Raw genomic sequence first — 55,863 nt, 5'->3', positions numbered from 1 at the left:
AATCTGAAGATGAAGGGCAGAGCAGAACTCTAACTATCGGTATTCTTACGGATTACAGAGTGCTCTCGCGCGTGGCTCGTGACGACTGCTCCATCTAGCCGAGTGCCTTCGTCTACTTCAGCCATAATCTCGTTAATCGTCTCAATAGGTCTTGCAGAAAGGAAGGATGACGCGAAGCTCATGTGCGTGAAACTGGCTTAACGCCAACAATGTGCAACGCCCGTCCCAAGTATATTATCCTGGAATCGATCTATCCTACGAGTGTCACTTGTAATCGGCATCGTGTCGCACATCGACGAGCTGCTCGACCGCAACATCGGTGCCGGGTATCCAATTGGTCGATTTGAAGCCGCTCACGCATGCGGCAATCCCTTGCGACATTAGGATAGCTCGCGTCCGCTTCTGGTGCCAAACCGACAATCGGTAACGGACGATGTCGGCCGCTTGCCATGAGCGAGACAAGACCTTTGTGGCGGTCAAATTACTCTGAACTACACTTTCGAGAGATTTTTGCAGCGGCTCCTTTTCGAATCTGCAGCGCTCCTGTCGACAGGTGACATCAATCCAGAGCGACGCCGCCCCTAGAAGCCGCATGTCCCGCGGCATCCGGGTCGCTCCACACCGTTGGTCCGAGAGATCAAGCGCGTACTTCGAAGATCATATTGAAAGGCGTCTCAGTCGCGCGGCGGAAGCGCTTGAAACCTGCCTCAGTCGCGACCTGACGCAATTTGCTTTCACCTGCCTGGGCGCCGAGCCCCAAGCCCACCTCCTGAGAGAGCGACGCAGGTGTACAAATGAATGTCGAGGCGTGATAGAAAATGGACCCGATCGGGTTGAGATTATCCTTGAGATTGTCATGAGCAAATGGCTCGACGATCATCCATGACCCGTCTTTGGCCAGTGTTTCCTTGACATGCTTGCCCGCACCAACGGGGTCGCCCATGTCATGCAGGCAATCGAAGAAAGCGACCAGATCGTAGTCTTTTGCCGGAAAATCCTTGGCACTGGCCTGCGCGAATTCAATTCGGTCTCCGACCCCAGCTTCCTGCGCCAGGACCTTCGCGCGATCGATCGAAGGTTTGTGGTAATCAAACCCGAAGAACCTGGATTTGGGGTACGCCTGCGCCATCACGATGGTAGAGGCCCCGTGGCCACATCCGACATCGGCCACCCTGGCGCCAGCCTTCAGTTTGGCTTCGACGCCTTCGAGCGTCGGGATCCAGTTCGAAACCAGATTGGCGTTATAGCCCGGCCTGAAGAAGCGTTCGGTGCCCGAGAAAAGGCACTTCGAATGCTCATGCCAGCCAACGCCCTTTCCTGTTCGAAATGCTTCGGCGACCTTGGGTTCGTCGAGATAGGTGGACTGCACGACATCGAATGCACCGGCGAAGAAAGCTGGCGACCCCTCCTCGGCGAACGCCATCGCTTGTTCGGCCGAGAGCGAGAACGCGTTTTTTTCAGGGTGGTAATCGATGTAACCAGAGGCGGCCTGGCCGGACAGCCACTCGCGGACATAACGCTCATGCAGGCCGGTCTTCTTGGCAAGCTCCGAAGGCGTGAAGATATCTCCATCCGCCATTGCCTTGTAGAGGCCGAGGCGATCGCCGAGCAGTATACTGGCACCGCCGAGTGAAATGCCGAGGTCGTTGACCAGCTTTCCTACGAGTGCGTTCAGCTTTTCAGGATTTGGTTCACGCATTGCAGCATCCTCCACTTTGTGAAGAACAGCCCTCGTTCTAGTTAAGCACGACTGGCGAATTACAAGTGGGCGCCGAGCGCCACGCGATGTCAGATTCAGAATTATGCGGAATTGTCCGCTGCTGGCGCAATACCCGCGTTCCCTCTAGACTTGCTTCTGCGAGTTTTGAAATTGCCGCTCAATTTTCACGAATTTTCGGGGGAAATTATCCTTGGCCGAAGGTGGGATTGCGAATATTCGCGCAGTATTATTGTCGAAGCCCCGCCCGGTCGGGTGGGATCAGCGCCGGCAGCGACTTGATGAAGTCGGGTCGATCTGGCCGGTGGCCGACGATGTCGAGTTGCGGACTGTCGATTGCGGCAATGTCGCGGGGGAATGGTCCTTCTCACCGGGGGCAGATACGACGCGCGTGCTTCTGTATTTTCATGGCGGCGGTTTTTGTTCGGGATCAATCCTCAGTCATCGACGCCTCGTGACAGAGGCAGGGCGGGCTGCTGGCATAAGCACCCTGGCGATTGACTATCGGCTCGCGCCGGAAAACCCGTTTCCTGCCGCTCACGACGACGCGATGAGCGCTTGGCGATATCTGCGCCAGCAGGGCATAGACGCCAGCAATATCGTAGTTGCCGGTGACAGCGCTGGCGGCAATCTCACAATTACCCTCATCAACGCCTTGCGCGGAGCCAATGAAGCGTTGCCGGCATGCGCTTGGCTTATTTCGCCCTGGACCGATCTTTCAATTTCCGGGACGACGCTACAAAGCAAGGATCAGATCGATCCGATCATCCACCGTGGCTACCTCGAGGAACTGGCTGACGCCTTTGCTCCGGCATCGCTCGACCGCAGGAGCCCGTTTCTGTCTCCGCTATTCTCGAACCTCATCGGATTTCCACCAACACTCATTCAGGTCGGGTCAGCCGAAACTTTGCTCGCAGACTCGACGCGTTTCGCGGAGGCTGCCGCGATAGCCGACGTCGCGACGACGTTGGAGGTATGGCCCGACATGATCCATGCATGGCCTCTGTGGAATGGCGGTCTTACAGACGCAAGGTTGGCGCTCAGGTCAGCTGGACAATTCATCAAGCATCGATTGTCTGATCTAGTTCAAATCAGTTCCAAGTCTTCGTGACATCGGAGGGAGGACATCAAGGCGCCATTGCCGCCACGACAGTACGGACGGTACTAACCTCAGCTCTGATGCGGGCCTTGCATGATTTTCATGGCATCCTTCACGTGGCGCCACTCGTTGGCTTCTTCCAGCTGACCTTTTTGCTCGCATGTCAGTGCATTCTGAGCGGCATGAGCAATCGCCACGGCGCCGTGCCGATCAAGCATCTGCCGGGCGATGGTGTGGACTTGAGTTTCGGACATCATTTGCTCTCTCCTGATTTACCCGAGCCAAGGAGAACCGGTACTGCTGGAACAGAACCGGCCCGGTGTCTCTGAAAACGGTGGAACAGCCAATCTCGTTCCCGGAAAAAACAACCGGCCGCGCGCTGGCATGGGCCGGCCATCTATCGCCACCGCTTTGCCACGAATTTCAAACTCGAATTGCGATCGGACAAAGCATTGTGCGCCGCAAATCAATCATCCGATGTTAAACATCGGATGATTGCATTCGCTCTGAAAACGTGAGATAGGCCACTGAGGAAACAAGCGGGGAAGAACACTCGTGGCACGAAGTCCTACGAAATCGCTGGAGCGGGGAAGCAAGCCAGGCCGTATCAACTCGGTCTTGACCACGCTCGGCTGCGAAATTGCGCAGGATATTATCCCGATTGGCGCAACCCTCCCCCCGGAGCCGGAACTGGAGGCGCGCTTCGGTGTCGGGCGCGGCGTCATCCGGGAAGCGATCAAAACCCTCGCCGCGAAAGGAATGGTCAGCGTGCGTCCGCGTTACGGTACGCACGTCTTGCCGCGCCGCGACTGGAGCCTGCTCGATCGCGATGTGCTGGGATGGCTGGTCGGCGGCGGCGAACCGGACCGCGATCTTCTGATGGCGATTCAGGAAGTACGCCTGATCATCGAGCCGGCGGCAGCCGCCCTCGCCGCAACGCGGAGCACCAAGCAGGACAGATTGCGCATCGAGGCCGCACTGGTCGGCATGGAAACCTCGCACGATCAGGAAAGCGCCATCAAGGCGGACAAGGCATTCCACCTCGCCATTCTCGATGCGACACATAACCCCGTGTTGCAGGGTTTTCGCGGCGCCATCGATACCATTCTGAGCGCGGTGTTTCTTGTCGCGGTCGGCAGCCCCGGCTGGTTCGAAGACAATCTGCCAAACCACGCGGCCGCCGCGCGCGCGATTTCCGCGGGCGATGCAAAGAAGGCCAAGACCGCCATGGAACAGGTGCTCGGCTACACGCAATTCAAGCTCTCGAAGCGTCGCGCGACTGCGACGCCTGAAGGCATAACGCCGGTCTCAACCGCGGCGACGAAAAAAAGAAAGAGGAAGCCCCATGTATCGTGACATGATCGGATCGACGCACGTTCTTGCATCGCCGGAAATCGCCATCGTCGCTATTCCCGAGGACGAGCGCGTCTGGGTGCCGCAGGCGCCGGATGTCTGGTTTCGTCCGCTGATGCTGAACACACGACAGGGGCAGTGGTGCAATCTGCTGCGCGTGCGACGCGCCGGCGTATTATCGCGGCATCTGCATCCCAATCCGGTGCATGGCTTCGTGTTGCGCGGCAAATGGTTCTACCGTGAACACCAGTGGGTGGCGACGGAGGGCTCCTACGTGTTCGAGCCTCCGGGTGAGATCCACACGCTGGTCGTCCCAGAGGACGTTTCCGAGATGATCACCTTCTTCAACATCCAGGGATCGATGCTGTATCTCGATGAGAACAACAAGCACGTCGGCTATGAGGACGTCTTCACCAAGATCGATATGTGCCGCGCCCACTACGAGTCCGTCGGCCTTGGCCGTGACTACGTCGACCAGTTCGTGCGCTGATGGCAGACGGTGCCAACATGATCGAGGAGATGCCGTCGGCCGCATGGGCGTCGATCTGGTACGCGGGAAAGCGCGTGCTGGTGACGGGCGGAACGTCAGGGATCGGCGCGGGCCTCGCGCGCGGCTTCGTTGAGGCCGGCGCGGAGGTCATCGCGACCGGCGTGAATGCTGCGGAGATCGAGCGGGCGCGTTCGGATTCGGTGCTGCGCGAGGCTCAGGCCCATCAGCTCGACGTCCGCGACGACTGCGCGATCAAGTCCCTTGTCGGCTCGCTCGGCGAACTCGATGTGATCGTCAATTGCGCCGGCGTCATCCGTCGCGGCGAAGAGCTCGACCCCGCGGTCTTCCAGTCGGTGGTCGATATCAATCTCAACGGCACCATGCGGATGTGCGCCGCCGCGCGGCCACTGCTGGCACGCTCCAAAGGTGCGATCGTCAATCTGGCATCCATGCTGTCGTTCTTCGGCGGCGGTCTCGTTCCCGGTTATGCCGCCAGCAAAGGCGGTATTGCACAACTGACGAAATCGCTGGCGATCGCCTATGCGAATGACGGCATTCGCGTCAACGCGATCGCGCCGGGCTGGATCGCCACGCCGTTGACGACCGATCTGCAGGCCAGCCCGGAACGTAGCCAGGTCATTCTGGAGCGCACGCCGTTGGGCCGTTGGGGCAAGCCGTCGGACCTTCTGGGCGGCGTGCTCTATCTGTGCTCGCCGACGGCTTCTTTTGTGACGGGGACGATCCTCGTCATCGACGGCGGATATGCCGTGACGTGATCAGGCGGCGGCGAAGTGCCGCCGTTCGCAGACGAGATTTGAGTACTAAACTGCGTAGCCGAGAGCCTCGCAGATAAAAATAAAGCGGCCAGAACGCTGGTCAAAGGGAGGTCGCGTGCTCGTTGCGCCCGGTCAAAAAGTGCGGTCCCGCGTCGCCTGGCGCGGCATGAACTCGCTGGTGGGCGCGGCCTTGTTCGTGGCGCCCTTGCTCGTGCTCGTCGCCATCTGGGCGATCGTGGTCCCGCTGTTCAACGTCAATCCGCGGATTTTTCCGTCGGTCGGCTCGGTGGCCGAAGCAGCGGTTGCGGCGATCGGCGATGGCACACTCATCCGCCATATCGGCGCGAGCATGCTGCGTGTCGGACTGGGCACGTTTCTCGGCGTGCTCGTCGCCGTTCCGCTTGGCATCGCCATGGGCGTGAGCCCTGCGGTCTCAGCATTTCTGACGCCGCTGTTTCGCTTCTTCTCGGTGCTTGCCGGCATCGCCTGGATACCCATCGCGACGTTGTGGTTCGGCTACGGCTTCGGCGCCATCATCTTCGTGATCTTCAACGCCGTCTTCTTTGTCGTCGCCTACAACACGCTGCTCGGTGTCTCCACCATTCCGATGACGATCCGCAATGCGGCCGCCTCGCTCGGTGCCGGACGATGGGCCTTGCTCACCGAAGTACTGCTCCCGGGTGCGCTCCCCAATATCGTGACAGGCGTGCGCACCGGGCTCGGCTTCGCGTGGCGCGGCCTGATCGCGGCGGAGATGATCGCGACCAATGTTGGGCTTGGCTACATGCTGTTCGTCGCCCGTGACTTCTATCGCACCGAAGTGATCGTGCTCGGCATGATCGTCATTGGCGTGCTGTGGCTATTCATCGACCGGTTGCTGCTCGTTCCGCTGGAACGCGCGACGATCGAGCGATGGGGACTGGTGAGGCGCACATGAACATTGCACTGAAATTCTGGAGCGGTTACGTGCGCGCGACGCATCGGTGGCCAATTATCGCGACCATCGTGCCGTTTATTCCCGTGGTGGCGATCTGGAGCATCGTCGCCAATTCAGGCATGTTTCCGCGCGCCTTCTTCCCGGCGCCGGTGGATGTGATGCGGTCGTTCATCTCCCTCGCCTACAAGGGAATTCTGCCGGACTATCTGCAGGATAGTCTGATCCGGCTGCTGTTCGGTGCATCCATCGGCGTCGCGCTGGGTATCCCGCTCGGCATCCTGATCGGCTCCAGCCGCCTCGCACATCGCATCTGCTGGCCGGTGCTGCTGTTCTTTCAAGCCATCGGCGATATTGCGTGGCTGCCGATCCTGCTGATCTGGTTCGGCTTCGGCCTCACCACCATGACCTTTGTCATCGTTTACACCGTGCTGTTCCCGATCGTGCTGAGCACCGTGCTCGGCGTGCAGTCGGTACATCGCGATCTTGCCCGTGCGGCGCAGAGCCTCGGCGCGTCGCCGATGCGGGTGCTGTGGGAAGTCACGCTGCCCGGTGCCTTGCCGAATATCATTACCGGCCTGCGCAACGGCCTCGGCTATGGCTGGCGCGCGCTGATCGCGGTGGAGATCATCGTCGGCACCAGCGGCATCGGATTCATGATGTTCGATGCACGTCGTGCCGGCTCAACGGTCGAGATCCTGCTCGGCATGATCGTTCTCGGCACTCTTTGGTACATCGTCGATGCCTGGATCCTTGCGCCAATCGAGCGCGCAACGGGCCAGCGGTGGGGATTGGTTACGTCATGAAAACACTGTCGCTCAAAAATCTTCGCAAGACCTATTTCGATCCCTATGCGGGATCGCAGGTCACCGCCGTTCAGGATGTCTCGCTTGATGTCGAGCAGGGTGAATTCGTCTCCGTCGTTGGTCCCTCCGGCTGCGGCAAAACAACGATCCTGAACATGATCGCGGGCTTCATCCCCTATACGGGCGGTGAAATCCTGATTGACGGCAATCTCGTCAGGGGACCGGGTCCGGATCGCGGCGTGGTTTTCCAGTCGTTCGCCCTCTTCCCGTGGAAGACGGTGCTGGAGAATGTCGGCTTCGGCCCGAAGATGCGGGGCGTGCCAAAGGACGAGCGCGACCGTACTGCGCGGGAATATCTCGCGCTCGCCGGCCTCTCGCATGCCGCGGATCGCTACCCGAACGAACTGTCCGGCGGCATGCAGCAGCGCGTCGGCGTCGTTCGCGCATTGGCCAACAATCCGGCCGTGCTGCTGATGGACGAGCCGTTCGCCAGCGTCGATGCGCAGACCCGCATGACACTGCAGGAGGAGCTGACGCGGATCTGGCAGGAGCGCAAGCCGACCGTCATCTTCATTACACACGATGTTGCCGAAGCCGTGTTTCTTGCAAACCGCGTCGTCGTGTTGTCCAAGGGCCGCGTGCTCGATCAGATCAAGGTCGATCTTCCGCGTCCGCGCGTCTGGGATCAACTGATCGAAGATGAGACGTTCAAGCGTCTATCGGCGCAGGTGCTGCAAATGGTGCGGGCCGCATGAGTATCGCGCGAGATGTCATTCGTTCGACGCGCGGGCGTGTGGTGCTCGCCGTCATTGCCGTGTGGGCCGCGTTTCAGGGCTGGCTGAGCATCGAGGCGCCAGGGAAGATCTCCAAAGAGCTCGCCGGCGCGTCCGACAAGGTCAATATCCAGATCGATATGCCGTTTACGCCGGAGCGTTTTCACGTTCTGGCGTTTCAGAAGTATGGGCGGATCGCCGGAGCCGACGATCATTCCATCGGACTAAGGGGTGTGAAACGAACGGACCTCAACGCGGTTGCCCGGCCTTACTGGGTCACGAGCGTGGGGCCAATCAAGGAGGAGGACTGATTTTGAAACGCATATTATGGGCTTTAACTGCCGTGATGCTGGCATGCGTGCCCGCACAATCGCAGACATTGACGAAACTGAATGTCGGCATGGTCAGCGCCATCGACATGCTGGCGATCCCGGTGGCGCTGGAGCGCGGTTACTTCGAGAAGCAGGGTCTCGATGTCACCATTGCGCGCCCCTACGCGACCGGCGTTGATGCGCTGAATGCGCTGCAGGCTGGCGAGACCGAGATCCTGCAGGTCGGCGTTCCGATGATCGGCGCCGTGCTGCGCGGCATGGATCTCGTGGCGCTCGGCAATTACAGCGGCAGCGCCACCAAGTCGGGCTCGGATGCGACCATGGCGATCATCGCCCGTGAGGGATCTGGCATCGTCAAGGGTGACCTCAAGAGCCTCAAGGGCAAGAAGATTGCGACCTCCTTCGGCACCATCAACCATCTCTATATCCTGGCGCTGCTGGAGAAGGCCGGCCTTAAGCCCGACGACGTCCAGCTGGTCAATACGCCGCCGCCGGATATGACGGTCGCGCTGCTCGCCAAGGGCATCGATGCGTTTTCCGGCTGGGATCCGTGGCCGATCATCGCGCAGAAGGACGTCCCCGGTGCCTTCGAAGTGATCCGCGGCGGCGATGTCATCGCCTATCTCGGCTATGTCGTCTCGCTTCGGTCCTGGGTCGAGAAAAATTCGGAATCGACGGAGAAATTCCTGGCCGCGACCTCACAGGCCGACCAGTGGATGCGCAAAAATCCCAAGGCCGCCGCGCAGATCGGCACCCGCTGGATTCCCGGCCTGAAGCCGGAGATCGCCGAAGCCGCTATGGAATTCAATGTCCAGCAACTTGACCGACGGCTTTCGGCAAATAGCTACAAGGCACTCTGGAGCGCGCAGGACCGGCTTCAGCGGCTGGGCGTTCTGAAGGCGACATTCGATGTCAATAAAAACATCGACGCCAAGCCCATGCTGAACGTCATGAAGAAGCATCCCGAACTATTCGCCGATCTGCCACCCATTCCGGCTGACGTGGCGCTCGGACCGGATTTCACGTTCAAGCCCTGAATAAAGGAGGCGGTCTGCCCAATTGCGGACCGCCTTTTTTCTGATCGATGCATGATTCGAAAACACTAGCTAGCAGCGTCGTGCTTTGCGACTGGCTCACCTTTACCCGCAACGTCAACAGCAACTAAGCCAGTCCCAGGCCGCCATCAACAGCAACAACCTGGCCCGTCATCCATTCCGAAGCGGGACTCGAAAGCCTCACGATCCATTCCGCCAGATCGTCAGGAACGCCGCGCCGCCCGAGCGGTATGCGCGCACGCTCCTGTTCCTTGATTGCCGCAGCCTGTTCCAGGGAGAGCCCCATCATGCCCGTCAGCGCGCCCGATTCCGTAGGTCCTGCCGCCACGGCGTTCACGCGTATGCCGAGTGGTGCAAGCTCCAGCGCCCAGCAGCGGGTCAACTGCTCCAAGGCCGCCTTGCTGGCGGCGTAATGAGACAGTCCAGCCACCGGCTTGTGACCGAAAGTGCTCGAGACATTCACGATCGTGCCCCGTGTTGCCCTGAGGTGAGGAAGAGCAGCAGAGGCGAGGAGACTTGGGCCGAGCACATTGACGGAGAAAATGTCCCTGATCCGATCGGCTGTCGCGTCTGCCAGCGGAAGGATGGCACCTGCGCCCGCGTTGTTGACCAGGGCATCAACCCTGCCCCAAAGATCGACCGTCCTGGCGATTGTGCGCTTGGCATCTTCGGCGGAGGCCGCATCCGCCACCATGCCGGCTATGTTCGTTTGCTCGGCAATCGTTTCTTCGATAGGGCCGGGACGGCGGCCGGTCACGAACACCTTGTTGCCTTCCCTTGCGAAGCGCAGCGCCGCCGCCTTCCCTATGCCGGAGCTGCCGCCCGTTACAATCACGACCTTTTCACTCTGCATTTTCAATCTCCTTCTTGCCAAGATGACGCGGCTTGGCTCCACGACTCTGCAGTCCTTCTGAATCGACGCTGCTAAAACCAGGGCGCGCACTCACAAGCGAAGAGAACGCGCCCCGGTCCTAACCCGGCAAACGATCAGTAGTCCCAGGAGATCGGAACCCAGCGAAACGCGTCGCCATCGATCGCCACGTGACCGGCGGACGGGAATGGCAGATGGGTCGCGACCAACAATTCGCCTGTTGCCGCCAGCTCTCGCAACAGGCGGGTCCGCACGCGCGCGGCTTCTTCGGGGTCGTGCTCGAAACCGTTGTGCCAATCGGGTTGGTCAAACCCGACCGTGAACACGGCGTCGCCGGCGAAGGTCAGCGCGTCACCGCCGGATGCCAGGCGGACGACACTGTGTCCGGGCGTGTGGCCGCCGGTCCGACGCACGATGACTCCCGGCGCCAGTTCGTGCTCGTCCGCGAATGTCCGAAAATGCTTTCCATATTCGGCCATGAACCGCTTGGCGGTCGCCCGCAGCGCGTCCGGGAATCCCGGCGGCATTTGGGTGTGAGAGAAATCGGGCGCTTTCCAGAATTCGACCTCGGCGGCAGCCACGTGGATTCGCAGATCCGAACGCAACTGATCCTTCACCCCTTCAACGAGAAGTCCGCCGATATGGTCCATATGCAAGTGCGTCAGCACGATATCGGTGACGCATGCAAGATCGATCTCGGCAGCGGCCAATCGCTGGATCAGTTGTCCGGCCCGCGGCAAATGCAGGTCCGGGTCCAATCCCAGCCCCGCGTCGACAAGAATGGTCTGCTCGCCGCTCTGCACGACGACCACGTTCAACGGCCAGTCGAAAGCGTCCGGCGGCAGGAACATGTCGCGCATCCAGGCGGCCCGGACGGCGGGGTCTGCGTTATGTCCCAACATGGAGGTTGGGAGTGGCAGCACGCCATCGCTAACCACCAGCACGTCGATGTCGCCGATCTTCACTGCATAGCGCGAGGGGACCAGTTCGTTACGCCCCGACTTGACGGGGGCTGATGTCGTATCAAGGTTCATGTGTTTCTCCTTCTGAGTATTTTGCTGGGTATTTTGCTGAGTGTCTTTCCGAGTGGCTTGAATCGTCTGTGTCATCTGTGGGTCCTCCTGGTTGATCGGTTGCGAGAGCTGGCCGCGCTCCTGCATGGAGCACGGTCCTTTCTTGTGTGAGGGGCTAGACTTCGGTCACATGCTCCGGATCGGCCGAGGCGAGAGCGGCAGCACGCTCGGGCTTCGGCGGATAAATCCAGACGGTGTTGATTTCCTTCTTGGTTTTCTTGGCGACGTCGCCAACCATCTCGACCTTGCGATCCCAGCCGCGCGTGAACAGTGCGCCGGCTTCGCCGAGGTCGAGACAGGTGACGTAGGCCTTCTGGTGATATGGCCTGGTCGCCATGCGCAATAATTCGGCGGCGGCATTGTTGCCGGCAAAGGCGCCCATCCGCGTCGCATGCTGGCACGACATCAGCGCGTAGTTACCGACATCGTCGCTGGCCGCTCTGGCCGCGTCACCGGTGGCAAAGACGCCAGGCACCGAGGGTACGCGCAAATCGCGGTCGACCAGCAGCCGGCCGAAATTGTCGCGCTCGGCGGGGATCTGCGTGGTCAGCGGAGCGGCGCGAATGCCTGCCGCCCAGATCACGGTCTCGGTTTCGATACGTTCGCCGTCGGACAGTGTGATCCCGGATGCATCCAGCGAGGCAACGCCGGCACCGAGCCGGGTCTCCACACCGAGCTTGCGCAGCGCCTCCTCGATGATGGGACGCGGACCCTCGCCCATGTCGGGGGCGATCGCACTGTTTCGTTCGACAATAATGACGCGCGGCTTGGCATCCTTGCCGAGGATCCTGCGAAGCCGCGCCGGGATTTCGGTCGCTGCTTCAATTCCCGTGAAGCCGCCGCCGGCTACAACGATGGTGTCGCGTCCGCTCGACGCCGGCCGGTTAGCCAGGCCGTGCAGATGCTTGTCGAGCGCGATCGCATCGTCGAGATTGTCGACGCTGAAGCCATGCTCGGCAAGACCGGGAATATTCGGACGGAACAACCGGCTTCCGGTCGCGACGACCAGCCGATCGTAGGAGAGCGACTGTCGCTTATTGTTGGCGGTCGCGACCTGCACCGTGCGGGATGCGGTGTCGATCGTCTCGGCGCTGCCTTTGATATAGACGACGTCGACGGCCTTGAGGACATCCAGCAAAGGCGCCGTCAAGGTTTCGGGCTTCGGCTCATAGAGCCGCGGGCGAATGACCAGAGTCGGCTCGGGTGCGACCAGCGCGATCTCGAGCTCTTCGGGCGAAACGCCCTTGATGTCGCGCAGGCGTGCTGCGGAAAGTGCGGCGTACATGCCGGCGAAGCCGGCGCCTATGATGACTATTCGCATGTGATTTTCTCCTTGGGTTTAAGTTGCTCGGCAGTACGCGCGTCACCGCCGCCGCTTCTCACCTGCGGCAAATTTGTTGCGATCAACGATGACGCGAAGACGGGAAACGACGAGGTGAGCCCCTATGGAGGGGAGCAGTCCAGCATCGACGCCAGTTGCATGGGACGCTCACATTCGGCGCGGCAGATTCGCGGAACCGGCGGCCGGTCACGGTGAAAGATGATCGGCTGAGCGAACGTCAGCGGCCGGTCGTTCAAAGCCTGGATGTCATCGCTCACGATGATGGACAACGAAGGGGTGCTGTCTTGGGCGGGCTGCGCTGGCTTCTCGGCCTCTTCGCCCGTCGATGTCGTCAGTCGAATGGTCAGTGAAAGTCCATATATTAGAGAGCTCGTGACGACTCTCCGTCGCGGTATCATTGCAAGTGGGTCGACGAAGGTCTTCCAGGCCATTGTCTGTCTCCGTCCGTTATCGGCGTGGGCACGGTGATGATCTAGCTGATCGGATCTGCAACTGCCCCAGAGCGATTGACGTACCTGTCGAGAGATTGCGGCTAACGCGTCCGTCGGCGCCAATCGCTTGGACTTTCGCCGGTCAGCTTCCTGAACGCCGCTGCGAAGGCTGTCTGCGAGGCATAGCCAAGCGCCGCTGCCACCGACACGACCGATGCGTCGGTGTCGCGCAGCATGTTCATGGCCTGTTCGAGCCGGTGTTGGCGCAACCAGGCATGTGGCGAAAGCCCGGTGCTTTCCTTGAAAGCGCGGCAGAAGTGAAAGCGCGACAGGCCGGCATCCGAGGCCAGGGCGGAAAGAGAGACGTCCGTATCGCTGTCCGAGCGCAAACGTTCGATGGCACGTAGCAGTGTCTTCGGCGCCAGCCCGCCCATGGTCTGCTGGAACGTGGTTGGCGCGCCGGTATGCGCAGCCAGCAGGCGCGTGGCCAGTAGATCCGTCACTTGCTGCCTGAACAGGGCATCCAGGGCCGCATTGCCCTCCAGAACGTCCGCCGCACTTATGAGCAACCGCGATGTGATGGGATCGGGATGCGCCGTTCGCTCCAGAAGGTCGCCAGGAGCGGCGATGTCGGCTTCGTGGGCAACGCGCTCGAGTATTCTGTGCGGAAGATAGAGCTGAACGACATCAACAGGTTTCGGAATATCCCATCGGGAGCTTGATCCTTCTGGAATGATGATCACAACACCGGGGCGAAACGTTCCAATCGCAACCGATCTTCCCGACCGCCGCTCCATGCGCTGCATCGAACCGTTGTAAGCCATGATGACGTGATGGGTCATGGGCTCGACGACGTCGTGCAATGGCTCATGTTTCCAGTGGGTGATTCCGGCACCGGAGGAATCCAAAGCCATATGAAATGGTGTGGTCCCGAGCACGCGGGACATCTCCGCACCGGCAGAACGCCGCTCGGCATGGGACGGAGTTTCCTGGGACGCCTCTGATGCGGCTGCCGGGTCATTCGGACGATCGTGACGCTTGGTCATGGACGTGCACCCGCAGCAAGGGTTCGTGTGTGTCCGATGAGACCCGTACCGCCCATGACGATAATCCTCATGACTTTCCTCCGATTGTTCGGGCCATCCGTGGCCTTGCTCCTGAAAGCACTGCCAGAATGCGCGCGGACGGGCCGGAAAGCCTTGTAGGCACCTTGAATTGCCGTTGAGTTTTCCTTGGCTTCTTGTGCAATCGACGCGCGGACGTGCAGTTTTCATTCAAAAATGATTGCCTGGACGCCGATCAGCGCGAGCTCAAGCGAGGCGCCCGAACTCGTCGCTGCTGGACCGAAGCCGTTCGATCTGCTGCTCTTTCCGGTCCCGAACAATGACCCGAAGCGGAAACCGAGGATCCAATCATCGCTGATGAACTATTTGATCTGCGACCCCGACCAAGGGACAAATGAGCGTCCGGGGAATGGCGGTCGGGTATCCCGGCTGCTCCGGACAACGTGCGGAGACCACATGCGATGCAGATGCGCTTCTCAACATACCGGTTGTTCGCATGCATGGGCGTGGTGCTTCTCGCCGGGTTGCCGGGAGTGGCCGCCGCAGACGAGTCGGATTCCTGCATAAAGCTGTCGGATGACCTCGCGGTCGCGGGGTGCACGCGCACCATCGACTCGCACCAATACACGGGTCGAAGCCTCGCGCGGGTCTATGCGCGTCGCGGCGGGGCGTACCGGGCACAGGGCGACCTCACCCACGCCATGGCGGATTACAACGAGTCGATGCGGATCGATCCGACCTATCCGTCTGCCTACAACAATCGCGGCAACGCTTGGTACCACAGCGGAAAATTCGATCGGGCCATCGCGGACTATAACCAGGCGATCCAGCTCGATCCGAAATCAGGGCTCGCCTACGCCAACCGTGGCAGCGCCTGGGGCGCCAAGGGCGACTTCAACCGGGCCATCGAGGACTTCGACCGGGCGATCCAGCTCGATCCGAAAGATGCTGACGCCTACTACAACCGCGGCAGCGCCTGGAGGGGCAGGGGTGACCTCGATCGGGCCATCGCGGACTACGATCAGGCGATCCAGCTCGATCCGAAACATGGGGCTGCCTACGTCAACCGCGGCAACGCCTGGGGCACCAAAGGCAATTTCGACCGGGCCATCGCGGACTTCAACCAGGCGATCCGGCTCGATCCGAAAGATACCAAAGCCTATTACAACCGCGGCATGGCGTGGGAGAAGAAACGCAGTCTGAAAGAGGCATTGGCTGACTTCAGGATGCACGCGCGACTGGCTCCGTCCGATCCAGAAGGCCTGAAGGCGTTGAAGCGCGTATCGAAAGAATTGAGCGCAATATGACGGGGCGGCGCTGACATGGCTTGATGTCTGGAAGCGGCACATTCCAAGCGTCATGCCTCCAACGTCTCCCATTCCCGCACCACCGATGTCCCGCGTCTCGCGATGCCTGATCGACATCGGGCGCATGATCGTCGGCCTGATCGCGGCGATTATCATCGCGCCTTTGGCCATGGGAATTCTGCTGCAGCTCAGCCTTCGGCCCACCGGCGGACTCGCCGCGCATCTCGGCGCGGTCGTCCCGACGGCTCTGCTGACTCTCGTTTTCGGCGTGGCGGGTTCATTCAAGGCCACCGTTTTCATCGCCCTGCCCGGAATCCTCTTTGCGCGATGGGGCGGGATCATGTCGCCCGCGATGTGCATGATCGGCGGCGCCATCACCGGTGGCGGCTTCTTCGGCATCAGCGCCTCCGTTGGCTCCTCACTGCCGACCGAATGGGGGCTGATCGGCGCAGCGGCGTGCGGCGGAAGCGTTGCCGCGCTCGCTTACTGGTGGCTGGCGGAGCGTCACATCCGGTGACCGTCGCGACACCGCCAATGAGAACAATAGGCCTGTTTTGGGATCAACCGACATAGCGAAGCCTGTCGCGCCGCCCATTGCTCACATCACGCCTGCTTCCGCAGCGATGCATGCCGATCAACGCCCGTCGACATAAGGATGACGCGAGAGGATATCATCGAGTCCGGCGCGGCAGCGATCCGCCCATGCAGGATCAAGCCGGCCCAGCAATGCGAGCTGATGCGCAAAACGCAGGCGCCTGATATCGCAGGCGTTGGAATTGCGGTGCATGAGTTCATAGGTTCCGGCCATCGCCGAGGTGATGGTCTCGAAAGTCCAGTACATCAGCTCATCTAGATCGTCGGTGGTCCGCATGTCGTATCGCTCGCCGCGTTCGACGAACTGTAGTGGAAGTGCCCGTCATGCTCGATCAGCGCACGGCCGGAATCGACATGCCGATACCCCGGCAGCAGCTCCTCGGGCGCATGGATGCGTGCGGCAAGCACGCGCATGCGGTGATCGACTTGTTCAAGGGGTGTCAAGGCAGCGGCCTCGTGATTGGCCAATGCGGCCGTCGGGCGGTGGCGATAAGTCGGGATAACTGCGCACCAGGTTCACTCAGACAGAGGGCACCAGACGGCAGCAGCACGCCTGAACCCGATCTTCGCGCGCGCCGACATATTGGACGAGGAGCCATGTCGATGTCCGAGCCGAGTCCCCTTCTGGAATTCATCACGCAGGCGCTGGCATCGAAGCCGGAGGAGCGTGGCGGCCCGTTCTACGCCGTGCTGACACTCACCGTCGGCATCGCCATTGCCGCGGTATGGCCATTTGGCGGCACGCCGGCCGACGTCCTGACCGGCTACGGGATCGTGGTTGTGGCGATCGGCAGCGGCGTGTTGCTGGTGAAGTGGTTCTTTCACAGCATCAATTGATGCGGTCTTCGCGGTTCGCGGCATTGGCCTTACGCCACGCCCGCGCGATGCACGCACGGCGCAAACGGATCGACCGCCCACGCTTCGCCAGATTTGAGCCACGCTCGGCTGATCTCAAGCCAATCCGCCAGCGGCAGCAATCGGAGACCAGAGGGCGTTGCCCACCCCTGCGACTCCGTCACGAACGGCGCATCGTCATGGGGGCGGCGCACGATCTGAACGACATGGGTGATCCCGCGTGGACGCGGATGGTTCGCGGCCCATGCTCCACCCCCCTGTCGCAAGCCGATCGTTGCAAAGCGCGGCAGGCTGTCGAGATCGATCCGATCGCCTTCGAGAATAAACCCGGTGCGGGCCTCGATGACCTCGATCATGCGATCGGACCAGGTCGAAATCCCGGCAATCTCACCGGCGCTGAAGACGCCGCTTCTGGATGCATCATTCATCGCCTGCATCGCACTGGACAGCAGCAGCGCAGCCCAGCCGGAGCAATCGATGACCGGCGGATCCCACGCAAGTCCTTCGGACTTGACGCCGCCTTTATAGCCGACGTGCCCCACATGGCGCTCGACGAATTGCCACATGGCGGGAGCGATCAGGCTCGTATGGGGAGGTTCAGCCAGCTTACGCACCAGACGCGCGACATGCGCTTTCAACTCAGTCAGCGCGACGTCGGGAGGCGCCACGTCGATGTCATGCACGTGCCAATAGGTCACGCGATCTTCCCAGCCCGGAAAGCGCGTCACCAGCAACGTGCGGTGCTCGGCCTCCTTCACGGCCACGATCATATCGGACGCTGCAAGCGCATCATGCGTACAGACCGCCGGCATCCGCGACGCGCCAAGGGGCGAGATGCCATCGACGGTCAGCGCGGCGATGGTCTGCCGCGCCATCGGGCCGACATTGTCCTTGCCCCGCTCGATGGCCAGGGCGTGAGACGTCGCCTCCCAGTCCAGACCCGCACGGCGCGCCAGGTGATTGAAGAGTTCTTCCGCATAGCGGCTGCGATAGTAGTTGCCGGTGCAGAGGAAGAGGACGGTCCTGGCCATGGCCGAGTGTGTTTTGTGGGGCCTGCATTTGTCAATTGCGGCTCCCGCGCCGCTCGCGAGCCCATGGACCCCGCAACCGTTTTGCTGGATTGTGCCGGCCTCGCCTTGCGCCAACGAATCATTCCTCGGAGGACACCCCCATGTCGCGCTCGCTTTTCCGCACTACCCTCGTCGCCGCCCTCGCCTTGATCGGCGCAAGCCTGTCCTCCGCGGCTTTCGCCGATAGCGGCACGATCCGCATCAATGTGCTGAAGGGCGGCTGGTTCATCGGCGCGTCGGGCGGTTCGGGCACGCTGACCTTTCGCGGGCGGACCTATCCGCTCTCGATCGGCGGCTTGAGCGCGGGCCTCGTCTTCGGCGCGTCGCAGACCTATCTGTCCGGCCGCGTCAGCCGCATCAACAGCCCGGGCGATGTGGCCGGCGTCTATGGCGCAGGCGGCGCGGGTGCTGCCGTCGGCCGCGGCGTCAGCGCCATCGTGCTCACCAACGAGAAAGGCGCGCTGCTGGAACTCAGCGGCCGCCAGACCGGATTGATGGTTAATGCCGATCTCTCGGGCCTCGCCATCTCGCTGAGGTAAGCGGCGAGCCCATAAGCGGAGCGCTACGGCGCGTTTCAAACATGGCGGGCCGTTCTTTTGCGGGATACCGGACCGTGGCCGGCGACCGCGTGCGCTGGCTGCGCGCCGACGGCAACTGCCGCGCAACGCGGATGCTTGATTCGATGGTGGATATCTCGCGGCGGAAGCCCGATCAGCGGGCGACCGTCCGCCAGTCCGTAATCAGCCCGGTCGCCTGTGGCCCGTTCCGAACGCACATGGGCAGGTCAGCTGGCGATACCTTCGCAATATACGGCGCTCCGCCAACCTGTTACTACGGGGAATGACCATTCCTTTGCCGCGCTCGATCGAGAACGAGCCTGACTATCTCAAGGAACTGCTCGCGAAGGCTGGCGTCGATGCGCAGGCGCTCGCCATCGCGGCGAAGCTGCAGGAAGTGGTGATCGGGGAACTGCATCACCGCGTCAAAAATACGCTCGCCATCGTGTCGGCCATTACATCGCAGAGCCTGCGCACAGCCGGCAGCCTCGAAGAAGCTGCCAAGACCATCGGCGATCGCCTGCAGGCGCTGGCGGTGGCGCAGGATCTGCTGATCCGCGAGACCTGGACCGGTGCGAGCTGCCGTTCGCTGATCGAGAGCGCGGTGCGCGCATTCCAATCCAAGAGCCTCGATCAGTTCACGATCACCGGCGACACCCTCGCCATCTCGTCCGGGCCTGCCATGTCGCTGTCAATGGTGATCCACGAGCTCTGCACCAATGCCACCAAATACGGCGCGCTGTCCACGCCGGCCGGCCGCGTCACGATCTCGTGGTCAACGACGCAGGATACGCCGAAGCGCTTCATCCTGCGCTGGATCGAAAGCGGCGGACCGCCGGTGATCGAACCGTCACGGAAGAGTTTCGGGAGCCGTCTGATCGAACAGGCGCTGCCCGGGCAACTGCAGGGCGAAGCACGCCTGCGCTTCGATCCCGATGGCCTCAGTTGCGAGGTCAACATTCCGCTCAGCGTCATGCAGGAACGCTAGGCGCGAGTGCCACGCCGCAAGCCTGCGCAAGAATGACTGAGCGTTAGTTAAACACCACATTCAGAAAGCCGCAGCGTCATCGATCGCGCGAATGTGCACGCGATGTCATCGCGGCTTCACACTCGCTAAAGATTTTACCGATCTCTTTTTTGCGCAATGGTGTGCAGCGCAATGCGCGCGCCGCTATGTCGCGCAACACCGCGTGAAGGTTCACGCCCGCACTTCAAAACAATGTCACCAGCCGTCATCCACGTTTCATCGCACGGGCCAAGATACGCCCCAATGCGCCAGCATGGTCCGCGCAGCTCGAGACGACGGAGTGTAGCATGACAACCGACCCGACACCGAAGTTCGACGCAAACTATGTGGCCACGCTGCGCCAGGTGCTGGATATCGCTGTGCAGCAGATCGCCGTGCAGCATCGTACACCGGCGACGAAGGCGATGATGGCGGAGACCATCGTGCGCCATGCGGCCGGCGGCATCACCGATGCCCATGCGCTCGTGTCGCATGCCGTGACCGCAGGCGCCAACGGCGCGCCGTAACATTGCTGCGCAATCTTTCGCAACGCGAAAAGCGGGAACTGCCATGTATTTGATGGCATGCCGCCACGTCTTCGCCAAACCGCACAGCGAAGTTCCATCGAAGCCGATGGAAAACGATACCGATGATTATGTCAGAAAATTATTTCAGAGACCGCGCGGACGATTGCAACCGCCTCGCCCGCGAGGAGAGCGATCTAGAAATGCGCGGCATGCTCTGCGATCTCGAACTGGATTATCGCGCCAAGGCGCTCCATGCCGCAGCCCATGGCTGGCGCGACGCCCCGCGGTATTTCGAATTGGCTGAGGCGTAGCCCTGTCGCGCGCGACAGCAGACCGGCCGAAATCTTTCTCGACCTTACGCTTTCACGAGCCGCACCTGGGTGCCCCAGGGATCGGCGATCGCAATGCCATCTGCGATCGACTCGCCTGACAGGCCCGCCGCCGCAAGACGGCGCTTGCGGTCAGTTATGACAGCATCATCGGCAATACGGAGCGAAAACCAGGCCAGCCCGGTCTCCTGCGCATTGCGCGGACCGCTGCCGGCGCTCTGCCAGGTGTTGATGCCGATGTGATGGTGATAGCGGCCTGACGACAGGAATGCGACACCCGGCCGACCAAGCCGCGTCGGCTCCATCCCGATCAGCCCCTCATAAAAATTGCGGCCGCGCGCGACATCGCCGACGCGCAGATGCATGTGACCGATGCGCAGCGCCTTCGGCGCGGTGTGATACTGATCGCGGGTCGTGTCCGTCTGCGCCACGATATTGTCGATATCGAGCTGGTCGGTCCCCATGGTGACCATGTCGCCGGTCCATTTCCACGCCGACGGCGGCCGGTCCGAATAGACCTCGATGCCGTTGCCCTCGGGATCGGTGAGATAGGAGGCTTCGCTGACGTGATGATCGGCAAAGCCATCGAACGGTGTGCGCGCCAGCGCGGCATGGACCAGCCAACGCGCGAAGTCGGCACGGCTCGGCATCAGGAACGCGGTGTGAAACAGCCCGGCGGTGGTCTGCGCTTCCAGCGGCGCATCGGGCCGATGGATCAGATGCAACAGCGCCACGCCATTGACGCCGAGCACGACCTCGGTCTTGTCCGCGCTGATGGTGTCGAACTTCAGCAGGTCTGTGTAATAGGTCCGCATCTTGCCGAGATCGCGGACGCGCAGCGCCGCGGCGCCGATACGCATCGGCGTCTGCTGCGCGAAGGGGAGCTGTGACGATGCGGCCGCGCCGAGATCGACTCCACCCTCGGCACGCACCGCGCCCATCAGCGCGGTCTGGCTGGCAGCAAAGGCGGCGAGCTTCATCACCTGTCGGCGCGTGGTCATGCGGGGGTCCATGGCGGCAGAAGGGGTTCAAGAGCGGATCATTGTGGATAGCAGGCGACCGCACGGGGTCAAATCACATCGCTGTAGGCCCAATCCACGGGGCCTTTTTAACATAATGTTACGTTCCGACATCGTTTTGGTAGTTGATCGCAGAGGCGAAGTGAGGAGAACTCACCCCAACTCAAAAATAAACAGACGGGAAACGCCATGTCGACAGCCCCCCACATCATCCATGATGACAGCCGCACGCGTGCCATCGTGACGGCGATGGCCTTGTTTGCTGCGCTATGCGGCGGCACCGCGCCCGCTTCCGCACAGCAGCTCGCCTGCGACGACGGTATCAAGACTGCATTTCATCCCGATGAGGCCACCACCGTGGTGGCTGTGCGGGCGATCAAAAAGGGCGAGGACCTGGTCGCACAGGATTCGCCCCGCCCGATCACCATGGCGGCGGACATGTGCCTTGTGAAGCTTCTGGTGGGGCCAGGCTTCACGGCGGAAAAGGACAAGACTGCGCGCTCCTGGTCCGAGGGCATCGGCATCGAGGTCTGGCTGCCGACACCGGCGAACTGGAATACCCGCATCCGGAACTACGGCGGCGGCGGCTGGGTCGGCGGTGGCCATCGCATCGCCGACAAGATCGGCAGCAAGGTGCCCGCCCTCGTCAACGCCAATATGGGTTATGCCTCGGGCACCACCGATGCAGGACAACCCTGGTATCAGGACGGCTCCTTCACCTTTCTCTCCGACGGCAAGGTCAATGCCGAAGGATTTCGCGACTTCTCGGTCCGCGCCATGGTGGAGCAGGCCGTCAAGACCAGGGCGCTCGCCACGCTGTATTACGGCAAGGCGCCGGCTTACACTTACTACGATGGCCACTCGCAGGGTGGCCGGCAGGGCATGAAGATCGCCCAGGACTATCCCGAGCTCTATGACGGCTACATGATCGCACAGCCGGCGCTGAACATCCCGCAATTCGGCACGGCTGCGCTGTATCCGCAGATCGTGATGAAGACCGAGCTCGGCTTCACCGCACTCGACAAGCCGAAAGCCACCGCCTTCGCCGCCAAGATCGAGGCAGCGAACAAGCGCGCCCTCGCCGCCTGCGACAAAGCCGGGATCGGTTTCCTGCTCGATCCGTTCGCCTGCGATTACGATCCCGCACGCGATGCCGCAGCTCTCTGCAACGGCGAGGCTGGCGAGGGCGTTACCGGCAGTAATGCCAATGCGGCAACCTGCATGAGCATCAAGGAAGCGATGGCACTCGACAGGATCTGGTTCGGCGCAACGCCCGATGGCAGCTATGACGCCGCGCAAAGCTCCGACAGCCGCAGTGGCAAGGTGCTCGGCACGAAACAGGTGTGGTGGGCCTTCACCAGGACCACGGCGATCGGCAGCCAGATCACCGGTACAGCCGCCGGCAGCGTGGCTTTGGCCCTGCAGGACGTCCGCTACGCCGCCGATGCCAGCGCCACCAACCCGTCGGACATTCCGTTCAACAACGGCTCGACCACCGAACGCAACAAGTGGCAGGAGCTCAGCTATGCCGGTCTGGCCGATACAGTGAACAAGAACCTTGCCTTGCAGCCCACTTTGTTCAGCAATCTCGGCACCGACAAAGCGGATCTCGGCAAGTTGCGCGATCTCGGCCGCAAGATCATCGTCTATAGCGGCCTTGTCGACGACGCGATCCCTCCAGCGGGCAACGTCAACTATCACGAGCGCGTCGCCGCACAGATGGGCGGCCACGCGGAGGTGCAGAAGTTCATGCGGATGTATCTGCTGCCCGGCTCGGCCCACAGCTCGCAAGGCCGGGCCTATACGGTCAGCGGACAGAACGATTCCGTGCCGCTGCCGAAACTGCCGGGGAATGCCAACCAGACGCCGACGCGCGAGCAGGATCAGTTCTTCACCGCGCTGACGGACTGGGTCGAGAAGGGAATCCCGCCGGGCGAGATCGCACTGACGTCGCGCGACAGCAAGTTAAGCTATCCGGCTTGCGTCTATCCGTTGCGGACAGTGTGGAATGGTGGAGCAGTGACACAGGCGGGGAGTTTCGGCTGCAAGTAGCTCCGTCCAGACGACGCACTATCATCCGTCATGGCCGGGCTTGACCCGGCCATCCACGCCTTCGCCTGTGACAAGACGTGGATGCCCGGCTCAAGGCCGGGCATGACGTGGAGAGATCGGTGCAGATCACGAGCGGCTGACCAGCGCGCTTGATCTGTTACTCGCCCCAGGCCGCGAAGGCGTCGTTGAAGGCACGCTCGCCGGGCGAGCCCTTCTCGATAGCGATGATGGCGCGGCGCTGGTTGGCATAGACCAGCGGGATATCGAACCATGACCGCTCCTTCAGGAGCTGCAGGTTGCGCGCGCGATCGCTTTCGACATTGCTGAGACCGACCAGGAAGAAACCGTCGGTGACCTTGACCGCGAGGCCCGCCAGTGGCGTGCCCCTCGCCTGCTCGTTCGACTTCATCAGCACGCCCGGGACATTGGCGATGCCGCCGCCGGCGAAATCGGGCGGCAGAACGAAAGTGAGTTCGGCCGTGTGGCTGGCCGGCAGCGACGTGTCGGTGTTGCGGCGGAACGACATGGTCATCTTGAACTTGCGTTCCGGAATCTCGATGTCCGCGCGCACGGCGATGTCACCGGGCTTGCCGCCGGTGCCCTTGATCTGCTCGGTGCGCCAGACCACCGTGCCGACATATTGCCGGCCCTTCGGCTCGGCCGGATCCTCGTCATACAGAACGACGCGCTGCGCGACCGGCGCGATCTGATCCGACGACGACGGCTGACCGACGCGATCGGCGATTTTCGGCCGCGGCGCCAGCGGCGCATCCTTGTTGTCGGTGACGACGGGCGCCGAACCGCCGGCGAAACCGCGCACCATTTTGTTGATCGTCGGCCATCCCAGAATCACGGCGCCGATCAGGATCATCACGATGCCGATGAGAAGCGCGGTCTTGAACGGGAAACCGCCGCTGACGCGCTTCGGCTTCGGAGGCTTGGGCGGCTTCGCCTTCTTGCCCTTGGAATCCTTGATGCGCGACGGCGGCACCTGCGACTCGTCGCCGTCCTGGTCGTCGTAAGCCGTCTCGTCGTAGCCGAACGCCTCGCTCCGCGCTTCCATGCTGGGTTCGAGACGATCGAATTCCGGCGTCGGCGACGGCACGTTGGCGTAGGTCTTGCGCGCGGCGCGGTTGGCCTGGGCGGCGGCACGGCCGAGATCGTCGACATCGGCGGTGACGTCGCGGAACCCGCGCATGGCGGCATCGCCCTGGTCGCCGCGGTCGTTGCGGGCCGGCGGGGGTGCCGCCGGATTGTTTTCGAAGCGGCGCGGCGTGCCTGATCGTTCGCGGGTTGGCGGACCGTTCGGATCCTGCGCACCGGCATTGGGCGACTGCTGCTTTGGAATCGGCGGCGGATCGACGCGCAAGGTGCGCGGCGGGCGCGGCTCTTCCGGCCCGCGGGGAGACGCCGGCGTCGGCGTAATCGGCTGGCGGCCGCGCGGCGACGGCTCGGCCGGCGTGGCACCGGCCCGCGGCCCGGCATTGCGGAAAGCATCGCCGGCGCGCGGCTTGCCGTCGCCCGTCGTTCCAGCCCCCGCAGGCCGCGACGCATCGCGAGCGCGCTGGGCCGCTTCGGATTCGACCTTGCGGACGGCCTCTTCGAGCGACAGTCGCTCCCTAGTGATCTCTGACTCGCTGAGGGGCGGCTCGACACTGCGCAACTGGGCAATCAGAGCCGTGCGGGCGCGCTCATAGAGCGCGCGCCGCTGCTCACCGGGAGCACTGGGGTCCAGTCCGGCGATGGCACGGGCGATCAACGGGTAGTAATCAGCCATCTCGACTCAATGTTGCGGGTGCATCAATTTGGAGGCTATCCGGTAACAGTCCGTTAAGCCTCGAACGGGTTTTGCACCAGAATAGTATCTTCGCGTTCCGGGCTCGTGGAAAGCAAAGCAATCGGACAGCCCACCAGTTCCTCGATCCGGCGCACGTATTTAATCGCCTGTGCCGGCAGATCGGCCCAGGAGCGGGCGTTCGCGGTCGGCTCTTTCCAACCCTCGATGGTCTCGTAGATCGGCTCGATCCGGGCCTGGGCGCCTTCACCGGCCGGCAGATAGTCGATTTCCTTGCCGTCGAGCTTGTAGCCGACGCAAACCTCGATGGTGTCGAAGCCGTCGAGGATGTCGAGCTTGGTCAGCGCCAGGCCATTGATGCCGCAGGTGCGGACAGTCTGTCGCACCAGCACCGCATCGAACCAGCCGCAGCGACGCTTGCGCCCGGTATTGACGCCGAATTCCTTGCCGCGGCGGCCGATCTCTTCGCCGATCTCGTTGAGCAGTTCGGTCGGGAACGGACCCTGGCCGACGCGCGTGGTGTAGGCCTTGCAGATGCCGAGCACATAGCCGACTGCGCCCGGGCCCATGCCGGTGCCGGTCGCAGCCTGCGCCGCCACGGTGTTGGACGAGGTGACATAGGGATAGGTGCCGTGATCGACATCGAGCAGCGCGCCCTGCGCACCTTCGAACAGGATCCGCTTGCCTTCGCGGCGCTTGCTGTCCAGCAGCCGCCAGACGGCCTCAGCGTAGGGCAACAGCACCGGCGCGAATGCGGAGAGCTCCTTCACGATGTCAGCCGTGTTGAATTCTGCGAGGCCGAGACCGCGGCGCAGCGCATTGTGATGCGTCAGCAGACGATCGACCTTGTGCGGCAGCGTGGCGAGATCGGCGAGATCCATCAGACGAATGGCGCGGCGGCCGACCTTGTCTTCATAGGCCGGGCCGATACCACGCTGGGTGGTGCCGATGGCGGTTGCCTTGTTGGCATTCTCTCTGAGCGCATCGAGCTCGCGGTGCAGCGGCAGGATCAGCGTGACGTTTTCGGCAACGCGCAGATTGTGCGGGCCGACATCGACGCCCTGGCCGCGGAGCTTGGCAACTTCATCGACAAAGGCCTGCGGGTCGAACACCACGCCATTGCCGATCACCGAGAGCTTGGACTGGCGCACGACGCCGGACGGCAGCAGCGCCAGCTTGTAGGTCTGGCCGTTGATGACCAGCGTATGACCGGCATTGTGGCCGCCCTGATAGCGGGCGACGACATCAGCCTGATCCGACAACCAGTCAACGATCTTGCCCTTACCCTCGTCGCCCCACTGGGCGCCGACGACGACAACATTGGCCATTTGGCGCTAGTCCTCTGAAAATACACGCGTCGAAGCGTGATCAGCGCGGAAAACGGTCTGCCGTTTGCCGGATCACGCCCAGGCATCCGCCTAAACGCGGCCAATGATCTTGGTTACCCAAGTCTTCCAGGACGCTGTCTGCGATGCAAAACGGGAATAAAGGAAGCGCGGGGGGAAAACAAGCACGAACGCCCCGAAAATGGCCTCGTTAGCCTCATGCAAACCTTTGATATCCCCTGAAAATCCGGGGCGATGTGGCGAGATTGCGGCAGCGCTCGCGGCCCGATTACTGAGAATGCCTCTCAATCTCACATGGTCGTGAGATCGGCCGTACCGGTTGGATCTGCCCTCGTTGTGCCGCTGCGTCGCCCTATATGGGTACCTCCGAGCGTTAATCACGCCGCTCGCCCGCAGACGTTGAACGGAATCGCCCGCCGCCCGCCTTACCGATGTGGCGTTCAGGAGTAACCAACATGACCCATTCAATCAGGCTGGCGGCGGCCATCGTCGCTGCGGCGTGCCTGTATGGCAGTGCTGCATCGGCGCAGCAGGCCGGCCCCGGCTGCACATCGAGCCAACCGGTCGGCGGCCCACAAACCCTGCACTGCGGCGGCGTGACGATCATTGCTGAAAACGGCGCGCGTTTCACGCTGCTCGATCGCGACCGCAACGGCCGTGTCGACGGCGTCGACCTGCACAGCAAGGCCATTTTCATCGAGGCCCCCAAACAGAAGGCCGGCAAAACCTTCGAGGTGATGACACCGCAAGCAATCGCCGCCGTGCGTGGCACCAAATGGGCGGTGGACGCCGAGGGCAGCAAGACCTCCGTCTTCGTCGAGACCGGTCGTGTCGGCGTCAGGCGTGTGACCGGCCCCGGCAGCGTGAGCCTCGGCCCCGGTGAAGGCGTCGATGTCGATGCATCAGCGACACCACTCGACATCAAGCGTTGGCCCGCGCCGCGCGTCGCCGCATTGATGGCAAGGCTTGGTCGTTAGCAAGGCTTGGACGTTAAAGAGGCCTGGATACGCGACGATGATGAAGGCCAGCAGATTGCAGACACCGCTCGCCATGGTCCTTGCGGGCGTGTGGGCGGCAGCACTGGCCTTTGGTCACAACCGCGGCGATGTCGGCTTTCTCGACCGGTTAGAGGCGACGCTGACCGACCTGCGCATCCAGATCCGCGGCGTGAAGAAACCGCCCGATCTCGTCACCATCATCGCCATCGACGATCGGGTCGCACGCGAACAAGGCAGCTATCCGCTGCCCCGCGCCACGCTGACGACGATCATCGAGGAAATCGCACGCTACAAACCGAAAGTGCTCGCTCTCGATCTGCTGCTGGTCGATGCCGGCGCAGCAGAGAGCGATGCCGCACTGGCGCAGGCACTCGGCAAGACCAACACCGTCATCGCCGCGGCGGCGTTGTTCAGCGAGTCCAAACAGACCGTAGCCACCAAGGAGTCCGGGCCGCTTGCGGATCTGCCGGTGGCGTCGGGATTTCTACTGCCGCTGAAAATCTTCGCCGATCAGGCCACGGTCGGCGTGGTCAATCTCAACACCGACAGCAGCGGCGTGCCGCGCTCGATGCCGATGCTGATGCGCTCGGCCGACCGCGTGATGGTGTCGATGCCGCTGCGCGTCGCATCCGCCGCCTCACGCGACGATGCCCAGATTGGCGAGTATAATTTCTCCCTCGCCGGCACCCATGTCCCGACCGATGTCGGCCATTTGTTGCCGATGTCTTTCTATGGGCCGCGCGGCACGATCAGGACGATCAGCGCATCGGAGGTTCTGGCGGGCAAACTCCGCCGCGCCGATGTCGAGGATCGCGTCGTCGCCATCGGCGTCACCGTCAGCGGCGGCGGCGATTTCTTCTCGACGCCGTTCGATCCGGTGATGCCCGGCGTCGAGGTCGTGTCCACCGCAATCACGCATCTGCTCGCCAAGGACACCTTGCTACGCAACACCTCCATACGGCTGTTCGATGCCGGCTTTGCGATCGTCCTGGCGATGCTGTGCATCGCCCTGCTCGCCTGGCGGCGCAATGCCATCGGCCTCATTGCGATTGTCGCCGTCGTCGCATTGTGGGCCGTGATCAACACCGTCGCCTATGCCCATGGCATCTGGATGAGCGCTGCATTGCCGCTGGCCGCGGCTGTGCCGCCGGCCATGGCGTTCGGCGCGCTGCAGATCTGGAGCAGCCGGCGCAGCGTGCAGCATTTCGCCGCCCGCAGCGATCTGCTGCGCCAGTTCCAGGCGCCGGGCCTGCGCGAATGGCTGATCAAGGATCCGGACTATCTGTTGCAGCCGGTGCATCAGCATGCCGCCGTTATCTTCATCGATATCTCGCGCTTCACCGCGCTCAGTGAGACACGCGACCCAGATGCGGTGCGCGAATTGCTGAAGTCCTTCCACGCCATGATCGATCAGGTGACCCTCGCCCATGGCGGTGTGGTGACAACCTTCATGGGCGACGGCGCGATGATCCTGTTCGGATTGCCTGTGGTCGCCGATGACGATGCCGCCCGTGCCGTGCGCTGCTGTATCGAACTGACGACGCGCACCGGCACATGGATCGCCGGTCTTCCGCCTGAGATCGCCAGCCAGATCGGATTCAAGATCGGCGCACATTTCGGCGATATCGTCGCATCGCGTCTCGGCGGCGCCAGCTACCAGCACATCACCGCGACCGGCGATACCGTCAATGTCGCCAGCCGGCTCATGGAGGTCGCCGCGAGCCACGGCGCCAAGGTGGCCCTGAGCGACGACCTGCTGCGCGCCGCGGGAGCGGACTGTGCGGTGCGCGCGACGGGGGCGCTGAGCGGCCCGACCGAAGTCCAGATCCGCGGCCGCAGCGGCGCGGTCAGCGCGTGGCTCTGGCACGACGGCAGCGCGGCGGAGGCTATATCGACCTCAGCATAAATCGACGCACGCGGCAGCGCCGCGATTGAGCCGGAACCCGGTCTGGTCTGGCACGTTTGCTCGAAGACCTGTTAGCGTACATCCGCAACCGTATCTGTTTGCGGCCGTATTTCATTGCAGCGTATTTTTGCGATCGGAGCCGCAGCTCCCGGGGTATTCGTGGATCAATCGTTAAGGCCTATTCAGGACGCCAATTCATTCTTGCGAAGTTTGCTCGCAGCATCGGGCGACTGCATCAAGGTTCTCGATTTCGACGGCAACCTCATCTTCATGACCGAGGGCGGCCAGCGCATCATGGAGGTCACGGATTTCGGCGCGATCGAAGGCCGCCCATGGCCTGACTTCTGGCAGGATCAGGGCAATATCGACGCCAAGGCGGCTGTAAGAGCCGCTCAGCTTGGGCGTACCGGACACTTCCAGGGTTTCGCCACCACAATGGCCGGCACGCCGAAATGGTGGGATGTCACCGTCACTGCCATTCCCGGCCCCGATGGGAAACCGCATCAGCTGCTTTCGGTGTCGCGTGATATCACTGCATCGCGTGCCGTGGATGTGGCGCTGCAGGCAAGCGAAAGCCAGCTACGACTTGCACTCGACGCCGCCGACACTGGAACCTGGGATCTCGACCCGCGTACCGGCGTGCTACAATGGGACCGGCGCTGCTACGAATTGTTCGGCCTCACCTTCGGCAAGCCGATCTCGTTCGACGTCTTCCTGCAAGGGCTTCATCCCGACGATCGCGACGTCACGGAGAAGGCGTGCCTGGACGCCATGAAGCTGGACGGACCGCAGGCCTATGACATCGAATACCGCACCATCGGCCTCGATGACGGCATCGAGCGCTGGTGCTCGGCCAAGGGCCGTGCGGAATTCGAGAACGGCGAAGTCAGTCGCTTCATTGGAACCATTCGCGATATCGGCAAGCTGAAGCGCGCCGAAGCGCAACAGCAATTGCTGACGCGCGAACTCGAGCACCGCATGAAGAATACCATGGCCATGGTCGGCGCCATCGCCAGTCAGACGTTCCGGACTGCCGCGACCAAGGAAGATGCGCGCACGATCTTCGATGCACGTCTGGCCGCGCTCAACCAGGCGCATGACATCCTCACGCAATCGAGCTGGACCAGCGCGTCGATGCCCACGGTGATCGCTGGCGCGCTGGCGCCGCATCGAACGGGCGAAAAGCGTATTCGCGTCTCGGGTCCCGAGGTGGAACTGACGGCCAAACAGGCACTGTCGCTGGCGCTCGCGCTGCATGAACTCGCAACCAACGCCACAAAGTATGGTGCATTATCCGTTCCGGACGGAACGATCACTATCGACTGGGCTTGTCACACCGGCAGCGACGGGCCGGCGTTAGGTTTCGCGTGGCGCGAATCCGGCGGCCCCGTCGTCGCACCGCCGACGCGACGTGGATTTGGCTCGCGACTGATCGAAGGCACGCTGTCAGCCGACTTCGGCAGTTCCGTCAAAATCGAATTTTTGCCCGAAGGGCTCACATGTCGGTTCGAAACCAGATTGAGCGATCTGGCTTCGGTGCCCGACGAAAGGTGACACCAATTTTTATGGCATCACTCCAAGAACTTAATGCAGGTGACGTGCAGCGGCCCGCCGTCCTCATCGTCGAGGACGAGCCTCTGCTCCGTATTCACGCCGCCGACATCGTCGAGGAAGCCGGGTTCTTCGCCATCGAGGCCAATAATGCCGACGAGGCCGTGCGAATTCTGGAAACGCGCGACGACATCGTTCTGCTGTTCACCGACGTACAGATGCCTGGAAGCATGGACGGGTTGAAACTGGCCCACGCGGTACGTAACCGCTGGCCACCGATCAAGATCGTGATCGTTTCCGGCCATTTGCAGGTCGCCAAGAACGATCTGCCCGACGACAGCCGCTTCTTCGGCAAGCCGTTCGAGACGACGAAGATGATCGCGGAACTGCGCGCGCTGATCGGCTAGCGCCGGCGCTACTGGACGGATTGCTCGCCCAGGATGGCACGATCGATCGCGTCGACCACGTTCTGCATTTCGACAAACTTCATGCGAGCCCGTTCCGCATTATCGCGATTGAAGGGCGCCGCCAGCACTTTTGCGTGCGCATCACGTTCCTCGATCATGCGCATACGCGCCGCCTTGAGCGTATCCAGACGTTCAATCATCTTGATCGATCCCTCAAATCGGACGCTGAAATCAGGCGTATGGTCAATGCGTATAGCATGAAGCCCGCCGGTGATGATCACCGGCGGGCTTCAGTCATTTCAAATCTATCAGACGACGCAAAACTTGTCGGTCGAGAAATCCCAGTACATCCGTGGAAATTTCAGGACCTTCAAGCTCAGATCGCGCGGAGATCTTCCGCGCTGGTCTTGCCGCGCATCTTGTCAGCCTTGGCTTCGAAAGAAACCTTCTGGCCTTCATTGAGCGAACCCAATCCAGCGCGCTCGACTGCACTGATGTGAACGAACACATCCTGGCCGCCGTCATCAGGCTGAATGAAACCGAAACCCTTGGTCGCGTTGAACCACTTAACTGTACCGACTGCCATAACTATTCTCCAAGATGTGCGAATGCGCGAGCCCTACGCGACATCGCGTGAGCCCGATCCGATTTCAACGATGTCTTGGGGAATGGAGCCGATTACGGCGCGGTCAACAAGCCAGAGCATATATTCGAATAACTGCAATATAGATGATTTCAGCCGAATTACAAGAACAATGATTCCAGAGCGTGTTTAACGAGCATTTACAACGCTGAACTTCAGATCGAAGCTGGCTACGGAACTCTGATTTACCGTTGCTGCAGCGGGCACGCTAATGGACAGATCGAGGCGACGCACACCGGTTCTGGCCGAAATTCGCTTCGCCGAGCGGCGCTGCGAATTCGACGGGCTCGATCTCACCACGCGTTTCGAGCTGATCTATCGCACCAATCTGTGGGGCGCTGAAAAATCGCAATCCGGCCTCGGCTCCGAACTCGACGCAACAATGTCACTCCGCCGCGACCTCACGCAATTGCTGCGGCGATTGCGGGTGCAATCGATCCTCGATCTGCCCTGCGGCGATTTCACCTGGATGGCGCAGATGGACCTCGGCGGTATCCGCTATCTCGGCGCCGATATCGTTCCGGATATCGTGGCAGCCAATGCCGCGCACTATGGCAATGCAGGCCATATCGATTTTGCCCGACTCGATCTCGTCAGCGATACGCTGCCCGCTGCCGATCTGGTGTTGTGCCGCGACTGCCTTGTGCATCTGTCATTCGCCAACATCCACCGCGCCATCGCCAATCTGAAACGCTCCGGCACCTGCTGGCTGCTGACCACGACATTTCCCGACGCATCAGCCAATCGCGATATCGAGGACGGTGACTGGCGCGTGCTCAATCTGCAGTACGCACCGTTCCTGTTTCCTGCTCCCTTAGCCGTGATCAACGAAGGCTGTACGGAAGCTGGCGGCGACTATGCCGACAAGTCGCTGGCCCTGTGGCGGGTGGGAGATCTGCCGGACGGGGCGTGATTCAGCTTACACCTCGATACGGCCCTGCATCACCGGCACGCAACGGCCGGAAATACGAACGCTCTCGCCATGTCCATCACGCTTCCGCACCTCGACCTCAATGAGGCTGCGGCGCCCCATCTCAACGCCCTGCTCGATGGTGATGCCACAGACCGCATCGTGGCGCGGGTCGAGCGTGACGAGATAGGCCGCGAACGCCGCCGAGGCGCTGCCGGTGGCCGGATCTTCGGGCACGTTGCTGAGCGGCGCGAACATGCGGGCGCGCAGATGATCGATGCCGTCGCCGGTGCGGACATAGATGAAGGCCGAGAAGCGATCGTCGCGGTGCCAGTATGTCTTTCCCGCTACCTCAAAGGCAGATGTATTCGGACGCGCGGAGGCCAGTGCATCGAGACCCGACAATTCAGCGACAGCGAAAGGCAGGCCGACGGAGACGATGCGCGGCGGATGCGTGTGTGACACGACCGCATCCGGCGGCAGCGAGATGCAGCCGGCCAGCGTCGCTACATCGACTGCGTCACCGATCTGAACGGATTGCGGCGCGACAAAGCCGGCGCCGATGACCTCCCCACCATCGCGCAACAGATCGAGATGGACGAGGCCCGCCTTCTCTTCGAACACCATGCGATCGCCGACAGGCTTGCCGAAGGCCGTGCCCTGACGGCCGAGCACGAAGGCAGTGCCGACATTGGGATGACCGGCGAACGGAATCTCATCGGTCGGCGTGAAAATGCGAACGCGTGCTGCATGCGCGGGATCATCCGGGGGAAACACGAAGGTCGTTTCTGAATAGTTGAACTCGGTGGCGATCTTCTGCAGCAGCGCATCGTCGATGCCACGCGCATCCAGAACGACCGCCAGCGGGTTGCCGCCGAAACGCTGGTCCGTGAACACATCCACGGTGACATAGTCGATCATCCTGTAGCCCTCACCATTCCGTTACCGCTGGGGTCGCCGACGTAACAGTCGGCGCGGGCCCTGCGTATTCGTAGCCATAAACCTAGGTATGCCGGCTGCACACCACCGTCCGATTCACCGCGGCCTCGCCATCCCATAGACCAGATAATGTCATGCCGATCCGCTCCCGTTCGAGCTGACCGGCGCGAGCCCGTCAAGTGCAACATCCATGCTTCCCTTGTCCCTCCGGCCGAAACAATCGCCGGGCAACCGAATGGTGATACCATGCTGATGAACTCCCTCTCCAAGATGACGCTGCGTGCGATGCTGATGGCGACCATGTGCCTGCTGACGGCACCGATGGCGCAGGCTGCAACCGCAGCGCCCGTGAAAGCCAAGAACGTGGTTCTGGTGCACGGCGCCTGGGCCGACGGATCGAGCTGGGCCGGAGTCATTCCGCTGTTGCAGAAGGCAGGCCTCCATGTGACGGCCGTGCAAAATCCGCTGAGCTCGCTGGACGACTCCAATGCCGCGACCCGCCGCGCGCTCGCCTTGCAGGATGGGCCGACCGTCCTCGTCGCGCATTCCTGGGGCGGCACCGTGATCAGCGACGTCGGCACCGACCCGAAGGTCTCGGCGCTGGTCTATGTCGCGGCCCGCGCGCCGGACGCCAATGAGGACTTCGTCGCGCTGTCCGGAAAGTTTCCGACGGGTGAAGTGCGTGCCGGCATCCAGACCCATGATGGCTACACCCAGCTCTCCGAAGACTCGTTCCTGAAATATTTCGCCAATGGCGTTCCGCGCAAGCAGGCCGAAGTGCTCTATGCCGTGCAGGGCTCGACCGCCGCATCGATCTTCGCAGGACGCACCACCGCAGCCGCGTGGCATGACAAGCCATCATTCTATGCGGTGTCGAAAGAGGACAAGACGATCAATCCAGATCTCGAGCGTTTCCTCGCCAAGCGCATGAATGCGACGACGATCGAACTCAATGCCGGCCATCTCTCGCTGGTGTCGCACCCGAAGGAAGTCGCCGACCTGATCCTCGCAGCCGCAGGCATCAAGAAGTAGAGCTGTCTCTTACCCCTTAACAGCGCGCGTCGGGGGTACCCGGCGCGCAACGCTTTCATCGATCCGACAATCATGACGCAGATCTGCGTCGCAACAGGAGGACGTCCCATGTTCTCACGGAGAGATCTCATGGCCGCAACAGCATCGGGCATCGTGATGAGCGCCGCAGCATCGGCACAGGCCGCGACATTCGGCAATCCGGATCTGCCGCCGCAGGGCGCGGTCAATGCCAAAGGGCCGAACAATCTGAGCGATCCCGGCCCGCAAAATCCCATCATCGCCGGCCAGTTCCCATCCTCGCAATTGCCACCGGCGACCGATATCGGGGGCATGGCGCTGCCATGGGCGACGTTCAACAATGCACCGCGGCGCATCCAGAACGGCGGCTGGGCACGGCAGGTGACGCAAGCAGACTTTGCGATCTCGACCACGATCTCCGGCGTCAATATGCGGCTCACCGCCGGTGGCATCCGCGAGATGCATTGGCACCAGGCCGGCGAATGGGCGATCATGACCTATGGCACTTGCCGCGTGACCGTGCTCGACAATCAGGGTCGGCCTTATGTCGCCGATGTCAATGCGGGCGACCTCTGGTACTTCCCCTCCGGCGCGCCGCATTCGCTCCAGGGCCTCGGCCCCGATGGCTGCGAATTCGTGATCTGCTTCGATGACGGTCAGGCCAACGAGTTCAATACGCTGCTGCTGTCGGACTGGATCGCGCATACGCCGCCGGAAATCCTAGCCAAGAATTTCGGCGTGCCGGTCGAAAGCTTCGCGAAAATCCCGCTGCAAAATCTCTGGATCTTCCAGGGCACGGTGCCCGGTCCGCTCGCGGCCGATCAGGCCTCGTCCTATCGCGACGCGGATGTCGCGCTCTATCCGTTCACCTATTCGCTTGGATCGTCCAAGCCGGTCAAATCGACACGCAACGGCGAGATCCGGATTGCCGACACCAGCAACTTCACCGCTTCGGCAACGATCGCGGTGGCGCTGGTGACGGTCAAGCCCGGCGGCATGCGCGAGATGCACTGGCACCCGAATGCCGACGAGTGGCAGTATTATCTTGCGGGCCGCGCGCGGATGACCCTGTTCAATTCCGGCCCGAACGCCACCACCATCGACTTCACGCCGGGCGATGTCGGCTACGTCAAACGCAACTTCGGCCATTATATCGAGAACACCGGCGACACCGACCTGCAATTCATCGAGGTGTTCCGCGCGGCGCATTACGAGGAAGTGTCGCTGTCCGACTGGTTGACGCACACGCCGCCGGCTCTCGTCGCACAACATCTCAACGTCGCGCCTGAGGTTATCGCCAAATGGCCGCGTCAGGCACCGGGCATCATGCCGGTATGAGCCGCAACATGCACGGGAGGCCAAAGAGCTTCCCGTGCCTTTCGGCGATCAACCGCCCGACTGTCCGTCGACTGCGACATCGACACCTTCATAGTTCTTGCCGCGAAGACCGACCTTGTCGCCATCGAATGACAGCGTCCACGTCCGCGGGCGGCCGTCCTCGCCGAGGGTCCTGCGCTCGATTTCGAACGCATGTTCGTCGAGCCACCTCCCCTTCACTGCAATAACCCCAAATGCCGTTGGCGTCCCTCTGCGATACCGTCCGTCGAGCCCGAGAGGGCCACTGATTTTCTCAGCCCCTCTCGTGGGATTGCGACTATAGATTTCGAAATCATAATGTGGATGGGAGCCCACGAATGTCAGCGACAGCGACTTCACACCGAGAGGATTGGACGGAAAGGCGTAGGTCTTGCCTGATACCGCCGAGGCGATCGGAGGCGCGTCCTTAACTTCCACCTGTGCCTCGGTTGAAATAGCGCGAACAACGCTTGCGAGTCGCGCAGTGCCGGCAGGGTCCGGCTGTATTGCCGTCTCGGACCTGACAGCCTTTGGGATGGCGTCCACGATGTCGGTCACCGGGCAATTGTCTCGGCCGGTCGTCACGGCAACGAGGTCCAGTGCTGGATAGACCATCACAAGCTGACAGTGCAGCCCGCTCGCCCAATAGACATTGCGGTCAGGTCGCGCCCAGAAGAAGTTCGAATAGCGAAACTCCGGCGCAAAGGAGAGCTTCATGTCCACCGTGGCGTGGCTCACTCTGTCGATCCAGCCGGGCGACACCAGCGGTTTGCCCTCCCACGTCCCGTTGTGCAGATACAGATAGCCGAATTTCGCCATGTCGCGCGGATGCAGCGCCAGGCCGTATCCGCCGGTCGAGATGCCCTGCGGATCGCGCCGCCATTTCCACGCCGTGATGCCCAACGGACCGAACAGCTTCGCTTTCGCGTAATCCTCCGCACTCATGCCGGTCACTTTGGCAAGGATGGCCGATAGCAGATGTGCATTTCCACTATCGTAATTGAAGCCCTCTCCCGGCGAAGCAGCCATCGGACGATCGAGAATGTACTGGATCCAGTCCCGGCTCCGCTCCATGCCGGCCGTCGACTCCAATGAACGGTTGACACCGGCCCGGCCGTCCCGCGCCAGTCCGGACGTCATGTCCAACAGACTTTGAAGCGTGATCGCCTTCTTGTTGTCATCAGGGTTAGCAGCACTGCGCTCGCCGAAGAATGCCAGCATCCGCTGGTCCGTGCCCTTCAGGAGGCCATCCTGCAACGCCATCGATGTCAGTGTGCCGATGACGGCCTTAGTGACGGAATTGACCACGTGCGGCAGATCGGCAGTGTAAGGCGCGTAGTAGGCATCCAGAATGATCTTGCCATGACGCACGATCAGCAGGCTGTCGAAATCGTTGCGGCTTCCGAGCTCCAGCAGTGCGGCGAGCGCTGCCGAATCGACGCCCTGCTCTTCCGGCGTCGATGTCTGCCAGCCCTGGGTCGGCCACACGACGGCCCGTCCCTCCTCTGCGATGACGCCCTCACTACAAAACGCGGCGGCGAACATGCCCAGGCCGAGCACAAGCTTCAGAACGGGAATTCGTGAAGATCGCATGACGGCCTCGCTGTGAGTTTTAACGCTGCGCGAGAACCATATCTCCAGCTACAGATTGTTCAACCGAATTGCAGCTTCATTCCGTCCGCGGACTTGCAGATGCACAATCGCCTACACGGCAACAGGAACAAGCTTCGCGACGGCGCTGAGCAAATCGGTCTGGGTGATCAGCCCCTGAATCATGCGGTCCTGATCGACGATAATGACAGCGTGTGTTCGTCCATCGGTCAGCGTCGGCAGCAAGGTCACCGCGGGCGTCTGCACCGTCGCCGTCGCTGCGGGCGACATGGATTTTCCGACATCGCCCGATTCTTTCATCAGCTCGCGGAGGCCGACCGTTCCGACGAGCTGTCCCTGCTTGCCCAGGACGGGAAGCGTGCGGACATTGTGCAGGAGCAGCCGCGAGCGGGCCAGCTCAGCACTATCCCGCAATCCGACCGTGACGACATCGCGCGACATGATGTCTCCGCACAGGATTGTGCCGTGCGAGCGCAACATGGCTTGCAGTTCGACCTGCCGCAGCAGCGTTTCGAGATCGTCGGGCCTGATATCAAAAGTCTCACTGAGCGCTTCCAGCGCCTTGTCGATATCCTCGGCGCGAAAGCCAACCCGGAGCTCCGGGCTGATGTCCGATGTCTGATGCGGATTTGCTAATGGCACCGGCGCCCTGTGAGGATAGGTCCGCCGCGAGATCTTGTGGAACAGATAGCCGAGCCCGACCAGAAGCACCGAGTTCAGGCCGACAGGCACGAATGGAAACAGATATCCCGACGCGGTCACGACAGGCCCGCCGATGATCGCCGTCAGCGCCGTGGCGCCGCCGGGCGGATGCAGGCAGCGCGCAAAGGACATCGCGGCGATGGCGAGTGATACGCCGAAGCCGATCGCCAGAATCTGATCGGGAATGAGATGCGCGACAGCGACACCGATCAGAGCCGAGATGGTGTTACCGCCGATGATCGCCCAAGGCTGGGCCAGCGGACTGGTGGGAACCGCGAAGAGCAGAACAGCGGACGCGCCCAGCGGCGCCACGATCAGCGGCAGGCTGGAGCTGTCACCCAGCACAGATCGGCAGATCAATCCCGTGAGCACGATGCCCAGCAGTGCGCCCAGGCAAGCAATCATGCGCTCGCCAAGCCGTGCCCCCGCCAGGATGGGGACGAACAGTCGAATACCTGTCTTGCGAGGTGCAAAGTCGCTCGAAACGTTCCTTGGGTCTTCTCTTTTTGTCATTGAATCGAGACCGGCGCATGGCCCCGCCAGAATGACGGGCCCCCCTTTGACCACTATGCACAAGCGCCTGCAATGTTGAATACGACACGCGGGCCTGACGATCGCGATCTGGCAGAGCTATCCCTGCTCGGCTACAACGGCACGGCCATTCGCCCGAACGCGCCCCATCAGGAGGGCGCGACGGCGATCTCAAGGGAGGACCCATGGCCCGCATCGACTACAGCGACCCCGCCACAGCCAGCGAACGCACCCGCGAGATCCTCGGCAAGAACCGCAATGCCAACATCTTCCGCATGATGGCGCATTCGCCCAGCTACCTCGAACAATATTGCCGGCTCGGCGGCGCCATCCGCAACAAGGGCGAGCTCGATCCCGTCATCCGCGAACTGGCCATCACCCGCACCGGCATTCTCTGCGAGGCGCCCTATGAAGTCGCCGCGCACAAGCGCATCGGCGGCTATGTGGGCGTGTCAGACGAACAGAACGCCGCGCTGGAGAACTGGCAGACAGCGAGCTGCTTCACCGACGTGCAGCGGGCGGCACTGGCCTTCACCGATGAGATCGTCGCGCTGCATCGCCCAACCGACGCGACCTTCAAGGCGATCGCAGCCAAGCTGACGCCGGGCGCGCTGGTGGAATTGCAGTTGTCAGTCGGCTTCTACATCATGACCTCGAAATTCCTCGAAAGTTTTGCTATCGACATGCAGCCCGTGACCGAGGTCGTCTGAATTCACCACCGCTTGAGCACTCCATGTCGAAAACCACCCGCGCCACGCAGACGCTGAGCAAGCTCGGCGCCGCGTTCACCCTGCATACCTACGACTACGATCCCGACGCCGAGAGCATCGGCCTGCAGGCAGCGGAGGCGCTCGGTATTGCACCGCAACGCATGCTGAAGACGCTGATGGCCGAGGTGGATGGCAAGCCGGTTTGCGTCGTCGTGCCCTCCGACAAGGAGGTCAGCATGAAGAAGCTGGCCGCGGCCTTTCGCGGCAAGAGCGCAAAGATGATGCGCCCGGCCGATGCCGAACGGATGACCGGCTATCACGTCGGCGGTATCAGCCCGTTCGGACAGAAGAAGCGCGTGCCGGTCGCCATGGAGCAGGCGGCATTGTCGGAAAATACGATCTATCTCAATGGCGGCCAGCGCGGGCTACAAATCGAGATTGCGCCGGAGGCCGCACGGGCAGCGCTCGATGCGATGGCAGCCACACTGACGGACTGATGCGCATCACCGCGGTTTGAAGCTTGGGTATGCCGGTGTGATCATGACCCGCTGTCGCAGGCGGGAACGGCGATGTAAGCTGCGCATTATCGATTTCAGACCTCAAGGGAGAATCGACATGCGCTCAATCCTGGCAGCAGCTGCACTTCTGGTCGTGATGGGCGCCACGCCCTCCATGGCCCGCGAATATCCATGGTGCTCGCGCACCTCGGCCTCCGGCTTCAATCCAAGCTGTACGTTCACCTCCTATAACCAGTGCATGGCGACCGTGAGCGGCCAGCGCGGAGACTGCATGCAGAACCCGATGCTGGCCTATGGCGACCAGCGCCGCGGCCAGAGCCGCGCGATGCGCGGTCAGCCCAACGACTGGGACAATGGATGGAATAACGGCTGGAACAATAACTGGGATCGGCGCTGGTAGCCTCGGATACCAGGGCGGATTAGCTGAAGGCATAATCTGCCGTTGGCATTACGATGCCGGAGAAGCGGCGGATTACGCCTCGCTTGTCCGCCCTGCTTTCTCAGTCACTTTCGGCAATACGCCCACATCACGATCGCGATCGGCAGCCCGACGCCGAACCACGCAAAATAGCGGCCGGGATCGCCGGCGAGCAGCGCCGACAGCAAGCCTGCCAGCGATAAGACGCCAATGACGATCGGCGCGCCAAACACGCGCCACCCGCTCGCTCTGTGCTGCGGCGCCTCGCTCATGACGATCGCCCGAGTGCTGCCGTCGCGCCGGCAGACAGCCGCGCGCCGCGCCTGACCTTGCTGCGCTTCACCGCCCACAGATACAGCCCGCTGCCGAGCACGATGATCGTGAAGACGGTGAGCAGCGCCCAGATGATCTTCAGCGGCATGCCGCCATAGTCGCCGAAATGCAGCGGCTGCGAGACCAGCACGGCCTTCAGATAGGTCGGCAGCTCACTGGTGTCGGACACCTCGCCGGTCTCGCCATCGAGCAGCACCGGCTTCACCAGCCGCGATGTCAAAGGCGTGTCGCCGCGCAGAAAGACGGCGAAGTGATGCGTCGATGTGAACGGCGTGCCGGGGAATGCGATGAAGGCTGGATCCATGCCGGGCGTCGTCTTCATGGCATTGCCGACGACCTTGTCCAGCGACGCGAGCTGCGCCGGTGTCGGCTTGCCGGCATAGGGTGCGGCCATGGCCGACAGCTCATTACGCTGCCAGATGCCGAGCATGACTTCGGCATAGGCGTTGATGACACCGGTGCCGCCGACCACCAGCGCCCACACGATGGTCACCACGCCGAGCAGATTGTGCCAGTCGAGCCACAACACCCGGCGCGATTTTTGTTTGCGGATCGCCGCGAAATTCAGCCGGCGCGTGAACGGCCAATACAGCACCACGCCGGAGATGATGGCGATCATGAAGAGGAAACCCATAACGCCCATGAACCATTTGCCGGGGAGACCGAGATACATGTCGGTGTGTAGCCGCAACATCACCAGCATCGGGCCGGTGCCGAGCAGACCCACCGGCTTCGCCGTATAGGCATCGAATGCCTTCACCACCGTGGTCTGCGGATCGGAGGTCACCGACGTGTTGGTGAAGGTCGAGACCATGCCGGGCTCGTCCTTGTCCCAGGCCATATAGAGCAACACACTGCCGGGATGATCCGCGATCGCCGCGCGGCCGATGGCATCCAGGCTGAGCTTCGGCGCGCCGGGCACATGCACATCCATCTTCGGCGCATAGCCGAGCGCCTCGTCGATCTCATGATGAAAGATCAACGGCAGGCCCGTGAGGCACAGCAGCAGCAGAGAGACGGTCGAGACAAGGCTGGTCCATTTGTGGATCAGCGACCAGATGCGGGCAGTACGCGCTTTCAGGGGATCGCTCCTTCTTGGTCTTGCTCAGTCTGATTGAAAATGTCGCCTCCGGCGAACCGGAGGCGACATGAACGGATCATTCTGACATGGCGACCGTGCGGCGAGCGGACGTACGGCGACCTATTGTCGTGCCGGCTCGCTCGCCCGTACCGTTACCACTTGTAGCCGATGCTGCCGGTCACGCGGCGGCGATCGCCGTAGAAGCAGGCATTCGCGCTTGAACAGTTCGCGACGTAGATTTCGTCGGTCACGTTCGCCGCATTGACCGCAAAGCGCCAATTCTGCCAGTCGTAATGAACGGCGAGATCGCCGAGGACGCGTGATGGAACCGACAGCGTATTGGCCTGATCGGCGAAGGACGAGCCGACATAGCGCACGCCGCCGCCGAAGCCGAAGCCACGCAGCACGCCATCCTGGAAGGTGTAGTCGGCCCAGCCAGAAGCGAGCTGACGCGGCGTGTTGGTCGGCACGAGACCGATCAGAGCCGGATTCGCATCGGCGCTGGTGAACAGATTGTAATTCGTGAACGAACCAACCACCTTGAAGCCCGGCGCGAGATTGGCAACGGCTTCGAGTTCGATGCCGCGCGAGGTGACTTCACCAGTCTGAAGCGCCGTGAGCGGGAACAGCGGATTGGTAGTCGGGACGTTCTTGCGCTTGAGGTCGAACAATGCGACGCCGAAGTGGCCATCAAAGCCTACCGGCTGGAACTTCACGCCGACTTCGGTCTGCTCACCCGTTTCCGACAACAGCAATTGACCCGCCGCATTGACACCAATGATCGGGTTATAGCTGGTCGCATAAGAGACGTAAGGCGCAAGACCGTTGTCGAAGTTGTAGATCAGACCAGCACGACCGCTGAACTTGCTCTCGTCACGGCCGAGTGAAGACGCGCCGAAGGCCTGATCGAAGCGAGAATTATTGACCCAATCGTTGCGGCCGCTGAGCACGAGGGTGAAGCGGTCCAATTTGATCTGGTCCTGTAGATACACACCGAGCTGATTTTGCGTCTGGTTTCCATCACGATAGTTGCTGAAACCGGCAGCTGTGCGAATCTGGGGCAAAGCGGCAGCATAGCTGGGATTGACCGCATTGATATTGGGATAGCCAGCAGCCAGACCCTGCGTGTCGCTGATGCTATAGTGTTTCAGATCGAGGCCAAAGAGCGCCGTGTGGCTGAGGATGCCGGTGGTGAATCGATACTCGACCTGGCTATCCATATTGGCCTGATCCGCAATGCCTCGGGTGGAGAACCCGTAACGGAACATGTCCCCGGTCGTCGCATTGGCATAGGTGTTAAATGGAGCCGAGAGGGCACCGAGCGTAAGAGCAGCGTAGTTCACATCAACATGCGAAAAACGCGCATTCTGACGGAAAGTCACGTTATCCGAGAGGTTCCTCTCGAACTGATAGCCCAGCATTTCCTGCTCACGCTTGAAACTGTCGGTCTTCGGATCTCCGCCGTAGAAGCTGGTCGAGATTCGTCCAAACGGCGCATTCGTTACCGTGCCGACGTAAGGCAGGAAGTTGGCTGGACGCGTCTCATTAAAAGAGGCCGAAGCGAGGATCGTCAGCGTCGTATCGACATCCGGCTTCCAGGTCAGCGACGGCGCGATGAAGTAGTTGTTGTTCGGCGTAAAGTCTGTCTGCGTGCCGCCGTTCTGCACCTGGCCAACGATGCGGGTGTAGAGCTCGCCATTGCCTGGAGCCAGCTTGATCGGCGTATTGATGTCGAAGCCGAAATAGGCATTGCCGAAATTATCGACGCCGGTTTCGATATAACGGATCGGCTGAGCCTGCGGCATCTTGCTGACGACGTTGACGAGACCGCTGGGGCTCGAGCCGCCATAGAGGATCGCCGACGGACCGCGCAGGATTTCGACGCGCTCCATGTTGAACGGCTGCAGCTTCCAGCTTGCATAAGAGGTGTAGAATAGCTGGAGACCGTCGAGGAAGACGCTGTTGTCGTCCGACTTGAAACCGCGGATCAGGAACCAGTCGTTACGGAAATCGGCGCCGAAAGTGCCGGCGGCAACGCCGGGTGCGTAGCGAAGAATCTCGTCAAACTTCGTTGGGTTCTGATCGCGGATCTGTTCCGCACCGATGACCGAGATAGCCTGCGGCGTCTCGTTAATTGGCGTGTTGGTCTTCGTGCCGGTCGAGCTGCGATTGGCGACATAGCCCTGGATCGGACCGCGCGGGCTTTCCACGAACACGTTGCTGCGCGGGGGCTGCGCCACCGGACGCGGCGCGACGGCGGTGCGGGCGCGGGGCGTCCGGCTCGGCGTGGCGGCCGCGCGGCGACGCTGCTGCGGCTGGTTGACGACCACGGGCGGCAAAGGCTGCGCACCGGTCTGCGTGGAACTGGACTGCGCCAGCGACGTATCGAGCGTGACGACGCTGAGCGCGCAGACCGACGACAGAAGCGCGAGACGCGACAGACGAATGGTGTTGTTCAAGGCGATCCCCAAATCTCATCCGCATCGACATATTCGATGATGGATGCCCTCATGTGATGGATCGGGGTTAGAGGGACGGCCGCGTCATCGCCAATAGAAGCGTTCCAAACAACAAGCATTCTGCGGCAGTGTGACATCACTGCCGCAGATTTTAATGGTTCTAAATTTAGCGGGTATTTTTCTCAGCAATATGCAGTCCAGGCGCGGCGGTCATGTCTGCCCGGAAATAGTTGTGGCGCCGTCGCGCGATTCTTGTCTTTCCCGGTGAATAGTTACGCGGCGCGCACCGAGCGCAGGAAGTTCCCGACCTCCTGCTTCAATCGCGTGCTTTCGCTCGACAGCGACTGCGCCGCGGACAGAACCTGCGATGACGCCGAACCTGCTTCTTCGACACCGCGCTGCACGTCGGTGATGTTCGAACTCACCTGCATCGTGCCTTGAGCGGCCTGCTGCACGTTGCGCGAAATCTCCTGCGTGGTGGCGCCCTGCTCTTCAACGGCCGATGCGATGGCGGACGCGATCTCCGACATCTGGCCGATGGTCATGGAGATCTCCTTGATGGCCGAGACCGAATCCTCGGTCGCTTTCTGGATGCCGCTGACCTGCTGGCTGATCTCGCCAGTGGCCTTCGCAGTCTGTTCGGCCAGCGCTTTCACTTCCGCGGCAACCACCGCAAAGCCGCGACCGGCCTCACCGGCGCGCGCCGCCTCGATGGTCGCATTGAGCGCCAGCAGATTGGTCTGCCCCGCGATATTGTTGATCAGTTCGACGACATCGCCGATGCGTGCCGCGGCTGTCGCCAGTTCGCCGACGCGGTTGTTGGTATTGTCAGCCTGCGCAACGGCCTCGCTGGCGATGCGCGCGGCGCCCTGCACCTGACGGCTGATCTCATGCACCGACGACGACATTTCCTCGGTGGCGGACGCGACCGACTGCACATTTGTCGCGGCTTCTTCCGATGCCGCCGATACAGCCACCGCCAAAACCTGTGAGCGCTCCGAGGTTGCCGTCAATGTGGTGGCCGAACCTTCCAATTCCTTCGAGGCAGCCGATACGGTCTCGACGATCTGCCCGACGGCGCCTTCGAAATCGGCGGCGAGCTTCATCATATCCGCCTTGCGCTGTTCGGCCGTGCGGCTTTCCGTAGCGATCTGCGCGACCTTCATGCGCTCGACTTCGAGGCCGTTCTCCTTGAATACACTCAGCGCCGTCATGATCTCCCCGATCTCGTCGGCGCGCTTGCTTGCCGGAACGTCGACGGTGAGGTCTCCTTTGGCAAGCTTGTTCATCGTGGCGATGCTTGCCTTCAACGGACGCACCACGCTGCTGCGCGCCACAACATAGCTGACAATGATGGCGAGCAGCATCACGCCGAGCGTCGCATAGATAATGGTCCAGAGCGTGTCGTTGGCGGTTTCGAGAAACTCGACCTTCTTGATGCCCACATAGAGAATGCCGATCACGTTGCGGCTGGCGTCGAAGATCGGATCATAGACGGTCATATACGGCTCGCCGAGGATGGCCACTTCACCACGGAATGCGGTCTTGCCGGTGAAGACCGCCTCATAAGCCGGACCCTTCGCCAGCTGCGTACCGATCGCACGCGTGCCATCCGGCTTCATCACGTTGGTCGAGATGCGGGTGTCATTCATGAAGATCGTCGCGGTGCCGCCGACCAGCGTCTTGATCTTGTCGACCGCTGCGAAATTGCCGTTCAGCGGCTTGCCGTCCGCCAGCAGCTTGCCATCCGCGATACTGTATTTGTCGCCGCTCTCACGCAGCACGTTCCAGGCGACGCGCATGTTGGTCTCGACCCGCTCCGTCGCGGATTTGGCGGCGCCCTGTTCGAGCACATATTTGGCGACCAGCGTGATGCAGATGCCGAGGATGAGAATGCCGGAGACCGTCATCAACATGATGCGCGGGCCAAGACCGAGACCCCGGTGACGGCCGGGTTTGGGTTGGGAGGCGGACAACGGCATTGCGATCTCCTGTCGCGCCGACCCCTCGGTCGTGCGCTCAAAGCCGAACGGCTCCAGACACACTCACTGCACAACGTCGACGAGGTATCCGGACCCGCAATTCAAGAAACAAGTTCCATCATTATGATTCAGTTCTATCGGCTAGCCGTTGGAAAGCAGTTAATGTTCGCCTGGCGGAAAGGTATAATCGTCTGATTTTGCGTGATTTTCGGCATCTAAATACCTGAATCGAGGCTCATTCCTGGCGTCCATTCGACGCATCTACCGATGCGTGCTCTGTTGCCGCGCATGGTGCCCGCGCGCCAGCGTGACTTGTGCCACCCGGCGAACTGCCGCCTATGGAAGGCTGCATTGACCATCGAGCCGATGACTCCTTCCGCTCCGCCGCGACAAACGATCGTCGGCTGGTTCGCCAACCAGCCTTATCTCCTGCTCAGCCTCACCTCGCTGTTCTGGGCCGGGAATATCGTGCTCGGCCGCTATGTCGCCGGCCACGTCCCGCCGGTGACGCTGGCCTGCGTGCGTTGGATCGGGGCCTTTTTCCTGTTGCTGCCCTTCGCCTGGACGCATCTGCGCGCAGACTGGCCGGTCCTCCGCGCCCAGCTTTCTCTCATGACCATGCTGGCGCTGACCGGCTTCGCTGCCAATACGGTACTGGCCTATTGGGGCCTGAAATACACGCAGGCCCTGAATGCGCTGCTGATCCAGTCGTCGGGCCCGCTCTGCGTCGCGCTGTGGACGCTGATCCTGTTCGGCGTGAGACTGACGCTGGCGCAACTGCTCGGCATCGTGGTTTCCATGGCCGGCGTGCTGATCATCATCCTGCGCGGCGATCTCACCGCGCTAGCCAGTATCCAGATCAACAAGGGAGATGCGATGCTGTTCGCAGCGCTCCTGGTGTTCGGCATCTATTCGGCGCTGATGCTGCGGCGACCGGTGACGCACCCGATGTCGCTGATTGCTTTCACCACCGCCGGCGGCGCGATCCTGACCCTGCCGGTCAGCATCTGGGAACTCAACTCCGGTTCACCGCTGATCTTCGACACCGTGACGCTGCTGACGCTCGCCTATGCCATGATCTTTCCGTCGGCGCTGGCCTATCTGTTCTTCAATCGCGGCATCGCGCTGATCGGCCCGAATCGGGCTGCACCATTTCTGCATCTGATGCCGGTGTTCGGCTCCGTATTGGCCATCGCGTTTCTCGGCGAACAGCCGCAACTGTTTCACCTCATCGGCTACGTGCTGGTACTGTCGGGCGTATTCATCGCATCACGGCGATAGACCGAACATCCGCTCCGGCCAGCCTGACATCGGGAGTAGAAACATCACATGACCGTTTTCTCGCTCGCCCACCTCACCGTGCTATCGCTGGCGCCGCCAGAGATGATCGACGTTGCCGCGCGCTGCGGCTACCGGAGTGTCGGACTGAGACTGATAGCCGTGACCGCGGAAAGCCCTGGCTACCCGCTGATGAACGACAAGGCGATGATGCAGCAAACCAAGGCGCGCCTCGCCGATACCGGACTGCACGTGCTCGATATTGAACTCGTCAAGATCACGCCCGGGATCGACGTCGCGGCGCTTGAGCCGATGCTCACCGCCGGCGCGGAGCTCGGAGCCCGCCATGTCATCGTCGCGCCCTATGATCCCGACTTGTCCCGCCTCGCCGACCGACTGGCGGCCATCGCCGATCTTGCGGCGCGATACGGCATCATGCCAGTGATGGAGTTCTTTCCCTGGACCAATGTGTCGAACCTGCACACGGCGCGCGCCATCGTCGAGACCGCAGGCCGCGCCAATGCGGGTATCCTTGTCGATACGCTGCATTTCGACCGCTCCGACAGCAGCCTCGCCGAACTCGACGACATGCCATCGCGCTTGCTGCCGTTTTTCCATTTTTGCGATGCTCCGGCGGAGAAGCCTGGCACGGTGGAAGGACTGCTGCACACCGCGCGCGCTGAACGGCTGCCACCCGGCGACGGCGGCATCGACCTCTGCGCCATCGCCGCGCACCTGCCGAAGCATATTCCGGTCGCGCTCGAAGTGCCGATGGATGCGCTGACCCGGGAGCGCGGCCCCGAAGAAGTCGCGCGCCGCGCAATCGCCGGCGCGAAGCGCCTGCTGGGAGATTGAGAATCCAGCGAGTAATCTACGCGCACATGCCACCGCCCGGCATAGCACCTGTCCCGCGCGCGTTATGCCAACGTATGAACGATAACCGGCCCGGCTATCGCTGTGGCTGGTCCAATCAGCAAGGGCGCCAGATTCTGTTCGCTCCACGCGAGCCCGCGTCGGTTCGACTCCTCGGCGCCCGCGAAATTGTTGAAGATGCTGATCGCCGTCACCGTATCGTCGGACGCATAGACCACATAATAGGCCATGAAACCTTCGACATCACTGATGATCGGAATGGCACCTTCCTTGATCCTGCGCGTCAGTTCCTCAGCCATGCCGGTCTTTGCCTTGCTCTGACGAATGGCAGCATACATGGGACGCTCCTTCACCCGTAAGCTGCCCGCGATCGCACCTGCCGCGATCATGCATCGCACACACTCATCATCGGCGGGACGAGCAGCAGGGTTTCCCGCGCATAGAACCTACGCCATCCCGCGCAACGACGCCATCTGACGCCTCCCCACCCACTACGCGCCTCCGATCAATATTCCCACCGCCAGAACGATGACGCCGCCAAGCACCACCTGAAAGACGGCCTGCAGGAACGGCGTATCCATATAGCGCGCCCTGATATAGGCGATGGCCCAGAGTTCGAAAAAAACGACAACACCTGCGATGGCCGTCGCGATCCAGAATGCATTCGGCCAGCTGTCCGGCACGAGATAAGGCAGAGTATGGCCGAGACCGCCCAGCGTCGTCATCAGCCCGCAGATGCCGCCACGCAACCACGGCGAGCCGCGTCCGGTCATGGAGCCATCGTCCGACAATGCTTCAGCGAAACCCATGCTGATGCCGGCGCCGATCGACGCGGCGAGGCCAACAAGGAATGTCTGCCAGTTGTGATGTGTTGCAAACGCGGCCGCAAACAGCGGCGCCAGCGTCGATACGGAGCCGTCCATCAAGCCCGCAAGACCTGGCTGGACATATTGCAGGACGAACATCCGGTGGCGGGTGTTGTCCTCCATCGTACGAACGTCGGACGTCAGGATGGCATCCGATAGTTTGGCCGCGAGATGCTCGTGTCCTTTTTCCAGCTCGGCCAGATCGCCCAGTAACTTGCGAACGACGACATCCGTCGCCTGCTCGGCGGCCCTGGCGTAAAAGCGCTCGGCCTCGAACTCCATCCTCTCGGCTTCCTTGCGGATGGTGTCGAGCGACAGGTTACGCGTGAGCCAGATTGGTCGGCGGCGGATGAAGCCCTTGACGTCTTCGCGCCGGATCGGCGGAAGGTTCGGTCCGAAGCGCTCCTCATACATCTGCAACAGCAGATGCCGATGGCCCTTTTCCTCTTCGGCCATCTCGCTGAAGACTTTTGCGGAATCGGGATAGCGCTCTGCCAGATCCTCGGCGAAGCTGAGATAGATCCGGCTGTCCTCTTCCTCGCTGGAAATCGCAACCGCCAGCACCTCGCGTTCGGTGAGGTCCGAAAACGCCTTCATATCAATGCCTTGCTTATTTTAGAACTATTCTAATTTATATAAGAGCTGCTGTGCATTTGTCAAAGAGCTTTGCGCCTGCGCGGCGCTGAACCTGTCGCTGGTCGGGAAGCAGTAGCGGCGACGAGAAGGATCGCGACGAACCGACCGTGCGTGCTCCGGAGGTCGCCCCGGCATTCGCACCGACCCCGACGTGGAGATGCTGCGGAGATCAGCGACCGTCTGCAGGTGCTGTCGCTCACGAACGCGATAAGGTCGACCCGGTGCAGCAGACGTCGATGCATGGCCTACACCATCGACAGCGCGCTCACCTGAACTGCATACCTTTCCGCTTCCGTGTGTCACCGACCTCCGCTAGTTTGCCCGCAACAAATGTGGGCTACCAAAGCCGATTCAGGGAGAAAAGCGGAATGCACGGACTTTCAATTCTTCGCGGTGTGGCGAGCGCATCCTTTATCGGAGCGCTGCTGTTGGCGACCCCGGATGCCATCGCACAAACTGCGAACTATCCTAACCGGGCGATCACGCTGGTGCTCCCTTTCGCCGCCGGCAGCGGCACCGACACCACGACGCGTCTGATCGCCAAGGAACTCGGCACCGCACTGAACGCCAACACCGTGATCGACAACAAGGCCGGCGCCAATGGCTCGATCGCCGCCAGTTTCGTCGCCCGCGCCCCCGCCGATGGTTACACGCTGTTCGTGACCACCAACACGACGCATTCGGCCAATCCTTTTCTGCTCAAGACCATGAGCTATGATCCGATCAAGGATTTCACGCCGATCGCGCGCACCGGCGACCTGCCCTTCATGCTGGTGATCAATCCTGAGATTCCCGCCAACTCCGTGGAAGAGCTGATCGCGCTCGCCAAGAAAGAGCCGGGCAAGTACTCCTACGCATCGGGCAGTTCGTCGGCGATCGTCTCCGGCGCGACCTTTGCCCGCCTCGCCAAGCTCGATCTCCTGCACGTGCCTTACAAGAGCTCACCACCGGCGCTCACCGATGTCATCGCCGGCCGTGTCAGCATGATGTTCGTCGACGTTCCGACCGGCCTGCCGCACGTCAACGCCAAGGCGTTGAAGTCGCTTGCGGTGACCACCAAGTATCGCTCCAAGCTTCTGCCCGACCTTCCGACCATGGACGAGGCCGGCGTGAAGGGCTTCGACATTACGTCGTGGCAGGGCTATCTCGGCCCGGCCAACATGCCGAAGGACATCGTCGTCAAGCTCAACGCCGAAATCCGCAAGATCGTCGAGCGCCCCGAAATCCAGAAAGACCTCGCCAACCGCGGCATGGAAGCCTTTTCCGGTACGCCGGAAGAATTCGACGCCTTCCTGAAGGATCAGCTCAAGGTGTGGGAGAAGCTGATCACGGATGCTGGGATCGAGAAGCAGTAGGCGCATTTCAGATAGAACCGCACGGCAGGTATGTTCGTCATGCCCGGCGAATGCCGGGTATCCACGTCTCGCAAAGAAGACGTGGATGGCGGGACGAGCCCGGCCATGACGATGGTTTTGCGTGGGTTGAATGAAGAGGAACCACGCCTAACCCGCAGACTCGGCGACTGCATGTCGCAGGGTTTTCCCCTCTCGTCATTTTCTTGTCACGGAACTGTCAGCGCAGCGTAACGCCTGCCCCCCAGAACACCGCGCATGGTCACCACAAAGGAGACAACCATGCGCAGCACATTCCTCTGCTCCGTCGCTTCCCTCGTCATGCTCACCTCCGCCACTTTCGCCCAGACCGAAGGTGAATTCCCCGCCAAGCTCGCCGGCCATGCCGTGCTACCGGCGACGTCGACCATCGAGGCGCCTGCGGATGCGCCGAACGACCTAAAGACCTCGGGCAAATACACCACCGGCAAGCGCGTCGACGCGCTCGGCACCGTGATGGGCAAGTCCTATGAGCGCGCCACCGGCATCTCGCTGCCGATGAAGGGCCAGCCGCTGCAGGGCCATTCCGGCATCAAGGTGATGCCCGACGGTTCGTTCTGGGTGCTGACCGACAATGGCGCCGGCTCGCGCTACAATTCGGCCGACTACATGATCTATCTCAATCATCACAAGATCGACTGGAAGAACGGCAAGGTCGAGCGTCAGGCCACCGTGTTCCTGCACGATCCCGACAAGAAGGTGCCGTTCCGCATCGTCCATGAAGACACCGCCAAGCGCTATCTGACCGGCGCCGATGTCGACACCGAAGGCTTCCAGATCGTCGGCGACAATTTCTGGATCGGCGAGGAATTCGGCCCCTACATCATCAAGGCCGACAAGACCGGCAAGGTTCTGGCTGTGTTCGACACCGTCGCCGACGGCAAGCCGGTGCGTTCGCCCGACCATTGGTCGGTGCAGTCGCCGGGTGCGCCGGGCGCCACCTACACCACGGTCAATCTGCGCCGCTCCAAGGGCTATGAAGGCTTCGCCTCCTCCAAGGATGGCAAGTTCCTCTACGGCCTGCTCGAAGGCCCCATCTGGGATGCCGAGAAGAAGGACTGGGAAAAGGTCGACGGCAAGGAAGCCTCGCGCATCCTGGAATTCGACGTCGCTAACGAGAAGTTCACCGGTCGCTACTGGCAGTATGTGTTCGAACAGAACGGCAATGCCATCGGCGACTTCAACATGATCACCGCCGACAACGGCCTGATCATCGAGCGCGACAACGGCGAAGGCACCAAGGACAAGGCCTGCGCCGACGGCAAGCGCGGTGAAGACTGCTTCCCGGATCTCGCCAAGTTCAAGAAGGTCTATAAGATCGAACTGAACGACGCCAATGTCGGCAAGCCCGTTCGCAAGATTGGTTTCATCGACCTGATGAAGATCCAGGACCCGAACAAGCTGGCCCGCAAGCCGCTGAATGACGGCGTTCTGACCCTCCCGTTCTTCACCATCGAGAACGTCGACCAGGTTGATGCCACCCACATCATCGTCGGCAACGACAACAACCTGCCGTTCTCGTCAAGCCGCGAGCCGAACAAGGCCGATGACAACGAGTTCGTGCTGCTCGAAGTCGCCGACTTCCTGAAGGCGAAGTAAGCAACGCGAGCAGGCATCAGCCTGAACGACGAAAGCCCTCCCGCAAGGGAGGGCTTTTTGCGTTAGAGCGTGATCTACTTTCCTCTCCCACAAGGGGAGAGGGGAAGAAGAGCTTCTACGCCGCACGCACCTTGGTCAGGAACTCGTCCACCGCCGTCCGCAACATGCCGGACTGGGTGTCGAGCTCCCTGGCATTCGACAGAACCTGCGAGGCCGCCGTCCCGGTCGCTTCTGCTGCGCTGCTGACGCCGCCGATATGTTCGCTGATTTCACTGGAGCCCGCCGCGACCGACTGAATGTTGCGCGCGATTTCCCGCGTGGCCTCGCCCTGCTCCTGGACGGCCGTGGAGATGCTGGTGGTGATCTCGCTCATCTGCGCGATGGTCCCCGTAATGGCGCTGATCGAAAGCACGGCTTCGCTGGTGGACGCCTGCATGGCGGCGACCTGGGCGGAGATCTCTTCGGTAGCCTTGGCGGTCTGGCTCGCCAATGCCTTCACTTCAGAGGCGACGACCGCAAACCCGCGGCCGGACTCGCCGGCGCGCGCCGCTTCGATGGTCGCATTCAGCGCGAGCAGATTGGTCTGGGAGGCGATGCTGTGGATCAACTGAACCACTTCGCCGATCTTCTCCGCGCCGCTGGACAACAGCTGAACGGTCGCATTGGTGCGCTCCGCATCGCCGACTGCCTTGCTCGCAATTTGGCTCGACTGCGAGACCTGCCGCAAGACTTCGCTGACCGAAGCCGACAATTCCTCGGCGGCGGCTGCAACCGTGCTGACATTGTCCGACGACCGCTCCGACGCGGCTCCAACCGTCGATGCACGCGAACTGGCATCGCTGGCGGTCGCCGTCATGGATTGCGCGGTGGTCTGCATCCCTGCCGCTGCCGTCGATACCGAGCGAACAATCCCGTTGACGCTGCGTTCGAAATCATCGGCGATGCTCTCCATGGTCGAACGACGCTCGGCAGACGCGCGCGCCTGCGTCTCGGCTTCGATCTTGTCGAGCCCGCGAATCCGGACCGCGTTGTCCTTGAAGACCTGAACGGTCGATGCCATCGCACCGATCTCATCGCCGCGCCCGGTCCCGGGAATGTCGTCTTCAAGCGCACCATCGGCCAGCGTGCGCATCCGCGCGCCGAGCTGACCGAGCGGGCGGCTGATGCTGCGACCGATCATCCAGGCGATGCCGCCCGCGACCGCACCAATAGCAAGGATCGCCAAACCGAGCGCCCAGACGATCGGCTTCAACCTGGCGTCGAGGTCTTCCAGATAGGCTCCGGCGCCCACATACATGTTCCATCCCGGGATCGCAGCGGCATAGGCTACCTTGCGCAGCGGTGCCGTCTGGCCGGGTTTGACATAGTCATAGAACATCGTGTGCTCGCCTTTGGCAGCAACACTGTCGCGCCACTCGCGACCGATCGCCTTGCCATTGGTCACCACATCGAGGCGGTTCTGACCGATCTGCTTGGCATCCGGCGACAACACCGTCACGCCGTCCATCATGGAGCCAAACAGGTAGCCCGCGCCGTTGTCGTAGGTCATCGTATTTGCACGACGACCGAATTCAGCCATCGCGGCTTCCTTGGTGAGCTGGCCGGTGTCGACTTGTTTCTGCAATCCGATCGCCACGCTGCGCGCGGCATCGACGAAGTGGCGAAGCTCCTCGTTCCTTGAGGTCATCATCTCGCGCTGAACGAAATATCCCGCGAGAACGCCAGACGCGCACAGACCAAGCAACATGACACCCACCAGAATACCTAGCTTGGGCGTGATCGTCAGATTACTTATCTTCACAATGAGTTCTCCAAAAAAGGTCGCGGGTGCAAATACCAATTGAGGAGAAGAATACCGAACAGACCTTTTTTTGTTCTTTACAAACCATCCCCGCAGATCATCGAGCCTGTAATACTTGATGATGAGCAACGATTGCAGCGATACAAGAGCTCGCTCTCCGCGAGAGAAGAGGAAAGGCTCTACGCTGCGCGAACCTTCGCGAGGAATTCATCCACCGCCTTGCGCAGGATGCTCGACTGGCCATCCAGTTCTTTCGCATTCGACAGCACCATGCCTGCCGCCTGCCCCGTTGCTTCCGCCGCTGCGCTGACGCCGCCGATATGAGCGCTGACCTCGCTCGAGCCAGCGGCAACCGACTGGATGTTGCGCGCGATTTCCTGCGTGGCCGAACCTTGCTCTTCCACTGCCGCCGAGATCGTCGTGGTGATCTGGCTCATCTGCGCGATCGTGCCGGTGATGGCGTTGATCGAGTTGACAGCCTCCTGCGTCGACGCCTGCATCGCCGCAACCTGCGCGGAGATTTCCTCGGTCGCCTTGGCCGTCTGGCTCGCCAGTGCCTTCACTTCCGACGCGACGACCGCGAAGCCACGGCCGGATTCACCGGCGCGTGCCGCTTCGATGGTTGCGTTGAGCGCAAGCAGATTGGTCTGCGATGCGATGTTGTGGATCAGCTGCACGACCTCGCCAATCTTCTCGGCGCCGCTGGAGAGCTGCTGCACCGTCGCATTGGTGCGCTCCGCA

The 55,863-nt window shown here is 61.8% G+C and carries 57 protein-coding genes (1 of these 57 only partly in view); 31 read left to right on the top strand and 26 right to left on the bottom strand.

Features of this window, described 5'->3' with window-relative positions; all coding sequences use genetic code 11:
* Window positions 1-637 precede the first annotated feature (637 nt).
* Window positions 638-1,699 (bottom strand): class I SAM-dependent methyltransferase, encoded by a 1,062-nt coding sequence (locus AB8B20_RS27375; protein ID WP_439073927.1) that lies wholly within the window; start codon window positions 1,697-1,699, stop codon window positions 638-640.
* Between the two features lie 211 nt (window positions 1,700-1,910).
* Between AB8B20_RS27375 and AB8B20_RS27370 the strand changes: the two genes are divergently transcribed.
* Window positions 1,911-2,828, top strand: a complete 918-nt coding sequence (locus AB8B20_RS27370; RefSeq protein WP_439073928.1) for an alpha/beta hydrolase — start codon at window positions 1,911-1,913, stop codon at window positions 2,826-2,828.
* 59 nt (window positions 2,829-2,887) lie between these two features.
* On the opposite strand, the gene AB8B20_RS27365 is transcribed toward AB8B20_RS27370, so the two are convergent.
* Window positions 2,888-3,073: a hypothetical protein gene (locus AB8B20_RS27365; protein ID WP_439073929.1), complete on the bottom strand. Its 186-nt coding sequence runs from the start codon at window positions 3,071-3,073 to the stop codon at window positions 2,888-2,890.
* A gap of 298 nt (window positions 3,074-3,371) precedes the next feature.
* On the opposite strand from AB8B20_RS27365, the gene AB8B20_RS27360 reads away from it, so the two are divergent.
* From AB8B20_RS27360 to AB8B20_RS27325, 8 genes are all read left to right on the top strand, one after another.
* Window positions 3,372-4,172, top strand: coding sequence for a FadR/GntR family transcriptional regulator (locus AB8B20_RS27360; protein ID WP_439073930.1), 801 nt, complete (start codon window positions 3,372-3,374; stop codon window positions 4,170-4,172).
* A complete protein-coding gene (locus tag AB8B20_RS27355) occupies window positions 4,162-4,659 on the top strand; it encodes a 2,4'-dihydroxyacetophenone dioxygenase family protein (RefSeq protein ID WP_439073931.1) in 498 nt (165 codons plus the stop codon). The genes AB8B20_RS27360 and AB8B20_RS27355 overlap by 11 nt, the downstream gene beginning before the upstream one ends.
* Window positions 4,659-5,435, top strand: coding sequence for an SDR family NAD(P)-dependent oxidoreductase (locus tag AB8B20_RS27350; RefSeq protein WP_439073932.1), 777 nt, complete (start codon window positions 4,659-4,661; stop codon window positions 5,433-5,435). The genes AB8B20_RS27355 and AB8B20_RS27350 overlap by 1 nt, the downstream gene beginning before the upstream one ends.
* Before the next feature lie 115 nt (window positions 5,436-5,550).
* Window positions 5,551-6,372, top strand: coding sequence for an ABC transporter permease (locus tag AB8B20_RS27345; RefSeq protein ID WP_439066158.1), 822 nt, complete (start codon window positions 5,551-5,553; stop codon window positions 6,370-6,372).
* Window positions 6,369-7,175, top strand: a complete 807-nt coding sequence (locus tag AB8B20_RS27340) for an ABC transporter permease (RefSeq protein ID WP_439073933.1) — start codon at window positions 6,369-6,371, stop codon at window positions 7,173-7,175. Before AB8B20_RS27345 ends, AB8B20_RS27340 begins: the two co-directional genes overlap by 4 nt.
* Complete coding sequence (locus AB8B20_RS27335) at window positions 7,172-7,930, top strand: ABC transporter ATP-binding protein (protein WP_439073934.1); 759 nt, start codon at window positions 7,172-7,174, stop codon at window positions 7,928-7,930. Before AB8B20_RS27340 ends, AB8B20_RS27335 begins: the two co-directional genes overlap by 4 nt.
* Window positions 7,927-8,259 (top strand): hypothetical protein, encoded by a 333-nt coding sequence (locus tag AB8B20_RS27330; protein WP_092138836.1) that lies wholly within the window; start codon window positions 7,927-7,929, stop codon window positions 8,257-8,259. The genes AB8B20_RS27335 and AB8B20_RS27330 overlap by 4 nt, the downstream gene beginning before the upstream one ends.
* 2 nt (window positions 8,260-8,261) lie before the next feature.
* Window positions 8,262-9,317 carry an ABC transporter substrate-binding protein gene (locus tag AB8B20_RS27325; protein ID WP_439073935.1) on the top strand — a complete coding sequence of 352 codons (1,056 nt, stop codon included), beginning with the start codon at window positions 8,262-8,264 and terminating at the stop codon, window positions 9,315-9,317.
* A 124-nt stretch (window positions 9,318-9,441) separates the two neighbouring features.
* Here AB8B20_RS27325 and AB8B20_RS27320 read toward each other — a convergent pair whose 3' ends face one another.
* From AB8B20_RS27320 to AB8B20_RS27300, 5 genes are all read right to left on the bottom strand, one after another.
* Complete coding sequence (locus tag AB8B20_RS27320) at window positions 9,442-10,188, bottom strand: SDR family NAD(P)-dependent oxidoreductase (RefSeq protein WP_439073936.1); 747 nt, start codon at window positions 10,186-10,188, stop codon at window positions 9,442-9,444.
* A 134-nt stretch (window positions 10,189-10,322) separates the two neighbouring features.
* Entirely contained in the window at window positions 10,323-11,240 is a 918-nt protein-coding gene (locus AB8B20_RS27315) for an MBL fold metallo-hydrolase (RefSeq protein WP_439074072.1), read from the bottom strand.
* Window positions 11,241-11,394: 154 nt separating this feature from the next.
* Window positions 11,395-12,600 carry an NAD(P)/FAD-dependent oxidoreductase gene (locus AB8B20_RS27310; protein WP_439073937.1) on the bottom strand — a complete coding sequence of 402 codons (1,206 nt, stop codon included), beginning with the start codon at window positions 12,598-12,600 and terminating at the stop codon, window positions 11,395-11,397.
* 122 nt (window positions 12,601-12,722) lie between these two features.
* Window positions 12,723-13,052, bottom strand: coding sequence for a hypothetical protein (locus AB8B20_RS27305; RefSeq protein ID WP_439073938.1), 330 nt, complete (start codon window positions 13,050-13,052; stop codon window positions 12,723-12,725).
* Between the two features lie 101 nt (window positions 13,053-13,153).
* Window positions 13,154-14,098: a helix-turn-helix transcriptional regulator gene (locus AB8B20_RS27300; protein ID WP_439074073.1), complete on the bottom strand. Its 945-nt coding sequence runs from the start codon at window positions 14,096-14,098 to the stop codon at window positions 13,154-13,156.
* A gap of 479 nt (window positions 14,099-14,577) precedes the next feature.
* Between AB8B20_RS27300 and AB8B20_RS27295 the strand changes: the two genes are divergently transcribed.
* Both AB8B20_RS27295 and AB8B20_RS27290 read left to right on the top strand, forming a co-directional pair.
* Complete coding sequence (locus AB8B20_RS27295; RefSeq protein ID WP_439073939.1) at window positions 14,578-15,423, top strand: tetratricopeptide repeat protein; 846 nt, start codon at window positions 14,578-14,580, stop codon at window positions 15,421-15,423.
* 124 nt (window positions 15,424-15,547) lie between these two features.
* Window positions 15,548-15,940 carry a hypothetical protein gene (locus tag AB8B20_RS27290; protein WP_439090573.1) on the top strand — a complete coding sequence of 131 codons (393 nt, stop codon included), beginning with the start codon at window positions 15,548-15,550 and terminating at the stop codon, window positions 15,938-15,940.
* Window positions 15,941-16,057: 117 nt separating this feature from the next.
* Here the strand turns inward: AB8B20_RS27290 and AB8B20_RS27285 are convergent, their stop codons facing one another.
* Both AB8B20_RS27285 and AB8B20_RS27280 read right to left on the bottom strand, forming a co-directional pair.
* On the bottom strand, window positions 16,058-16,294 hold the full coding sequence (locus tag AB8B20_RS27285) for an Imm63 family immunity protein (protein WP_439073941.1): 237 nt from the start codon (window positions 16,292-16,294) through the stop codon (window positions 16,058-16,060).
* Window positions 16,273-16,461, bottom strand: coding sequence for a hypothetical protein (locus AB8B20_RS27280; RefSeq protein WP_439073942.1), 189 nt, complete (start codon window positions 16,459-16,461; stop codon window positions 16,273-16,275). Before AB8B20_RS27280 ends, AB8B20_RS27285 begins: the two co-directional genes overlap by 22 nt.
* A gap of 159 nt (window positions 16,462-16,620) precedes the next feature.
* Between AB8B20_RS27280 and AB8B20_RS27275 the strand changes: the two genes are divergently transcribed.
* Complete coding sequence (locus tag AB8B20_RS27275) at window positions 16,621-16,854, top strand: hypothetical protein (protein ID WP_439073943.1); 234 nt, start codon at window positions 16,621-16,623, stop codon at window positions 16,852-16,854.
* 29 nt (window positions 16,855-16,883) lie between these two features.
* Here AB8B20_RS27275 and AB8B20_RS27270 read toward each other — a convergent pair whose 3' ends face one another.
* Complete coding sequence (locus AB8B20_RS27270; RefSeq protein ID WP_439073944.1) at window positions 16,884-18,017, bottom strand: arsenate reductase/protein-tyrosine-phosphatase family protein; 1,134 nt, start codon at window positions 18,015-18,017, stop codon at window positions 16,884-16,886.
* 26 nt (window positions 18,018-18,043) lie between these two features.
* On the opposite strand from AB8B20_RS27270, the gene AB8B20_RS27265 reads away from it, so the two are divergent.
* From AB8B20_RS27265 to AB8B20_RS27250, 4 genes are all read left to right on the top strand, one after another.
* Entirely contained in the window at window positions 18,044-18,481 is a 438-nt protein-coding gene (locus AB8B20_RS27265; protein ID WP_068731288.1) for a hypothetical protein, read from the top strand.
* A 301-nt stretch (window positions 18,482-18,782) separates the two neighbouring features.
* Window positions 18,783-19,487 (top strand): sensor histidine kinase, encoded by a 705-nt coding sequence (locus tag AB8B20_RS27260; protein ID WP_093759269.1) that lies wholly within the window; start codon window positions 18,783-18,785, stop codon window positions 19,485-19,487.
* Window positions 19,488-19,813: 326 nt separating this feature from the next.
* Complete coding sequence (locus AB8B20_RS27255; protein ID WP_068731389.1) at window positions 19,814-20,032, top strand: hypothetical protein; 219 nt, start codon at window positions 19,814-19,816, stop codon at window positions 20,030-20,032.
* Between the two features lie 122 nt (window positions 20,033-20,154).
* A complete protein-coding gene (locus AB8B20_RS27250; protein WP_068731284.1) occupies window positions 20,155-20,343 on the top strand; it encodes a hypothetical protein in 189 nt (62 codons plus the stop codon).
* A gap of 44 nt (window positions 20,344-20,387) precedes the next feature.
* Here the strand turns inward: AB8B20_RS27250 and AB8B20_RS27245 are convergent, their stop codons facing one another.
* The gene (locus AB8B20_RS27245; RefSeq protein ID WP_439073945.1) at window positions 20,388-21,362 is read right to left on the bottom strand and encodes a VOC family protein; all 975 of its coding nucleotides are present in this window, start codon (window positions 21,360-21,362) and stop codon (window positions 20,388-20,390) included.
* A gap of 207 nt (window positions 21,363-21,569) precedes the next feature.
* Here AB8B20_RS27245 and AB8B20_RS27240 point away from each other — a divergent pair, with 207 nt between their 5' ends.
* On the top strand, window positions 21,570-23,432 hold the full coding sequence (locus tag AB8B20_RS27240; protein WP_439073946.1) for a tannase/feruloyl esterase family alpha/beta hydrolase: 1,863 nt from the start codon (window positions 21,570-21,572) through the stop codon (window positions 23,430-23,432).
* 157 nt (window positions 23,433-23,589) lie between these two features.
* Here AB8B20_RS27240 and AB8B20_RS27235 read toward each other — a convergent pair whose 3' ends face one another.
* Together AB8B20_RS27235 and AB8B20_RS27230 are read right to left on the bottom strand one after the other, a co-directional pair.
* Complete coding sequence (locus AB8B20_RS27235; RefSeq protein ID WP_439062984.1) at window positions 23,590-25,209, bottom strand: hypothetical protein; 1,620 nt, start codon at window positions 25,207-25,209, stop codon at window positions 23,590-23,592.
* A 53-nt stretch (window positions 25,210-25,262) separates the two neighbouring features.
* Complete coding sequence (locus AB8B20_RS27230; protein WP_089261652.1) at window positions 25,263-26,555, bottom strand: adenylosuccinate synthase; 1,293 nt, start codon at window positions 26,553-26,555, stop codon at window positions 25,263-25,265.
* Between the two features lie 473 nt (window positions 26,556-27,028).
* Between AB8B20_RS27230 and AB8B20_RS27225 the strand changes: the two genes are divergently transcribed.
* The 4 genes from AB8B20_RS27225 to AB8B20_RS27210 all read left to right on the top strand — a co-directional run bounded on the left by AB8B20_RS27225 (window position 27,029) and on the right by AB8B20_RS27210 (window position 31,435).
* On the top strand, window positions 27,029-27,550 hold the full coding sequence (locus AB8B20_RS27225; protein WP_439073947.1) for a FecR domain-containing protein: 522 nt from the start codon (window positions 27,029-27,031) through the stop codon (window positions 27,548-27,550).
* 37 nt (window positions 27,551-27,587) lie between these two features.
* Window positions 27,588-29,477 carry a CHASE2 domain-containing protein gene (locus AB8B20_RS27220; protein ID WP_439073948.1) on the top strand — a complete coding sequence of 630 codons (1,890 nt, stop codon included), beginning with the start codon at window positions 27,588-27,590 and terminating at the stop codon, window positions 29,475-29,477.
* Window positions 29,478-29,678: 201 nt separating this feature from the next.
* Complete coding sequence (locus AB8B20_RS27215) at window positions 29,679-31,031, top strand: sensor histidine kinase (protein WP_439073949.1); 1,353 nt, start codon at window positions 29,679-29,681, stop codon at window positions 31,029-31,031.
* A gap of 44 nt (window positions 31,032-31,075) precedes the next feature.
* Complete coding sequence (locus tag AB8B20_RS27210) at window positions 31,076-31,435, top strand: response regulator (RefSeq protein ID WP_089263577.1); 360 nt, start codon at window positions 31,076-31,078, stop codon at window positions 31,433-31,435.
* An 8-nt stretch (window positions 31,436-31,443) separates the two neighbouring features.
* Here AB8B20_RS27210 and AB8B20_RS27205 read toward each other — a convergent pair whose 3' ends face one another.
* Together AB8B20_RS27205 and AB8B20_RS27200 are read right to left on the bottom strand one after the other, a co-directional pair.
* Window positions 31,444-31,716, bottom strand: coding sequence for a hypothetical protein (locus AB8B20_RS27205; protein WP_439073951.1), 273 nt, complete (start codon window positions 31,714-31,716; stop codon window positions 31,444-31,446).
* Window positions 31,717-31,811: 95 nt separating this feature from the next.
* Window positions 31,812-32,021: a cold-shock protein gene (locus AB8B20_RS27200; RefSeq protein ID WP_068731259.1), complete on the bottom strand. Its 210-nt coding sequence runs from the start codon at window positions 32,019-32,021 to the stop codon at window positions 31,812-31,814.
* A 268-nt stretch (window positions 32,022-32,289) separates the two neighbouring features.
* Here AB8B20_RS27200 and AB8B20_RS27195 point away from each other — a divergent pair, with 268 nt between their 5' ends.
* Window positions 32,290-32,991: a class I SAM-dependent methyltransferase gene (locus tag AB8B20_RS27195; protein ID WP_439073952.1), complete on the top strand. Its 702-nt coding sequence runs from the start codon at window positions 32,290-32,292 to the stop codon at window positions 32,989-32,991.
* Between the two features lie 6 nt (window positions 32,992-32,997).
* On the opposite strand, the gene AB8B20_RS27190 is transcribed toward AB8B20_RS27195, so the two are convergent.
* Complete coding sequence (locus AB8B20_RS27190) at window positions 32,998-33,909, bottom strand: PhzF family phenazine biosynthesis protein (RefSeq protein ID WP_439073953.1); 912 nt, start codon at window positions 33,907-33,909, stop codon at window positions 32,998-33,000.
* Between the two features lie 288 nt (window positions 33,910-34,197).
* Between AB8B20_RS27190 and AB8B20_RS27185 the strand changes: the two genes are divergently transcribed.
* A complete protein-coding gene (locus AB8B20_RS27185; RefSeq protein ID WP_439074074.1) occupies window positions 34,198-34,959 on the top strand; it encodes an alpha/beta fold hydrolase in 762 nt (253 codons plus the stop codon).
* A 108-nt stretch (window positions 34,960-35,067) separates the two neighbouring features.
* A complete protein-coding gene (locus AB8B20_RS27180; RefSeq protein WP_439073954.1) occupies window positions 35,068-36,315 on the top strand; it encodes a cupin domain-containing protein in 1,248 nt (415 codons plus the stop codon).
* A gap of 48 nt (window positions 36,316-36,363) precedes the next feature.
* Here the strand turns inward: AB8B20_RS27180 and AB8B20_RS27175 are convergent, their stop codons facing one another.
* A complete protein-coding gene (locus tag AB8B20_RS27175; RefSeq protein ID WP_439073955.1) occupies window positions 36,364-37,926 on the bottom strand; it encodes a serine hydrolase domain-containing protein in 1,563 nt (520 codons plus the stop codon).
* Window positions 37,927-38,037: 111 nt separating this feature from the next.
* A complete protein-coding gene (locus tag AB8B20_RS27170) occupies window positions 38,038-39,159 on the bottom strand; it encodes an HPP family protein (protein ID WP_439073956.1) in 1,122 nt (373 codons plus the stop codon).
* Between the two features lie 203 nt (window positions 39,160-39,362).
* Here AB8B20_RS27170 and AB8B20_RS27165 point away from each other — a divergent pair, with 203 nt between their 5' ends.
* The 3 genes from AB8B20_RS27165 to AB8B20_RS27155 all read left to right on the top strand — a co-directional run bounded on the left by AB8B20_RS27165 (window position 39,363) and on the right by AB8B20_RS27155 (window position 40,805).
* Window positions 39,363-39,887 (top strand): carboxymuconolactone decarboxylase family protein, encoded by a 525-nt coding sequence (locus AB8B20_RS27165; protein ID WP_439073957.1) that lies wholly within the window; start codon window positions 39,363-39,365, stop codon window positions 39,885-39,887.
* Window positions 39,888-39,910: 23 nt separating this feature from the next.
* The gene (gene ybaK, locus AB8B20_RS27160) at window positions 39,911-40,384 is read left to right on the top strand and encodes a Cys-tRNA(Pro) deacylase (RefSeq protein WP_439073958.1); all 474 of its coding nucleotides are present in this window, start codon (window positions 39,911-39,913) and stop codon (window positions 40,382-40,384) included.
* Window positions 40,385-40,502: 118 nt separating this feature from the next.
* Window positions 40,503-40,805 carry a DUF3551 domain-containing protein gene (locus AB8B20_RS27155; RefSeq protein WP_439073959.1) on the top strand — a complete coding sequence of 101 codons (303 nt, stop codon included), beginning with the start codon at window positions 40,503-40,505 and terminating at the stop codon, window positions 40,803-40,805.
* Between the two features lie 104 nt (window positions 40,806-40,909).
* On the opposite strand, the gene AB8B20_RS27150 is transcribed toward AB8B20_RS27155, so the two are convergent.
* The 4 genes from AB8B20_RS27150 to AB8B20_RS27135 all read right to left on the bottom strand — a co-directional run bounded on the left by AB8B20_RS27150 (window position 40,910) and on the right by AB8B20_RS27135 (window position 46,678).
* Entirely contained in the window at window positions 40,910-41,095 is a 186-nt protein-coding gene (locus AB8B20_RS27150) for a hypothetical protein (protein ID WP_439073960.1), read from the bottom strand.
* Window positions 41,092-42,204, bottom strand: coding sequence for a PepSY-associated TM helix domain-containing protein (locus AB8B20_RS27145; RefSeq protein ID WP_441253344.1), 1,113 nt, complete (start codon window positions 42,202-42,204; stop codon window positions 41,092-41,094). The genes AB8B20_RS27150 and AB8B20_RS27145 overlap by 4 nt, the downstream gene beginning before the upstream one ends.
* A 185-nt stretch (window positions 42,205-42,389) precedes the next feature.
* On the bottom strand, window positions 42,390-44,696 hold the full coding sequence (locus tag AB8B20_RS27140) for a TonB-dependent siderophore receptor (RefSeq protein WP_439073961.1): 2,307 nt from the start codon (window positions 44,694-44,696) through the stop codon (window positions 42,390-42,392).
* 272 nt (window positions 44,697-44,968) lie between these two features.
* On the bottom strand, window positions 44,969-46,678 hold the full coding sequence (locus AB8B20_RS27135; protein WP_439073962.1) for a methyl-accepting chemotaxis protein: 1,710 nt from the start codon (window positions 46,676-46,678) through the stop codon (window positions 44,969-44,971).
* Between the two features lie 366 nt (window positions 46,679-47,044).
* Here AB8B20_RS27135 and AB8B20_RS27130 point away from each other — a divergent pair, with 366 nt between their 5' ends.
* Both AB8B20_RS27130 and AB8B20_RS27125 read left to right on the top strand, forming a co-directional pair.
* Complete coding sequence (locus AB8B20_RS27130) at window positions 47,045-47,959, top strand: DMT family transporter (protein ID WP_439074076.1); 915 nt, start codon at window positions 47,045-47,047, stop codon at window positions 47,957-47,959.
* Window positions 47,960-48,007: 48 nt separating this feature from the next.
* Entirely contained in the window at window positions 48,008-48,811 is an 804-nt protein-coding gene (locus AB8B20_RS27125; RefSeq protein ID WP_439073963.1) for a sugar phosphate isomerase/epimerase family protein, read from the top strand.
* Between the two features lie 62 nt (window positions 48,812-48,873).
* On the opposite strand, the gene AB8B20_RS27120 is transcribed toward AB8B20_RS27125, so the two are convergent.
* Both AB8B20_RS27120 and mbfA read right to left on the bottom strand, forming a co-directional pair.
* The gene (locus tag AB8B20_RS27120; protein ID WP_089263582.1) at window positions 48,874-49,167 is read right to left on the bottom strand and encodes an antibiotic biosynthesis monooxygenase; all 294 of its coding nucleotides are present in this window, start codon (window positions 49,165-49,167) and stop codon (window positions 48,874-48,876) included.
* A gap of 153 nt (window positions 49,168-49,320) precedes the next feature.
* Window positions 49,321-50,292, bottom strand: coding sequence for an iron exporter MbfA (mbfA, locus tag AB8B20_RS27115; protein WP_439073964.1), 972 nt, complete (start codon window positions 50,290-50,292; stop codon window positions 49,321-49,323).
* 407 nt (window positions 50,293-50,699) lie between these two features.
* Here mbfA and AB8B20_RS27110 point away from each other — a divergent pair, with 407 nt between their 5' ends.
* Both AB8B20_RS27110 and AB8B20_RS27105 read left to right on the top strand, forming a co-directional pair.
* Window positions 50,700-51,686: a Bug family tripartite tricarboxylate transporter substrate binding protein gene (locus tag AB8B20_RS27110; protein WP_439073965.1), complete on the top strand. Its 987-nt coding sequence runs from the start codon at window positions 50,700-50,702 to the stop codon at window positions 51,684-51,686.
* Window positions 51,687-51,965: 279 nt separating this feature from the next.
* Window positions 51,966-53,321, top strand: coding sequence for an esterase-like activity of phytase family protein (locus AB8B20_RS27105; protein WP_439073966.1), 1,356 nt, complete (start codon window positions 51,966-51,968; stop codon window positions 53,319-53,321).
* A 115-nt stretch (window positions 53,322-53,436) separates the two neighbouring features.
* Here AB8B20_RS27105 and AB8B20_RS27100 read toward each other — a convergent pair whose 3' ends face one another.
* Both AB8B20_RS27100 and AB8B20_RS27095 read right to left on the bottom strand, forming a co-directional pair.
* Complete coding sequence (locus AB8B20_RS27100) at window positions 53,437-55,122, bottom strand: methyl-accepting chemotaxis protein (protein WP_439073967.1); 1,686 nt, start codon at window positions 55,120-55,122, stop codon at window positions 53,437-53,439.
* Between the two features lie 179 nt (window positions 55,123-55,301).
* A protein-coding gene (locus AB8B20_RS27095; RefSeq protein WP_089261690.1) for a cache domain-containing protein crosses the window boundary here: on the bottom strand, window positions 55,302-55,863 show its final stretch. 1,127 nt of this gene lie beyond the right edge of the window; 562 of the gene's 1,689 nt are visible here — the last part of the coding sequence; its start codon lies off the right edge, out of view — the gene reads right to left on this strand; the stop codon is at window positions 55,302-55,304.

It is taken from the genome of Tardiphaga sp. 866_E4_N1_4 (assembly GCF_052076075.1).
Taxonomy (GTDB): domain Bacteria; phylum Pseudomonadota; class Alphaproteobacteria; order Rhizobiales; family Xanthobacteraceae; genus Tardiphaga; species Tardiphaga robiniae.
Note: the sequence above shows the minus strand (reverse complement) of the source record. Positions and strands in the feature narration are given on the sequence as shown.

Excerpts from the sequence above, each read along its gene's own strand:
- AB8B20_RS27375 (WP_439073927.1), bottom strand. The coding sequence starts at position 1,699 with ATGCGTGAACCAAATCCTGAAAAGCTGAACGCACTCGTAGGAAAGCTG.
- AB8B20_RS27365 (WP_439073929.1), bottom strand. The coding sequence starts at position 3,073 with ATGATGTCCGAAACTCAAGTCCACACCATCGCCCGGCAGATGCTTGAT.
- AB8B20_RS27355 (WP_439073931.1), top strand. The coding sequence starts at position 4,162 with ATGTATCGTGACATGATCGGATCGACGCACGTTCTTGCATCGCCGGAA.
- AB8B20_RS27350 (WP_439073932.1), top strand. The coding sequence starts at position 4,659 with ATGGCAGACGGTGCCAACATGATCGAGGAGATGCCGTCGGCCGCATGG.
- AB8B20_RS27340 (WP_439073933.1), top strand. The coding sequence starts at position 6,369 with ATGAACATTGCACTGAAATTCTGGAGCGGTTACGTGCGCGCGACGCAT.
- AB8B20_RS27335 (WP_439073934.1), top strand. The coding sequence starts at position 7,172 with ATGAAAACACTGTCGCTCAAAAATCTTCGCAAGACCTATTTCGATCCC.
- AB8B20_RS27330 (WP_092138836.1), top strand. The coding sequence starts at position 7,927 with ATGAGTATCGCGCGAGATGTCATTCGTTCGACGCGCGGGCGTGTGGTG.
- AB8B20_RS27320 (WP_439073936.1), bottom strand. The coding sequence starts at position 10,188 with ATGCAGAGTGAAAAGGTCGTGATTGTAACGGGCGGCAGCTCCGGCATA.
- AB8B20_RS27315 (WP_439074072.1), bottom strand. The coding sequence starts at position 11,240 with ATGAACCTTGATACGACATCAGCCCCCGTCAAGTCGGGGCGTAACGAA.
- AB8B20_RS27310 (WP_439073937.1), bottom strand. The coding sequence starts at position 12,600 with ATGCGAATAGTCATCATAGGCGCCGGCTTCGCCGGCATGTACGCCGCA.
- AB8B20_RS27305 (WP_439073938.1), bottom strand. The coding sequence starts at position 13,052 with ATGGCCTGGAAGACCTTCGTCGACCCACTTGCAATGATACCGCGACGG.
- AB8B20_RS27300 (WP_439074073.1), bottom strand. The coding sequence starts at position 14,098 with ATGACCAAGCGTCACGATCGTCCGAATGACCCGGCAGCCGCATCAGAG.
- AB8B20_RS27295 (WP_439073939.1), top strand. The coding sequence starts at position 14,578 with ATGCAGATGCGCTTCTCAACATACCGGTTGTTCGCATGCATGGGCGTG.
- AB8B20_RS27290 (WP_439090573.1), top strand. The coding sequence starts at position 15,548 with ATGATCGTCGGCCTGATCGCGGCGATTATCATCGCGCCTTTGGCCATG.
- AB8B20_RS27285 (WP_439073941.1), bottom strand. The coding sequence starts at position 16,294 with ATGCGGACCACCGACGATCTAGATGAGCTGATGTACTGGACTTTCGAG.
- AB8B20_RS27275 (WP_439073943.1), top strand. The coding sequence starts at position 16,621 with ATGTCCGAGCCGAGTCCCCTTCTGGAATTCATCACGCAGGCGCTGGCA.
- AB8B20_RS27265 (WP_068731288.1), top strand. The coding sequence starts at position 18,044 with ATGTCGCGCTCGCTTTTCCGCACTACCCTCGTCGCCGCCCTCGCCTTG.
- AB8B20_RS27260 (WP_093759269.1), top strand. The coding sequence starts at position 18,783 with ATGACCATTCCTTTGCCGCGCTCGATCGAGAACGAGCCTGACTATCTC.
- AB8B20_RS27255 (WP_068731389.1), top strand. The coding sequence starts at position 19,814 with ATGACAACCGACCCGACACCGAAGTTCGACGCAAACTATGTGGCCACG.
- AB8B20_RS27250 (WP_068731284.1), top strand. The coding sequence starts at position 20,155 with ATGATTATGTCAGAAAATTATTTCAGAGACCGCGCGGACGATTGCAAC.
- AB8B20_RS27245 (WP_439073945.1), bottom strand. The coding sequence starts at position 21,362 with ATGACCACGCGCCGACAGGTGATGAAGCTCGCCGCCTTTGCTGCCAGC.
- AB8B20_RS27240 (WP_439073946.1), top strand. The coding sequence starts at position 21,570 with ATGTCGACAGCCCCCCACATCATCCATGATGACAGCCGCACGCGTGCC.
- AB8B20_RS27235 (WP_439062984.1), bottom strand. The coding sequence starts at position 25,209 with ATGGCTGATTACTACCCGTTGATCGCCCGTGCCATCGCCGGACTGGAC.
- AB8B20_RS27230 (WP_089261652.1), bottom strand. The coding sequence starts at position 26,555 with ATGGCCAATGTTGTCGTCGTCGGCGCCCAGTGGGGCGACGAGGGTAAG.
- AB8B20_RS27225 (WP_439073947.1), top strand. The coding sequence starts at position 27,029 with ATGACCCATTCAATCAGGCTGGCGGCGGCCATCGTCGCTGCGGCGTGC.
- AB8B20_RS27220 (WP_439073948.1), top strand. The coding sequence starts at position 27,588 with ATGATGAAGGCCAGCAGATTGCAGACACCGCTCGCCATGGTCCTTGCG.
- AB8B20_RS27200 (WP_068731259.1), bottom strand. The coding sequence starts at position 32,021 with ATGGCAGTCGGTACAGTTAAGTGGTTCAACGCGACCAAGGGTTTCGGT.
- AB8B20_RS27195 (WP_439073952.1), top strand. The coding sequence starts at position 32,290 with ATGGACAGATCGAGGCGACGCACACCGGTTCTGGCCGAAATTCGCTTC.
- AB8B20_RS27190 (WP_439073953.1), bottom strand. The coding sequence starts at position 33,909 with ATGATCGACTATGTCACCGTGGATGTGTTCACGGACCAGCGTTTCGGC.
- AB8B20_RS27185 (WP_439074074.1), top strand. The coding sequence starts at position 34,198 with ATGACGCTGCGTGCGATGCTGATGGCGACCATGTGCCTGCTGACGGCA.
- AB8B20_RS27180 (WP_439073954.1), top strand. The coding sequence starts at position 35,068 with ATGTTCTCACGGAGAGATCTCATGGCCGCAACAGCATCGGGCATCGTG.
- AB8B20_RS27175 (WP_439073955.1), bottom strand. The coding sequence starts at position 37,926 with ATGCGATCTTCACGAATTCCCGTTCTGAAGCTTGTGCTCGGCCTGGGC.
- AB8B20_RS27170 (WP_439073956.1), bottom strand. The coding sequence starts at position 39,159 with ATGACAAAAAGAGAAGACCCAAGGAACGTTTCGAGCGACTTTGCACCT.
- AB8B20_RS27165 (WP_439073957.1), top strand. The coding sequence starts at position 39,363 with ATGGCCCGCATCGACTACAGCGACCCCGCCACAGCCAGCGAACGCACC.
- ybaK (WP_439073958.1), top strand. The coding sequence starts at position 39,911 with ATGTCGAAAACCACCCGCGCCACGCAGACGCTGAGCAAGCTCGGCGCC.
- AB8B20_RS27155 (WP_439073959.1), top strand. The coding sequence starts at position 40,503 with ATGCGCTCAATCCTGGCAGCAGCTGCACTTCTGGTCGTGATGGGCGCC.
- AB8B20_RS27150 (WP_439073960.1), bottom strand. The coding sequence starts at position 41,095 with ATGAGCGAGGCGCCGCAGCACAGAGCGAGCGGGTGGCGCGTGTTTGGC.
- AB8B20_RS27135 (WP_439073962.1), bottom strand. The coding sequence starts at position 46,678 with ATGCCGTTGTCCGCCTCCCAACCCAAACCCGGCCGTCACCGGGGTCTC.
- AB8B20_RS27130 (WP_439074076.1), top strand. The coding sequence starts at position 47,045 with ATGACTCCTTCCGCTCCGCCGCGACAAACGATCGTCGGCTGGTTCGCC.
- AB8B20_RS27125 (WP_439073963.1), top strand. The coding sequence starts at position 48,008 with ATGACCGTTTTCTCGCTCGCCCACCTCACCGTGCTATCGCTGGCGCCG.
- AB8B20_RS27120 (WP_089263582.1), bottom strand. The coding sequence starts at position 49,167 with ATGTATGCTGCCATTCGTCAGAGCAAGGCAAAGACCGGCATGGCTGAG.
- mbfA (WP_439073964.1), bottom strand. The coding sequence starts at position 50,292 with ATGAAGGCGTTTTCGGACCTCACCGAACGCGAGGTGCTGGCGGTTGCG.
- AB8B20_RS27110 (WP_439073965.1), top strand. The coding sequence starts at position 50,700 with ATGCACGGACTTTCAATTCTTCGCGGTGTGGCGAGCGCATCCTTTATC.
- AB8B20_RS27105 (WP_439073966.1), top strand. The coding sequence starts at position 51,966 with ATGCGCAGCACATTCCTCTGCTCCGTCGCTTCCCTCGTCATGCTCACC.